Genomic DNA, 56,786 nt, shown 5'->3' on the forward strand with positions numbered 1-56,786 from the left:
CGTCCACAAGGCCGCCGACCTGCGGGAATGGGCGGCAGCCCAGGACTGGCTGACCATCTACTACCTGCCGCCCTACGCACCCGACCTCAACCCCGAGACAGGACTGACCATCAACCCCTGATCACCGAAGACGACATCACAAGTTCAACCTCAGTAGTCGGGGGAGGTGTCGAGCCACCGCGTCGGCGGTGGCCGCGTGGGCGGCTGCGGCCAGCGCGTGGCACCGGTAGGTTCCCAGGGCGAGGCGATGTCGGTGCTTGCGGCCGATTCTTTCCACGCTTCTGGTGTACACCGCACGTCCGGCCCGCGCCCTGGCGGGGCGCGGGCTTTGCCCAGGGTTTAGGGTCTGTCGTGTTCCGTGCGGTCAAGCTTCCCGATCGTTATGCGGGGATGCTCGGGTGGCGTGTGGTTGGGGTCCCTTACTGTCAGCGTCGTTGGCCAAGATGTACCCGGGTACAGGCCAACGACTTCAGTTGATGCGGCTGCCGTTGCATCGAATCCGTTGGGCCCGGTGACGTGGATGGTGAAGCGGTAGTAGGCACGTGCGCTGCCACTGTTAGTGACCTTGATCGGCACTGCCAGCGCGTCTCCGTGGACTGTCGGTGTATACACGGTCAGATCGTCCTTGCGCGTTACAGGGCTCCCGAAGTTCTCTTCTCCTTCGGGTATTCCTGTGACGGACGAAGAGGTGATCACCTTCCCCGGAGGTGCTGCCTCCCTTCGTTCACGTTCGGCCTTGTCCGCAGCTGACTTTGAGGGGAGAGGATCGAGAACTGCCGCAGACGGGCTCCTGTCCCCGGTCGATTGGTCCTGTCCCTGATTAGCCCCCTGCTGTCGCGCGCCGGTGTAGTCGGATCCACACCCCGTCAACAGGATCGCACTCGACAATGTGAAGGCCATGGCAGATGGCACGGTGGTACGCAGAAGCGCAGACATGGTCAGTCGCACGGCGCAACAGACCTGACTCGGTCGATGATCGGGACGCCATCTGACCACATAACCGCGGTCACCATGGAGCAGTTGTTCCAACCGGCATCGCGGTTTCCCTCACCCTTGACCGGTCCTGCGTACTGCGAGAAGGTGCCTTCGTCCACCTTGCATGACACACCGGTCTTGTTCGGGCACAGTTTGAGCTTCATATGCTTCGCCGTGCCGAGGTTGTTGTCGAACACTGCACAAGCCCCCGACACGCTGGTCGAGTTCTTCGTGTACGTGAACAGGGTGCCGAATCGGCGCTCGTCCGGGAGTCGCTCGGCGATCTCTAAAACGTACCCGGATCCGCACAGTGATGCGGTGGCGCGGACAGCGGCAGGGTCCTCCGCCGCGACAGCGCGCGTCTGGGCGTCACGGGCTCCGTTCTCGGAAAACTTCACGCTGGTTCCGGGGACGAGCATATTGCCACTTGAGGGGGCGTGGTCTTCGGCCAGGGCTTGCGGAGTAACGGCGAGGATGGAGACAAGTGCCGCAACCGGGGCTGCGGCGCGCGTCAATGTGCGCATGAAATCAGGTCCCTTCTTCGAGGATGTGCTGGTTAGAGGTAGGCTGCGGCCTTTTTGCGGCGGCTCGGAATGAACGGGTCGATGGATCCGGCGCCGGAGCCGGGGTCGGCATCCTCGCCACGGATTCGGCGAGCAAGACTGCCAAGCCTGCGATCACCAGGGCGAACGTTGATCTGAAAGTGGGACTCCTTGACCGGCTCCGCGTGTCCGCCCCAGCCGACAACGCCCTGGCATTCGGCGAGGATGTCCGCGATGACGACCTTCTCAAGGTCGGTCAGCCCGGTGCCCTTCTGTGCTCTCAGAGGGTAAAAGAGCGGGCGGATCGTGATGGCGGTACCGGACAGGTGATTCGACTCGAAGCCAGCACTCACGTTGCGGTTGGCGGTGTGCCCATGAACATCGCCGGGGCGGAGCATGTCGATCTCGTACGCGAATCGGCGGGCCACATACAACAACACGGTGGCCACGTCGCCCTTCAGCAGAGACACGTCCACGCCGGTGCCCTCGATGCGGAAGGTGCCGGTGTGGGTGTTGTCGACGACGGGCCAGCGGTTCTGTGTTCGTCTTCCCTGCCAGGTGCTCGGCTCAGGGGAGGCTGTGGCGTTGGTAATGCTGGTGAGGAGAACTCCCGCCGTGAGACCGGCGGTAAGGCCAAGAGTCTGTCGGCGCGTGAGTATGTGAGGGGTGTCGCTCAACTTGTGTGGTCCTTCCGGTAGTGGCGGTAGGCGTAGATCGCGAACGTCACCAGACAGCCTGTCAGCACGGCCATGCAGGTGAACAGAAGTGGATTGACCCAGCCGCTCACAAGTTCCTTTTGTTCACCGTTGTCCCAGTGGCAGGTAGCCTGCAGCGGAAAGGCGCGGTCCTCGAAGCGGTCGAAGCGGACGATGGGGTGCCTGTCAAAAAAGTCCGGACACGCCTGCGACGGGAAAGCAAAATGAACCTGAAACCAGCCGAGCAGGTAGCACAGGGTCCCGGTGGCAGTGGATGCTTTGAGCAGGCCGAGGAGCCGTCGCCCCTTCCGGAGACGTACAAAAGCCAGGCCGAAGCCGACAAAAAGCACCGCCAAGACCCAGGAACCCATCAGGCGGAACCGCCCGTGAACAGCCTGGCATGATTGGACTGCATTTTTGCCTGGCTCCGGGCCTCCAGCCCGGCCCGGGCGATCAGCTCATCCGCAAAACCAAGGCAGTATCTTTTCAGCTTGTCTTCCGGCAGAAGGTGGGAGAAGATCATTGTGACGCCTCCCGTCTGCTGTTCGAGGAAAATGCGTCCGACGTTGATAAGCGGATCATCGATCGACGTGAGAATGTGGAAAGCCGCGTCCGCCGCTGTGTTCCGCGAGCTGCTGAACCGCTTGGACAGGTAGTCCCTGAGCCGGGTTATTCCGCCGGTCTTTTCGTAGTGTTCACGCAGGGCCGTGGTGATTGCGACGCCTGACCGCATCTTCTCGGCCAGAAGGAACCCGTCGGCGTCTTCGACGAGGTCATTGAAGCCGAAGGACGATACCACGCCGATCTTGCCGAGGCGCTCGGTGCAGTAGGTGTACCCGTCGGCGTAGGAGTCAATGTCGCGGCGCCATTCGCCGTAGAACGTCATGGCGTCGCCGGCCCAACCGGCCACGTCACCCCGGTTGGCCTTGTACTTGTCGGACAAAGGTGGCTTGATCATGGCTCCGGCCGCGGTGGCCAGCAGGTGCTGTGGGCCCAGGGTCTGACCTGTGAAGGGGTCGGTGAAGTCGGACATCAGCTCGGCACCCCGGCTGTTGGCATAGTCGATGAATGCCCAGTCGACTTCGCTGATCAAGTCAGTCCACTCGCGCCCTGCATACCGCTTGTGGCGGTAGTAGTCCGTGACCAGCCGGTTCGGGTCGCCCTTTCCGTAGCTCTTGGCGAGGCTGTACAGCTGATCGATGTTCGCGAGGAAGTCGGCGGCGGGAGACACGGCACGGTTGACGTCCTTTTGCGCGGCATCGGAGCCAGAGCGATGGGCGTCGCGGTCCAGCGCGAACGTGTCAGTGCCGTTAGTGACCTTGTATTCCTTGATCTGGTTGAACGACCAGTTCGCTGGCAGCGGGAATCCGAGGTTCCCTGAGAAAGCCCAAGACATGCCTGAGACGAACGAATATGCCGCGTAGGTCTCTTTCGTCACCTGTGCGCACACGTTCCGGGAACCGTATACGCCGTGGACGTACCGCTTGCCCCTGGAGGCGAGGCCGGATGTCACCCCACGGAAGTAATCCAGGATGTGCGGCATGTCTGCCTGGGTGGCGTCGTAGTCGACAGCGAAGTAGATCACGGTGCCCCGATTAAAGCCGAATTGCACAGCTTGATCATGAGCGAACTGCGCGTGTCTGTATCCAGTTGCCCACTCGTACTCGGCCAGGCTTCTGCCGTTGTCCTGGAAGATGGGGAAGACACGCATCCCCGCCTTGAAGATGTTGTCGAGTTCACCCGGTTCCAGCATCTTGGATCCGCCGCCAGCCGAGGCCTCGTTAATGTACCGGCCGACATACCGATAGCCATCGGCGTACATCCGGGCAGCCCGGGACGGGGTGATCGTATATGCAGTGTCGGAAGCATTGACCGGCCGGTCAGGATCTCCCATGGATACAAGGAGCTGCGCCCACGTGGCGTAGTCGCCCTTCCCCGTGACGGAGAGTTGGGAGAACGTCTGGAAGGCCTTCACCCAGCCTTCGATGTCAGCGTCCCATGAATCAGTGAAGTGGGTCTGGGCGTCGGGCTCGCCGTACCCGGGGACAGGCTCGTTGAACACGCAGGCCGCAGAGAACAGTTGAACGAAAATACCGGACGATCCTGGCCCGACCGAGTGCGATTTGAGCCCGGCTTGCGTGCCGGGACCGAAGTTGCCGTTAGCGTCCGCTTCGGCGACGCCGAGCGCGAGCTGGATTGCCTTCATCAGCGACTGCTGCACGTCCCGGGAGTAGATCCCGTCGGCAGGGCTGATAGAGAAGGTCTTCTTCGTCCAGTAGTTCCTGTTCAGCCACTGCTGGATGGACCGTATCTTGTCCGTGCCGCCGGCGACGGTTGCGTATGCGTCCATGTTGAGGATGGCTTTGAGTACCTTGGCCTGTACTACGCCGCCGTCGTCAGGGAGGCCCATGTTGGCCTTCATCTTGCCGACCGCCGAGGCGGCGGTCGAGTCGAACTCAGCTAACGCTGTGTCACCGCCCCAGTATCCCTTGCAGAACAGGCCGTGACGGATGATCTTTACGATGTTGGCATTCTTCTTCCACCCGATGCCTATGGTTCCTAGCGCGGTGACCTTGGTCAGGGTGCCGTCACCGAAGTTGGCAACCACCGGGCTGATGCCAAGCTCATGCTGCAACCCCATCATGAGGGAGTACATGGTGGCCCAACCGGTATTTCCGTTCTCGGGACATTCCGCGTAACCCGGCACCTTGCCATATGTAGTGTTGACCCATTTCTGGGCAGCGAGGACCTTTTCATCGGCCATGTGACGGACTCTCCTAACGGTCCTAGAAGAAGACAAGCAGTTTGTGGGCGACATGCGTCAGCGCAAGTAGTGCGTGGCGAGTTGGGGGAAGAGTCGCGTCACAAGAATGATGAGGGCACGCCAGGCCGGATTCGACGTGCGCGATGGCCCGGCAAGTACGGCATGGCGATGCGTCCCCCTACTAGCGACTCCGGATCGCTGGATTACCGCCTGATCTGGCAACTTGGTCGGGCTGCCCGTGCGGAGATCACCATAAGCACAGACCAAGCCCTGGGCTCAAGGGGGGCAAGCTGTTCAGCTGAAAGAACGGCTTGAAAGGTTCGCGGCAACAGATCATTCATGACGCACGCGTCTCCAGTGCCTGACACGGCAGTTACTGAACGCTTCTCATCCTGTGTTCGCGAGTGATGGCGGCTGGTGGTCGGGGTGCGTGAAGCGGCAGGGCTCCTGGTCGTTGCGCTGGTGATCTCACTCGCCAACGTCTTGACACAGGAGCCCTGTTGGTCCCGTATCGAGCCATGCTCGACGTCCCGCACGAGGTCGTGGGGCACGTTTCCTGGCTGTTTTATGCCCGAAGGTGTGAGCTGGGCTCCCGCTGGCGCAGGCTGGGCTGCTTCCGGCAGGCCCTGCTGGTCCTGGTCCACCTACGCAAGAACGAGACCCTGGCCCGGGTCGCCGCGGGGTTCGGCGTCTCCACCGCGACCGCCGGCCGGTATGTGACCGAGACGGTCGACATCCTCGCCGAGCGCGCTCCGAGCCTGCACGAGGCTTTGCGCGAGCTGCCGCCGGAGGGATTCGTCATCCTCGACGGCACCCTGATCGCCTCCGACCGCATCGCGGCAGATGAACCGTACTATTCGATGAAGCACCGCCGTCACGGGATGAACGTGCGGGTCGTGGCCGCCCCGGACGGAACACCTCTGTAGTTCTCACGGGCACTGCCCGCCCGCACGCACGACCTGACCGCGGCCCGCGCACACGGGGTGATCCAAGCCTGCCTGTCCCGTCAGCTCCTCGTCCTGGCCGACCGGGCCTACCGCGGAGCCGGAGCCACCGTCCGCACCCCCTACTACGGCCGCGACCTTCCGGAGAAGTACGCCGAATTCAACCGCGACCATGCCCGACTGCGGGCGCCGGGGGAACGTGCCTTCGCCCGCCTCAAGCAGTGGCGGATCCCCCGCAAAGCCCGCTGCAGCACCACCCGGATCGGCCACACGGTCGCCGCCGTTCACGCCATCGAGGTCACCTGGTGCTCGGGATGAGAAGCGTTCAGTGGCTCGCGATGAAGGCCGAAGACCTGGAGCCGACCACGATCTACAACTACCAGGTGACCCTGGAGCGTGTGCGCGACGTGAAAGCCGGAATGGGTCTCGGGGATACGTCGGTGGACATGAGCCTGGCCAGGCTGAAGTATGCCCTGAACCGCGCTGTCACGCGCGGACTGGTGACCGTGAATGTGGCCAGCGAAGTGCACATCCCGCTGAAGACCCGCAAGGCGGAGCGGAAGACGAAGGCTGTCGTCCAGCCATGGAACGCCTCGGAGGTGGGCGCCTTCGTCGCTGCGGTGAAGGGGGACCGTCTGTACGCGCCGCTGCTGCTGTCCCTGATGGGGCTCCGTCCGGCGGAGGTCTGCGGCCTGAGGTGGTCGGACATCGACCTGAACGCCGGCACGCTAAACATCGCTAACACGCGGACCATGATGGGGAACCGCACGGTGGTGGAGGAGGACACGAAGAGCATGGCGGGGGAGCGCGTTTTGTCGCTCCCGAGCCTGGTGAGGGAGGCGCTGAAGACGTTCCGCGCCACGCAGGCAGTGGAACGCCTGGCGGCGGGTGAAGGCTATGAAGGCACCGGCTACGTACTCGTGAATGAACTTGGCGCCGCGCTGAACGGTCGGCAGTTGCGGGTGCGAGCATACAAGATCATGGACGAAAACGGCCTTCGCAGGGTCCGTCTGTACGATGCTCGGGCGTCTTGCCTCACGTACCTCGCCGCCAACGGCGTGCCGGATCACCTGCTTGTCATGTGGGCCGGGCACACGAACGTGAAGACGACGAAGAAGCGGTACGTGAAGCCGGACGTGGCGGACCTGCTTCCAGCGGCGGAGGCATGGGGGGTCTCGCAGGGGGCGTGTGACAGATCGTGACAGATGAAGGTGTGAACCCGTGAGCGAAGCCAAGATCGAAACGCTGCAATACCGCTTTGACGGGCCAGAAGACGCACCTGTCCTGATCTTGGGACCGTCCCTCGGTACCACCTGGCACATGTGGGACCGGCAGGTCCCCGAACTGGCCCAGCAGTGGCGGGTCTTCCGGTTCGACCTGCCGGGGCACGGCGGCGCCCCGGCGTACCCGGCCGGTTCGGTCGCCGATCTCACGGCGCGCCTGCTCGCCACGCTGGACGGGCTCGGCGTGCAGCGCTTCGGCTACGCGGGCTGCGCGCTCGGCGGGGCGGTCGGCATCGAGCTGGCCCTGCGGTATCCCGAGCGGCTCGCCTCGCTCGCGCTGATCGCCGCCTCGCCCCGCTTCGGCACGGCCGACGAGTTCCGGCAGCGCGGGGTGGTCGTCCGCACGAACGGCCTCGCCCCCATCGCCCGCACGGCGCCCGACCGCTGGTTCACCGGCGGGTTCGCGGCGGCACAGCCCGCGATCACCGAGTGGGCCGTGCAGATGGTGCGCACCACCGACCCCGGCTGCTACATCGCCGCCTGCGAGGCGCTCGCCTCCTTCGACGTACGGCCCGAACTCGCCCGGGTCGGCGTGCCCACGCTGGTCCTGGTCGGCTCCGACGACCAGGTCACCGGGCCCGCCGAGGCCCGTACCCTGGTCGCCGGCATCCCGGACGCCCGCCTGGCCGTCGTCCCCGGCGCCTCCCACCTGGTGCCGGTGGAGCAGCCGGCGGCCGTCACCGACCTGCTGGTCCGGCACTTCTCCACCGCCTGGCAGCCCGCCCACGACTCCTCCACCGGCCAGACGGTCCTGCCCGCGGCGGCCGTCGGACAGGTCCTGGCCGCGGTACCGCCGCAGACCGGGCCCGTCGCCGAGATCGCCCCGGCCGCCGTGCCGCCGCAGGCCCAGGAGCGGCCCGACCCGTACGACGTCGGGATCAAGGTCCGCCGCGAGGTGCTGGGCGACGCGCACGTCGACCGGGCCCTCGCCCAGGCCGACGCCTTCTCGGGGGACTTCCAGGAGTTCGTCACCCGCTACGCCTGGGGCGAGATCTGGGACCGGCCCGGCCTGGACCGGCGCACCCGCAGCTGCGTCACGCTCACCGCCCTGGTCGCCGGCGGCCACCTGGAGGAGCTCGCGTTCCACACCAGGGCCGCCCTGCGCAACGGCCTGACCCCGGACGAGATCAAGGAGGTCCTGCTGCAGACGGCCGTCTACTGCGGCGTACCGGCGGCGAACAGCGCGTTCCGGGTGGCCCAGCAGGTCGTCCGCGAGGAGACCACGCCCCAGGAGTGAGCACCCGTACCGGGCACGCGCCAGGATGGACCCATGAAACTCACGAAGAAGTCGCACGCCTGCGTCCGCCTCGAGAAGGACGGGCAGACGCTCGTCCTGGACCCCGGGGGATTCAGCGAGGAGGACGCCGCGCTCGGCGCGGACGCGATCCTCGTCACCCACGAGCATCCCGACCACTTCGACGAGTTCCGGCTGCGCGCGGCGATGGAGAACAACCCGGCCGCGCGGATCTGGACCCTCAGGGCCGTCGCGGAGAGGATCTCCCCGGCCTTCCCGGGCCGGGTCCACACCGTCGGCCACGGTGACACCTTCACCGCCGCGGGCTTCGAGGTGCAGGTGCACGGCGAGCTGCACGCCGTGATCCACCCGGACATCCCGCGCGTCACCAACGTCGGCTACCTCGTCGACGGGGGCAAGGTCTTCCACCCGGGTGACGCCCTCACCGTCCCGGACCACCCGGTGGAGACGCTGATGCTGCCGGTCATGGCCCCGTGGAACAAGATCTCCGAGGTCATCGACTACGTCCGCGAGGTCGGGCCGCAGCGTGCCTACGACATCCACGACGCCCTCCTGACCGACCTCGCCCGCCCGGTCTACGACCGCCAGATCGGCGCCCTGGGCGGCGCGGAGCACCTGCGGCTGACGCCGGGGGAGTCCACCGAGGTGTGAGGCGCCCGGGCGGGGCGGCGCTGTCGGTCCCGCCCGGTAGGTTGTGGGGCATGCGCATCGCGACCTGGAACGTGAACTCGATCACCGCCCGCCTGCCGAGGCTCCTGGCCTGGCTGGAGAGCAGCGGCACGGACGTGCTGTGCCTCCAGGAGGCCAAGGTCGCCGAGGACCACTTCCCGTTCGAGGAGCTGCGCGAGCGGGGCTACGAGGCGGCCGTGCACGCGACCGGCCGGTGGAACGGCGTCGCGGTGCTCTCCCGCGTCGGCCTGGAGGACGTCGTCAAGGGCCTGCCCGGCGAGCCCGCCTACGACGGCGTGGTGGAGCCCCGCGCCGTCTCCGCCACCTGCGGCCCGGTCCGCGTCTGGTCGGTGTACGTGCCGAACGGCCGCGAGGTGGACCACCCCCACTACGCCTACAAGCTCCGCTGGTTCGAGGCCCTGAAGGCGGCCGTCGCCGGTGACGCGGGCGGCACCCGTCCCTTCGCGGTGCTGGGCGACTACAACGTGGCGCCGACGGACGACGACGTCTTCGACGTGTCCGCCTTCGAGGGCTCCACCCACGTCACCGCCGCCGAGCGCGCGGCCCTCGCCTCCCTGCGCGAGACGGGCCTGTCCGACATCGTCCCGCGCCCCTTGAAGTACGAGCACCCCTACACGTACTGGGACTACCGCCAGCTCGGCTTCCCCAAGAACCGCGGCATGCGCATCGACCTGGTGTACGGCAACGCGCCGTTCGCGAAGGCCGTCGAGGACGCCTACGTCGACCGCGAGGAGCGCAAGGGCAAGGGCGCCTCGGACCACGCCCCGGTCGTGGTGGACCTGGCCGTCTAGACCGCGGCGTCCGGGGCCTCACAGCAGCCGCAGATCGACCGACGCGGCCAGCGCGGCCAGCCCCGCGTCGCCGGGGTGCAGATGGTCCCCGCTGTCGTACGCGGGCAGCATCCGCGCCGGCCGCCGCGGATCGCGCACCACGGCGTCGAAGTCGAGCACGCCGTCGAAGACGCCGGCGGCGCGCTCGCGGATCCAGGCGTTCACCGCGACCCGCTCGGCGTCGACGGCGGGCGTGCACCGGGCCTCGCCCTCGCACGGCAGGATCGTCGCCACCAGCATCCGCAGCCCCCGGGCGCGCCCCCGCGCGGCCAGCTCCCGCAGCCCGGCGATCACCTGCTGCGCCGGGGTGCCCCAGCGCACGTCGTTGACGCCCTCGAACACCACCGCCGTACGGGCCGACGTCTGGGCGAGGACGTCCCGGTCGAAGCGGTGCAGGGCGCTCACCCCGGCCGTGTCCGTGGAGACCCCGTCGCCGGGGTAGCGGTCGGTGACCACACGGTTTCCCGAGATCCCCTGGTTCAGCACCCCGTAGTGCGGGACCACGCTCTGGCCGAGCAGCCGCCCGGCCAGCACATCGGGCCAGCGCCGGTTCGCGTCCGGCGTGGACTTGTCGCCGTCCGTGATCGAGTCCCCGAGCAGCACCACCGACCCCGGTCCGCCGCCCACGTCGACGCCGGTCAGCAGCGGCCAGGTCGTCAGCGTCGAGGTGTACGGCGCCGCGGTGCCGTCCGCCGCGTGGTCGCCCGCCGCGCTCAGGTACGACCGCTGTGCCGCGAGCCGGTGCAGGGGCGCCGCCGGCACCGGGCCGGGCAGATGGAAACTCACCAGCAGGTTGGCGTCCGCGGGCACCGCGAACCGGACGGGATCGCTGTACGCCTGCGCCCCGGCCGGGATCCGCACGCCCGCCGCGCCCCGGAAGGACAGCGGCACCGGCGTACCGCGCGCCGCCGCGCCCGCCGCCTGCACCGCCACCGTCGCGCTCCCGATCCGCACCGGCGCCGAGGCGAAGGTGTTGTCGAACCGCACCCGCACCCGCGGCCCGCCGGCCGACGTGTGCACCACCAGCCGCAGCGTCCGGTCGGTCCACGGCCCCACCGCCGCGTGGCCCGACGTCGCGGCCGCCCAGCTGCCCGTCCAGCCGGACGCGGCGGGCCGTACCGACAGCGCGAAGACGTGCAGGCCGGACGCCTTCGGCAGCCGTACCGAGGCGACCCGGCGTCCCGGCACCAGCGGCACCGTCACCACGTACAGCCGGGCCCGCTCGGCGAGTTGGCCGCCGGGCGTGTTGACGTGCGGCAGGGCCACCGCCTTCGTGGCGAGCGGGCCGGTGCGCCAGTCGGGCGCGGTCAGCCGGTACGCGGAGGCGGTGCCGTCGGCGTACCCGACCGTGCCCGAACCGGTCACCGCCCGGCCGCCGGTGCCCGCCACCAGGAAGGCCAGGGCGTCGCCACGTCCGGTGATCCGCACCCGCTGCCCGTCGGCCCGCACGTTGTCCGGTTCGCCCGGCTGCCGCCGCGGCCAGGTCAGCCGCGCCCCCTGCACGGTCAGCGCGCGGCCCGGCGTCCAGCCCGCGGCCGCGAGGTCCCGTGCCGACAGGGAAGCACCGGAGCCGTCGAAGTCCGCCCCGCCGGGCCGGGCGTCGTCGCTGACGGCCGTGTTGTCGAACAGCCGCTCCAACGGCAGCGGCACGGACCGCTGCCCGGCGGCGTGTGCCGCCCCGGCCGTCACCGGGAACGCCGACAGGGCCAGTACCACCGCGATTCCCCGGACACCTCGGCGCACGGCCGACTCCTCCCGCTCACCGACGAAGCAAGACCAGCGGCACGACCCGGCGGCACGACCGGGCGACGGGGCCCGGCGGCAGGCGAGGAGAGCCGTGACGAAAGACGCACCGTGAAGCTAGGGAGACACCGGGGGTCCGTCAACGCGCCGTGCGCGAACTCGGCGTGAATCCGACGGGAACCGGCGGCCCGCGCGCCTGTGGTGCACGGGACGGTACGAATGACAGGCTGGACGTATGAACATCCCTTTCCTGGGCCACCGGCGCAAGAAGCTCGGGGTTCCCGACGCCGAGGGCATCGCGGAGCTCCTCGCCGAGTGCGAACTGCTGCGCTCCCAGGCGTCCCGGGCGGGTTTCCGGCTGGACGACTCCGCGGCCTCGCTGGAGGCGCTGGACCAGCTGGTGCCGCGCTGGCGGGACGACGAGGAGATCCTGCCCTGGCTCGGCAACGACGCCGGTCTCTACCTGGGCACCGTGATCGTGCGCACCGTACCGGGCGCCGTCTGGGAGATCAGGTCCGACGGGCAGCCCGTGGTACGGCTCGGCTCCGGGCGGGAGTTCGACGTCGTGGCGTTTGGACACGAGTGGGCCGGCAGCGGTGTCCCCGAGCTCTCGCAGCTGTACGCGGAGGTCGCCGAGGCGTGACCCCTCCGCGTCCGCCAGTCGGAATTCGCCGTAAATACGGCTAATGTCCGAAAGGTGCGTGTCGGGGAGCCGAGCGGAGGCCGCCTGGATACGTTGCGGCAACCACCGCACAGCCGGGAGCGAGGAGGGCCGGGCATGGCCATGGATCCGCTGATCGAGCTGCGTGACGTCAACGAGTACTTCGGGGAGCTGCATGTCCTCCAGGACATCGACCTCGGCGTCGGCAGGGGGGAGGTGGTCGTGGTCATCGGCCCGTCCGGCTCGGGGAAGTCGACCCTGTGCCGGGCGATCAACCGGCCGGAGCCCGTCCGGTCCGGCACGATCGTCCTCGACGGACAGCCCCTGCCGGACGAGGGCAAGGTCCTGGCGCGGAGAGGTCCTGGAGGTCGTGCGGCAGCCGGCCCGGGAGGACATGACCATGATCGTCGTCACGCACGAGACGGGCTTCGCCCGCTCGGCCGCCCACCGTGTCGTCTTCATGGCCGACGGCCGCATCGTCGAGGACCGCACGCCCGACGAGTTCTTCACCGACCCGCACGGCGACCGGGCCCGGGACCTCCTCTCCAAGATCCTCAGCCACTGAACGGACCGACGCGGGGAGACCCCTAGCGCCGGACCTCGACTAGGATGAGCCCTTCATCCCGTCGGACGACGGTGACTTCGCCGATCCGGCCGGCAGGCGCGTGCCGCTCGCCCGGTCCGCAAACCGGGCGGCCCGGCGGGAGCGGGGCAGGCCCCGGCCGCGGTGGCGGAGGCACCGGCGTACGGGCGGAGCCCCCGCGGTCCGTCGACCGCAGGGGTGGCGGTTCACATCGGCGAGGCCCGTCCGGCGGCAGCCGCAGATCACTGCTCGCGCAGCGGAATCGACACGTACGACGGGTCGTTCGCCGGCGAGGAGAAGGTCAGCTGCGCGCCGGACGGGTTGTGCCCGGTGCGGAGCGGGCCGACCGCGCCGACGACCGGGGCGGGACCCGTGCCGGCGCAAAGCGGCCGGACGGTCGCCCCGGCCCCTCGTCACCGGTGACCCGTCGACGAGTCACGTGCGGTGACGGCCCTGGGGAGGCGGGGGAGCTCAGGAGGCCCGGTGGGAGGTGCGCGGAGCCGCGGCGGGAAGAGGGCTCCGGGCCGCGCGCGTCACGTCCGCGACGAGTTCGACGACGTCCGGGCCGTACGCCTGCGGGTTGACGACCTTCAGCAGCAGCGCGAACGAGTGGGAGCCGTACTTGCGGGCGAGCCGCTCGTGGTGGCGGGCCAGGTGGCGGGCCGCGGCCTGGTTGGTGATCGCGGTCTGGCCGCAGAGCAGGAAGACGGGCCGGGTGTTCTCGCTCTGTCCCGCGGTGAGCCGGGCGAGCAGGACGTACTCCTCCCTGCCGGCGTCCAGACGGTAGCGCTCCGAACCGATCAGGAAGGCGCCCCGGTCCGGGCCGGGTTCGGCATCGACGTTCACCCGGACACCGGGGAGCAGGGAGGAGAGGTGCGCCGTCATGCGGCGGTTCGAGGCCGGGCCTCCCACGCAGAACTCCGTGCGCTCGCCGAAACCCTGACGCGCCGTGTCGTGCGGGAGGACCTGCGCGTGCGCGTTGCAGTCCTTGATCAGCGCGGCGAGTTCGAGCAGCGCGAACACGTCGTGCCGCATCACCGCCAGTTCGGGCCCGGCGGCGCCCCGGTTCACCACGAGCAGCGACTCGGAGTTGTCGGGCAGCCCGAAGAACGCCTGCTTGCGCCGGAGTTTCCGCTTCCACACATAGGTGCGGCCCACCCAGCCGAGCGCGGCGCTGATGCCGGCCGCCAGCACGCCCAGGACGATGTTGCGGACGTCGTCGTTCATGGGCGCGCATGGTAGCGGGCGAACGCAAACCCGCGTTCGAAACGCCCTGACGGTGGTTGACTGACGCGGGCAGGGCGATCGATTAGGCTGCGCGGACGGCTCTTCACTGGAGGTGCGGATGCGTCGCCCTGTCGCACGGAGTCTTGCGGTCCTGGCGGTCTCGGCCGCCGTGGCGGCGGTGGGGGCGGCGGCGCCGCCCGCCGACCGCGGCAGCCCCGCCGGGAGCCCCGCCGAGAAGGTCCCGGTCGCCACCGGATACGGCGGCGCGGTCGCGAGCGTCGACGCGGACGCCTCCGCGGCCGGGATCGAGGTCCTGAGGAAGGGCGGCAACGCCGTCGACGCGGCCGTCGCCACCGCCGCGGCGCTCGGCGTCACCGAGCCCTACTCGGCCGGCATCGGCGGGGGCGGCTACTTCGTCTACTACGACGCCCGCTCCCGCACGGTCCACACCGTCGACGGCCGCGAGACCGCGCCCCTGACCGCCGACGCCGGCCTCTTCGTCGAGAACGGCACGCCCCTGCCCTTCGCCGAAGCCGTCAGCAGCGGCCTCGCCGTCGGCACCCCGGGCACGCCCGCCACCTGGCGGACGGTACTGGACCGGTGGGGCAGCAAGCGGCTCGGCACGCTGCTGGAGCCCGCCGAGCGGCTGGCCCGTGACGGCTTCACCGTCGACGCCACCTTCCGCGAGCAGACCGCAGCCAACGAGACCCGGTTCCGCTACTTCCCGGACACCGCCGAACTGTTCCTGCCGGGCGGCCGGCTGCCCGCCGTCGGCTCCACCTTCAAGAACCCCGACCTGGCCCGCACCTACGACGAGCTGGCCCGCAAGGGCGTCGGCGCGCTCTACCGGGGCGACCTCGCCCAGGACATCGTCGACACGGTCAACAAGCCCCCGGTGGACCCGGCCTCCGGCTGGAACGCCCGTCCCGGCGAGCTGTCCGCCAAGGACCTGGCCGCCTACCGCACCAGGCTCCAGGCACCCACCAGGACCTCCTACCGGGGCCTCGGCGTCTACTCCATGGCCCCCTCCTCCTCCGGCGGCACCACGGTCGGCGAGGCGCTCAACATCCTGGAGCGGACCGACCTGTCGAAGGCGAGCGAGGTGCGGTACCTGCACCGCTTCATCGAGGCGAGCCGCATCGCCTTCGCGGACCGGGGGCGCTGGGTCGGCGACCCCGCCTTCGAGGACGTACCGACGAGGGAACTGCTCTCGCAGCGGTACGCCGACTCGCGGGAGTGCCTCATCAGGGACGACGCGGTGCTCACCAGCCCGGTCGCGCCCGGCGACCCGCGCGACCCGGCGCCCTGCGCCACCGGCGGCACGGCGGCCCCGACGACGTACGAGGGCGACAGCACCACGCACCTGACGGTCGCCGACAAGTGGGGCAACGTCGTCGCCTACACGCTCACCATCGAGCAGACCGGCGGCAGCGGCATCACCGTGCCCGGGCGCGGGTTCCTCCTCAACAACGAGCTGACGGACTTCTCCTTCGCGCCGGCCGACCCGGCCGTGCACGACCCGAACCTGCCGGGCCCGGGCAAGCGGCCCCGCTCGTCGATGTCGCCGACCATCGTGCTCGACCGGCACGGCAAGCCGGTGGTGGCACTCGGTTCACCGGGCGGCGCGACCATCATCACCACCGTCCTGCAGACCCTGACCGGGTTCCTCGACCGCGGCCTGCCGCTCGTCGACGCGATCGCCGCGCCGCGCGCCAGCCAGCGCAACGCGGCCCGGACGGAGCTCGAACCCGGCCTGTACGACAGCGGCCTGAGGGAGCGACTGGAGGCCATCGGGCACTCCTTCCGGCTCACCCCGGAGATCGGCGCGGCGACGGCCGTGCAGCGGCTGGCGGGCGGGAAGTGGCTCGCCGCGGCGGAGAGGACGCGCAGGGGCGGCGGCTCGGCGATGGTGGTGCGTCCGGCACGGTAGGGGCCGCGCCCCCGGGGGCGCCCCGCCGTACGAGGCAGGTCCGCGGGCCCGGTGACACGACGTCACCGGGCCCGCAGACCTCACAGTTCGGGGGCGGGCGTCTCCTGCGCGCGGAACGCCAGGCGGCCGTCCGCGACGTCCACCGTCACCCGGCCGCCCTCCTCGACACGGCCGTCCAGCAGCAGCCGGGACAGCTCGTTGTCCACCTCCCGCTGGATGGTGCGGCGCAGCGGGCGGGCACCGTACTCCGGCTGGTAACCGCGCCGCGCCAGCCAGTCCACGGCCGCGTCGGTGAAGTCGACCGTGACGTCCTGGGCGCGCAGCAGACGGCGGGTCCGCTCCAGCAGCAGGTCGGTGATCCGGCGCAGTTGCTCCTGCGTCAGCTGGCGGAAGACCACGATCTCGTCGATGCGGTTGAGGAACTCGGGCCGGAAGTGCTCGCGCAGCGGCCGCAGGACCTGCTCGCGCCGCGCCTCCTCGTCCGCGTCCGAGCCGCCCGCCGCGAAGCCCAGCACGGCACCGCGCCGGGTGATCGCCTCCGAGCCGAGGTTGCTGGTCATCACGATGACGGTGTTGGTGAAGTCCACCGTCCGGCCCTGGGAGTCGGTGAGCCGGCCATCGTCGAGCACCTGGAGCAGGATGTTGAAGACGTCCGGGTGGGCCTTCTCCACCTCGTCCAGGAGCAGCAGCGAGTAGGGGTGCCTGCGCACCACCTCGGTCAGCTGCCCGGCCTCCTCGTGGCCGACGTACCCGGGCGGGGCGCCGACCAGGCGGCTGACCGTGTGCCGCTCCTGGTACTCGCTCATGTCCAGGCGGACCATGCGGTCCTCGCTGCCGAACAGCGCCTCGGCCAGCGCGCGGGCCAGCTCCGTCTTGCCGACGCCCGTCGGCCCGAGGAAGAGGAAGCTGCCGATCGGCCGGTCGGGGCTGGCGAGCCCGGCGCGCGAGCGCAGCACCGCGTCCGAGACGACGCGCACCGCCTCCTCCTGGCCGATCACGCGCTGGTGCAGGTGCCGCTCCAGGCCGAGCAGACGGTCCTTCTCCTCCTCGGTGAGACGGCTGACCGGGATGCCGGTCTGCCGGGACACCACCTCGGCGATCGCCTCCGCGTCGACCACCAGGTCCTGCCCCTCGTCGACCTCGCCGTCCCCGCCGGCCTGCGCGATCCGCCGCTTCAGTTCGACGATGCGGTCCCTGAGCTGCGTGGCCTGCTCGTACTGCTCGTCCGCGACCGCCTGGTCCTTGTCCCGGACCAGCTGTTCGACCTCGCGCTCCATGGACCGCACGTCCGAGCCCTTCGTGCGGGCGCGCAGCCGCACCCGGGCACCGGCCTGGTCGATCAGGTCGATCGCCTTGTCCGGCAGACGGCGGTCGGTGAGGTACCGGTCGGACAGCTCCACGGCCGCCACCAGCGCCTCGTCGGTGTAACGGACCTGGTGGTGGGCCTCGTACCGGTCCTGCAGGCCCCGCAGGATCTCGATCGCGTCCGCCGGCGCCGGCTCCGGCACCATGATGGGCTGGAAGCGGCGGGCGAGGGCCGCGTCCTTCTCGATGCGGCGGTACTCCTCCAGCGTGGTCGCGCCCACGACGTGCAGCTCGCCGCGGGCCAGGGCGGGCTTGAGGATGTTGCCGGCGTCCATCGACCCGCCGTCACCGCCGCCACCGCCCCCGGCGCCCACCACGGTGTGCAGTTCGTCGATGAAGACGACCAGCCGGTCGGAGTGGCTGCGGATCTCCTCGACGATGGTGTTCATCCGCTCCTCGAAGTCGCCCCGGTAGCGGGTGCCCGCGACGACCCCCGTCAGGTCCAGGGCGACCACCCGCCGCCCGGTGAGGACGTCCGGCACGTCGCCCTCGGCGATGCGCTGCGCCAGCCCCTCCACCACGGCGGTCTTGCCGACGCCCGCGTCGCCGATCAGCACCGGGTTGTTCTTGCCGCGCCGGGAGAGCACCTCGACGGTCTGCTCGATCTCCTTCTCCCGCCCGATCACCGGGTCGATCCGGCCCTGCCGGGCCAGGTCGGTGAGGTCGCGGCCGTACTTGTCCAGGGTCGGCGTGTTCGTGGGCCGCGGTCGTTCGGCGCGGGGCTGGGAGGCCTCCGGCGACTCCTGGGGCAGGCTGGACGGCGCGAACCGGGCCGCGTTCAGGATGTGCCCGGCGGCCGAGTCGGGGTTCGCCGCGAGCGCGCTGAGCACGTGCTCCGGGCCGATGTACCCGTACCCGCGGGCCCGGGCCATGTCGTGCGCGTCCAGCAGGGCGCGCTTGGCGGCCGGGGTCAGCGAGAGCGAGGTCGGCGGCGGCGTGTCGGACGCGCCGTGCCGGACCGGTCCCGAGCGCTCGTCGATCGCCGAGGCCAGCGAGTCGGGATCCGCGCCCGCCCGGCTGAGCAGACTGCGGGTCGGTTCGGTGGAGAGGGCGGCCCGCAGCAGGTGCTCGGTGTCCAGGTCCCGGCTGCCGTGCTCGGCGGCGTACTGAGCGGCCCCGCGCACGAGCTCCCGTGCCGGCTGGCTCAGCAGTCGCCCGAGGTCGATCTGGCGCGGGCGGGGACCGCCGAAGAACCGGGCGAGGAAGTCTGCGAAGGGATCGCCCTCCGGGCCGATGAAACCGCTCGTCATCGCTATCCGTTCCTTCGCTGTCGACGTGCCGGGGCCGGGTAACCCGGTCCGGGCTCGCTCATGCCACGATGACACGTTCCGTTTCGCCGGGCATGTTAGGCAAGAGGGGGTATCGACAGGTTTCGTGCCGGATTGCGGTGGTGCGCTGCCCGGCGGTACGGGCGCCGCGGCCCGTACCGGCGGGCACGGCCGACCGGTCACCGCTTCGGGCGGCTCCTTCCCGGCGCCCCGGACCGCGCCGCCGGCCGTCGCGCCGCCGGCCGTTGCACCGTCGGCCGTCTCGTCGCCGGCCGTTGCTCCGCCGGTACGTGGCTCCGTCGGGACGTCGCTCCGCCTGCTCAGCGCCCCGCCGGCTCGACGGCCATCAGCCGGGTGAAGTACCCGTCCGGCATTCCCTCGCCGACGGGGCGGCCCTCCGCCTCGATCCAGGCGTGCGCGCCGAAGGGCGGGACGACGCGGGCCCCGGCGCACCAGGTGGGCCACACGCCCCGGAGCCGGCACAGCAGCGCGGCGCCCAGGGAACGCGGCAGACACCCCTGGGACCGGCGCAGCGCAGGCTGACGGCGCACATGGCGTCCCGCGCGTCACGGGCCTGCTCCCTGCTCCCTGGTCGCGGGCGCGGCCCCGCGGCGCGGGACGCACAGGACGGCGCGGATGCGGCGGAGCGGCAGCAGGCCGAGGCGGACTGCGGGGAGCAAGAGGAGGCGGGCGGCCGCTCCAGGGCGCTGGGCGTCGTCACGAGGCCGGCCCCGCTTCCCGCAGGTGTCCGACGAGTGCCTCGACGTCCCGCAGGGCCTGCGCCCGGTCGACGCCGAGCTCGCGGACCAGGGCGGCGGCCGCCTCCGCCACCTCGCCGCCGTCGAGCAGGGTGCGTACCAGCAGGGTGGCGGTCGGGTTCAACTCCCACTAGACACCCGCCTGTTGGTCCAGGAGTGCGGTGCCGTAGCCGGTCTCGGCGGTGGAGACGTGTGCGTCGAACCGCAGGGGCGTGGCGCTCGCCTTTCCGACGCGCTGGATGGTGTGCGGGGGCACGGGGCGCCACGGGGTGCGGGTACGGCTGCGGGACGGCCCTCGCAGCCACACCTCGGCGGCGACGGTGGTGCGGAGGATGGCGTCGGACAGTCCGCTGCGGAGCCCTGACCCCGGCGCACGGCCCTCCCGAGGAGGGGCCGCCGGGGCGCGCGTTCCCGCCCCGCGGCGCACACCGTCTCCTGGAAGGGGCCGGGCGGGACCGGTGGGTCTCAGGCGGCTTCCCGTGCCGTGAGGACGCGCGGACCCTCGTTCGTGATCGCCACGGTGTGCTCGGCGTGCGCCGCCCGCGAGCCGTCGTCCGTGCACAGGGTCCAGCCGTCGGGCCTCGCGTGGAAGCCGTCGGTGCCGCCGCCGATCACCATGGGCTCGATCGCCAGGACCATGCCGTGGCGCAGCCGCATCCCCCGGCCCGGCCGGCCCTCGTTCGGCACCGCCGGGTCCTCGTGCATGCGGCGGCCGATGCCGTGACCGCCGAAACCGTCCGGGATGCCGTAGCCCGCCGCGCGGCACACCGAGCCGATCGCGTGGGCGATGTCGCCGATGCGGTTGCCGACGACGGCCGCCGCGATGCCCGCCTCGAGGGCGCGCTCGGCGGTCTCGACCAGGCGTACGTCCGCCGCGCGCGGGGTGCCCACGATGAAGCTGATCGCCGAGTCGCCGACCCAGCCGCCCAGCTCGGCGCCGAAGTCCATGGAGACGAGGTCGCCGTCGCGCAGCCGGTAGCGGGTCGGGATGCCGTGCACGATCGCGTCGTTGACGGAGGCGCAGATCACGGCCGGGAAGGGGGTGGGCGCGAAGGAGGGCCGGTAACCGAGGAACGGCGAGGTCGCGCCCGCCTCGCGCAGGACGTCGCGCGCCACCTCGTCCAGCTCCAGCAGGGAGACGCCCACGTCGGCGGCCTTGCGTACGGCCGTCAGGGCACGGGCGACCACCTGGCCCGCCTCGTGCATGGCGTCGATCGATGTGTCTGTCTTCAGCTCCACCATGCCAATTACTATACCGGTATTAGAATGGTGGCATGGTGCGCACCCCTCTCACCCCGGAAGAACGCGAGCGCGGCGAGCGGCTCGGGCGGCTGCTGCGCGAGGCGCGCGGCGACCGCAGCATGGCGGAGGTCGCGGCCCGTGCCGGCATCTCCGCCGAGACCCTCCGCAAGATCGAGACCGGGCGTGCCCCGACCCCGGCCTTCTTCACGGTGGCGGCGCTGGCCCGCGCGCTCGGGCTGTCCATGGACGAACTGGCCGGGCAGTGCGTGTTCGCGGGCGTGTGACGTTCACGGCCGGCCCCGGCCGGACGGAAGGGCCCGCGTCCCTCCTGGAAAACTCCCTGTAGCCGCGCCGTAACACACCTGGTGTTCCCTACGGACCGGAGTGATCCGGTGGGGCGGGAGTCGGGTGATGGCAGTGGATCAACTCCCGGAAGGTGTGCGGGAGTTCGCGGACTACCTGAGCGGCCTGCTGGCGTGCCTGGACCAGGGCGGCGGCTGGTGCGCGGTGTTCCGGCGGCGCGACCCCGACGGGATGCGGGCCTGCCTCGACGGGCGTGAGGTGCCGCCCTGGGACGTGGTGGAGGCGCTGCTGCAGGACCTGGCCGCCGCGTACGGGCCGGACACCGCCCGGGCGGAGCGGGGACGGGCCCGCGGCCTGCACGCCGCCGCGCTCGCCGCGTACGACGCCCGGCCCGGGGGCCGGGACGCCCTCGTGGACCGGCTCGACGTCATGCTCCGCGAGCAGAGGCACGCCGTCGAACGGCAGGCGGCCCTGAGCCGGTCGCTCGCCTCCGCCCCCACCCGGGAGGAGGCCGACGCGCTGCGCCTGGACCTCGCCTGGGCCCGCGACGACCACGACCGCGCGACCGCGCGGTGCGCGGAACTGCGCGCCCGCCTGGCCGAGGCGGACCGCCGCGCGCGGACGGCGGAGGCGATCCGCCGCGGCCACCGCGAGGCCGGCCCGGCCCTCCGGGACGACGGCACGTCCCCGCCGGGCGGGCCCGGTCCGGGCGGGGGCGGCCCGTACGGGGGCGGCCCATACGGGGGCGGGGAGCCGGCTGGGGCCGCACCCCGCACGGTGCTCCCCACGGACGTTGGCGGGAGCGGGGGCCGGTCCGAGGCGTGGGCCGCGGGCGTCGGCGGGAGCGGGGAGCGGCCCGAGGCGTGGATCGCGGACGCTGGTAGTAGTGGGGAGGGGCCCGAGGCGTGGGCCGCGGACGACGGCGCGGCGGCGCCGCGCGCTCCCGGGCGCGGCTGGTTCGGGGGCCGGACCGCGCGAGGCGGAGCCGACGCCGACCCGGACCCGGACACGCACGGCGCCGCACGGCCCGCCGACCCTGGGGCCTCGTCTGCCCCGCCCGCCCCGGCCCCCCGGCCGCGCAAGCGGCGCCGGGGCGGCGCCCGCTTCGCCGGGACGGCCGAGCAGGACGCCGTTCCCGACGTCGTGCCGGCGGCCGCCGTACCGGCCGCTCCCGCGTCCGCTCCCGCCGCAGGGCGCGCCCCGCGCGGCGCCCGGTTCGCCGGGGCCGCCGAGCCGGTGGAACGGGCCGGGCGGACGAAGCGGGCGCAGCCGCCGGGCGAGGTGGCGGACGCGGAGGACCGGCGGGAGGTCGCCCGGGCCGTCGGAACGCTCGCGCGACTGCGGGGCGAGGGCCGCAGCGGGGAGGCGCACGCCCTGCTGGCGCAGGCCGCGTCCTGGCCCGCCGCCCGGTTCCCGCTGCTGGCGGCCGAGATGCGGCGCGCCGGGCTGGACGCCGACTGGGCCACCCTGTTGTGGGAGGCCGCCTCGCTGCCCGCCGACCGGCTGGTCGCCGCGGCCGACGCGCTGGCCGCGGCGGGACGCGCGGCGGACGGGCGGCAGATCCTGCGGCAGGGCGTGGCCCGCCCCGCCGACGAGATCGGGCGGGCCGTGCTCGGGCTGGTCGCCCGGGAGCGCCGGCGCGAGGCGTGCGCGCTGCTCGACGCGTACGTACGGGTCCGCACCCCGCAGGAGGCGGCCCGCAGCGCGGAGCCCGGTCCGCGCCAGCTCGTGCCGCTGCTCCTGGAGGCTGCCAGGGGCGTGTCGGAAGAGCGACACTGGGACCTGGTGCACGCCCTCCGGGTCGCCGGCTTTTCCGCATGACCCGCCGCCCGCACGACTCACCCGCACACGACCCCCACCGCTCTCACAGCCCTCACCGGTCCCACCACTCACCCACAGGGGTGTGAAACACGAACGACTCCGCGGGTTGACGACGATGGTCTTGGCAAGGCCGTCACGGAGGCTTACGTTCATCCCTCTACGGCCTGTTTCTACGGGCGTAGAAGCTCTGACGTCGCGTCGAAGGAGCAGCTCATGGCCAACGTCGTACGTGCCGCTCTGGTCCAGGCCACCTGGACCGGCGACACCGAGTCCATGGTGGCGAAACACGAGGAGCACGCCCGCGAGGCGGCCCGGCAGGGCGCGAAGATCATCGGGTTCCAGGAGGTCTTCAACAGCCCCTACTTCTGCCAGGTCCAGGAGCCCGAGCACTACCGCTGGGCCGAGCCGGTGCCCGACGGGCCGACCACGCGCCGGATGCGGGAGCTCGCGCGCGAGACCGGCATGGTGATCGTCGCGCCGGTGTTCGAGGCCGAGCAGCCGGGCTTCTACTACAACACCGCGGCCGTGATCGACGCCGACGGCACCTTCCTCGGCAAGTACCGCAAGCACCACATCCCGCAGATCAAGGGCTTCAACGAGAAGTACTACTTCAAGCCGGGCAACCTCGGCTGGCCCGTCTTCGACACCGCCGTCGGCAAGGTCGGCGTCTACATCTGCTACGACCGCCACTTCCCGGAGGGCTGGCGGCAACTCGGCCTGAACGGCGCCCAACTGGTCTACAACCCGTCCGCCACCCACCGGGGCCTGTCCGGTCACCTGTGGCGGCTGGAGCAGCCGGCGGCGGCCGTCGCCAACGCGTACTACGTCGCCGCGATCAACCGCGTGGGCCAGGAGGAGTACGGCGACAACGACTTCTACGGCACGAGCTACTTCGTCGACCCGCGCGGGCAGTTCGTGGGGGACGTCGCCAGCGACAGCAAGGAGGAACTCGTGGTCCGCGACCTGGACCTCGACCTCGTCGAGGAGGTGCGGCAGACCTGGGCCTTCTACCGCGACCGCCGCCCCGACGCCTACGAAGGGCTGGTGCGGCCGTGAGCCACGACCTGCTGGGCCGGCACCGGTCCGTGCTCCCCGACTGGCTCGCCCTCTACTACGAGGAGCCGATCGAGATCACCCACGGCGAGGGGCGCCACGTCTGGGACGCGCAGGGCAACCGGTACCTCGACTTCTTCGGCGGCATCCTCACCACCATGACCGCGCACGCACTGCCCGAGGTGACGAAGGCGGTCACCGAGCAGGCCGGGCGGATCGTCCACTCCTCGACCCTCTACCTCAACCGGCCGATGGTCGAACTCGCCGAACGCGTCGCCCACCTGAGCGGCATCCCGGACGCCCGGGTGTTCTTCACCACCTCCGGCACCGAGGCCAACGACACCGCCCTGCTGCTGGCCACGACGTACCGGCACAGCAACACGATCCTGGCGATGCGCAACAGCTACCACGGCCGCTCCTTCAGCGCGGTCGGCATCACCGGCAACCGCGGCTGGTCACCGACCTCGCTGTCCCCGCTCCAGACGCTGTACGTGCACGGCGGCGTCCGCACGCGCGGTCCCTACGCGCATCTCGGGGACGCCGACTTCATCGCCGCCTGCGTCGAGGACCTGAAGGACCTGCTCGGCCACACCCGCCCGCCCGCCGCGCTGATCGCCGAGCCGATCCAGGGCGTCGGCGGCTTCACCTCGCCGCCGGACGGCCTGTACGCGGCCTTCCGCGAGGTGCTCCAGGAGCGCGGCGTCCTGTGGATCGCCGACGAGGTGCAGACCGGCTGGGGCCGCACCGGCGAGCACTTCTGGGGCTGGCAGGCGCACGCCCGCAACGGGCCGCCGGACATCGTGACCTTCGCCAAGGGCATCGGCAACGGCATGTCCATCGGCGGGGTCGTCGCCCGTGCCGAGATCATGAACTGCCTGGACGCCAACAGCATCTCCACCTTCGGCGGCACCCAGATCACCATGGCCGCGGGCCTCGCCAACCTCGCCTACCTGCTGGAGCACGACCTGCAGGGCAACGCCCGGCGCGTCGGCGGCCTGCTCATCGAGCGGGTGCGGGCCGCCGCCGCGCAGGTGCCGCACGTCCGGGAGGTGCGCGGGCGGGGGCTGATGATCGGCATCGAGCTGACCAGGCCGGGCACGGACCGGGCCGACCCGCAGGCCGTGTCCGCCGTGCTGGAGGCGGCCCGCGCGGGCGGCCTGCTCATCGGCAAGGGCGGCGGCCACGACACCAGCGCCCTGCGCATCGCCCCGCCGCTGTCCCTCACCGTCGCGGAGGCCGAGGAGGGAGCCGCGATCCTGCAGAGCGCTCTGAGGAGCATCCGGTAGGACCCGTGCGAGCGAGGAGGGCCGCCATGACCACCACCTCCGAGCTCCGGGAGCCCCTGGGACCGGCCCCGCCGGTCCGGCCGGTGCCCGCCCCGGAGCGGGTGCCCGCCGGGGCGTCCGAGGCGAGGGCCGGGCGGTTCGACCGGCCGGCCCGCCGGGCGCACGCCGCCGAGGCCCCCGGCGACGCCGGGCCGCCCGACGGCGAAAGGGTTCCCCTCACCAGCGCGCCCGTCACCAGCGCGCCCGTCACCGGCGCGCCCGTCACCGGCGCGCCCGTCACCGGCGCGCCCGTCACCGGCGCGTCCCTCACCGGCGGCCGGGACGACCGGGGCCGGGTGCCTCCGCTCCCCGCACGGCGCGCCGGGCGCCCGCGCGCCGCTGACCGTCCCCCGACCGCCGTCCCGGCGCCCACCGCTCTCCCCACGGACGCCGGGACGGCCCGTACGTCACCCACACCGACCACGGCAGGACCAGGAGAGGGAGCATGAGCAGCCGTACCGTCATCCGCGGCGGGCTCGTCGTCACCGCGTCCGACGAGATCCACGCCGACGTCCTGATCGAGGACGGCCGCATCGCCGCCCTCGCCGCCTCCGGCACCCCCGCCGCCCAGGCCTTCACGGCGGAGCGGGGCGAGAGGGGGGCACCCTCGCCCGAAGGGTGGGGGAGGGTCATCGACGCCACCGGGAAGTACGTGATCCCGGGCGGGGTCGACGCCCACACCCACATGGAGCTGCCGTTCGGCGGCACCTTCGCCTCCGACACCTTCGAGACCGGCACCCGGGCCGCCGCCTGGGGCGGCACGACCACGATCATCGACTTCGCGGTGCAGAGCGTCGGGCGCGGGCTCAGGGAAGGCCTGGACGCCTGGCACGCCAAGGCCGAGGGCAACTGCGCCGTCGACTACGGCTTCCACATGATCGTCTCCGACGTGAACCAGGAGACGCTCAAGGAGATGGACCTGCTGGTCGAGGAGGGCGTGACGTCCTTCAAGCAGTTCATGGCCTATCCCGGGGTCTTCTACAGCGACGACGGCCAGATCCTGCGCGCCATGCAGCGCTCCGCGGAGAACGGCGGGCTGATCATGATGCACGCCGAGAACGGCATCGCGATCGACGTGCTGGTGGAGCAGGCGCTGGCGCGCGGCGAGACCGGCCCCCGTCACCACGGGGAGGTCCGCAAGGCGCTGCTGGAGGCCGAGGCCACGCACCGCGCCATCAGGCTCGCGCAGGTGGCCGGCGCGCCCCTGTACGTCGTGCACGTCTCGGCGACGGAGGCGGTCGCGGAGCTGACCCGGGCGCGCGACGAGGGGCTGAACGTCTTCGGCGAGACCTGCCCGCAGTACCTGTTCCTGTCCACCGACAACCTCGCCGAGCCGGACTTCGAGGGCGCGAAGTACGTGTGCAGCACACCGCTCAGGCCGCGCGAGCACCAGGCCAGCCTGTGGCGGGGCCTGCGCACCAACGACCTCCAGGTCGTCTCCACCGACCACTGCCCCTTCTGCTTCGCCGGCCAGAAGGAGCTCGGCCGCGGTGACTTCTCCAAGATCCCCAACGGCCTGCCGGGCGTCGAGAACCGCATGGACCTGCTCCACCAGGCCGTCCTCGACGGGCACATCTCCCGCCGCCGCTGGATCGAGATCGCCTGCGCCACCCCGGCCCGGATGTTCGGCCTGTACCCGAAGAAGGGCACCATCGCGCCGGGCTCCGACGCCGACGTCGTGATCTACGACCCGCACGCCGAGCAGGTCATCTCCGCCGAGACCCACCACATGAACGTCGACTACTCGGCGTACGAGGGCAGGCGCGTCACCGGCCGCGTCGAGACCGTCCTCTCGCGGGGCGAACCCGTCATCACCGAGCGGGAGTACACCGGACGCAAGGGCCACGGCGTCTACACCCCGCGCTCCACCTGCCAGTACCTCGCCTAGGAGCGGCCCCGATGGACTTCGGACTCGTCCTGCAGACCGACCCGCCGGCCTCACGGGTCGTCAGCCTGATGAAGCGCGCCGAGCGCAACGGCTTCACCCACGGCTGGACCTTCGACTCCGCCGTGCTGTGGCAGGAGCCCTTCGTGATCTACAGCCAGATCCTGGCGAACACCACGAAGCTGAAGGTCGGCCCGATGGTGACCAACCCGGGCACCCGCGCCTGGGAGGTCACCGCCTCCACCTTCGCCACCCTCAACGACATGTTCGGCAACCGCACGGTCTGCGGCATCGGACGCGGTGATTCCGCGATGCGGGTCGCCGGCCGCAGACCCAACACCCTGGCCCGCATCAGCGAGGCCATGAAGGTCATCCGGGCCCTCGGCAGCGGCGGGGAGGCCGACCTCGGCGGCGGCACGGTCGTCCGGTTCCCGTGGATCGGACCCGGCGCCGAACTGCCGGTGTGGATGGCCGCGTACGGCCCGAAGGCCCTGAAGATGGCCGGTGAGGAGGCCGACGGGTTCATCCTCCAGCTCGCCGACCTGTACCTGACCGAGTACATGGTCAAGACCGTCAAGGACGCGGCCGCCGCCGCCGGACGCGACCCCGGCGAGGTGACCGTCTGCGTGGCCGCCCCGGCCTACGTCACCGGGGACGACTCGCCCGAGGCGCTCGCCCACGCGCGCGAGCAGTGCCGGTGGTTCGGCGGGATGGTCGGCAACCACGTCGCCGACCTCGTCGCCAAGTACGGCGAGCACTCCTCCCGGGTGCCCGGCGAACTCACCGACTACATCAAGGCCCGCCAGGGCTACGACTACGCCCACCACGGGCGCAGCGGCAACCCGGACACCCGGTTCGTGCCGGACGAGATCGTCGACCGGTTCTGCCTGATCGGCTCCGTCGGCAGGCACGTCGAGAAACTGAGGGCGCTGCGTGCGCTGGGCGTCGACCAGTTCGCGGTCTACGACATGCACGACGCGCAGGAGGCCGTGATCGACGCCTACGGATCGCAGGTGATCCCGGCGGTCAACGGCTGACCGCGGCCCGGCAGGCCCTCACCCGCACCCCTTCCCGCCCTCCCGGGAAGGGGCCCGGGGGCCCGCCTCTTTCCGGGGCGCACCCCACCGGCGCCACCCGCACGGCCCCTCCCGTCCCGCCTCCCCGATTGGCCCGCCCATGTCCGATCCCGCTCCCACGGCCATACCGTCGGCCGGCCAGGTCACCCTCGCCGACGGCCGGGTGGAGATCGCCCCGGGCGCCCCGGCGCCGAGCGGTCCCCACGCGAACGCGGACCTGCTGCCGGTCCCCGTCGCCCAGCGCACCTGGACCACGTACAACTTCTGCGCGCTGTGGGTCGGCATGGCCCACAACACGGCCTCCTGGACCCTGGCCTCCGGTCTGGTCGCGGTCGGGATGGACTGGAAGCAGGCGGTGCTCACCATCGCCCTGGCCAACGTCATCGTGCTGGTACCGCTGCTGCTCACCGGGCACGCGGGCCCGAAGTACGGCATCCCCTTCCCGGTCTTCGCCCGGGCCTCCTTCGGCGTCCGGGGCGCCAACCTGCCCGCCCTGGTACGGGCGTTGGTGGCGTGCGGCTGGTTCGGCATCCAGACCTGGATCGGCGGCGAGGCCATCTACTTCCTCGCCGGCAGGCTCATCGGCGACGGCTGGACGAACGCCGCCGCGGTCGGCGGCCACGCCTGGACCATGTGGCTGTCCTTCGCCCTCTTCTGGGCGATCCAGGTCGCGATCATCTACCGGGGCATGGAGACGCTGCGCCGCTTCGAGAACTGGGCGGCGCCCTTCGTGCTCGTCGGCGCGTTCGTGATGCTGTGGTGGATGAGCGACCAGGCCGGCGGCTTCGGACCGCTGCTCGACCAGCCGTCCGAGCTGGGCTGGGGTGCCGACTTCTGGACGCTGTTCGCCCCCGCCCTCATGGGCATGATCGGTTTCTGGTCCACGCTGTCCCTGAACATCCCCGACTTCACCCGCTACGGCAGGAGCCAGAGGGCACAGACCTGGGGCCAGGCGCTCGGCCTGCCGACCACCATGACCCTGTTCGCCTTCCTCTCCGTGATGGTCACCTCCGGCTCGCAGGCCGTGTACGGCGAGGCGATCTGGGACCCGGTGCAGCTCGCCGCCAGGACCGACAACACCGTCGGGCTGCTCTTCGCCCTGGTCACGGTGCTGGTGGCGACCCTGTCCGTCAACGTCGCGGCCAACCTGGTCTCCCCGGCCTTCGACTTCTCCCACATCGCGCCCCGGCGGATCAGCTTCCGGGCCGGCGCGCTCGCCACCTGCGTGCTCGGGGTGCTGATCCTGCCGTGGAGGCTGTACTCCGACCCCCGGGGCTACATCTTCACCTGGCTCGGCCTGGTCGGCGGCCTGCTCGGCACGGTCGCCGGCATCCTGATCGCCGACTACTGGATCCTGCGCCGCACCCGGCTCGACCTCGTCGACCTGTACCGCACGGGCGGCCGCTACTGGTACCAGGGCGGCTGGAACTGGCGGGCCGTCGTCGCCTTCGCGGCCGGCGGTGTGCTGGCCGTCGGCGGCGCCGACTTCGCGCCGCTGATCGACGGCCGTCCCCTCCCGGCGCTGGCGGACCTGGCCGACTACGGCTGGGCGGTGGGCCTGGGCACGTCGATGGTGCTGTACCTCGTGCTCATGCGGGCGCGGGGAAGGGAGCGCACCGAGGTCTGACACCGTGGCCGCGCCGGAGGACAGCCGGTGGTTCCTAACGGCCCTTCGCCAGCGCGGCCACCGCCTCCCTGGCGGCCCTGATGGCCCCCTCGTTGATCTCGTCCGTGCCGGGCGCCTTCTTCGACTCGAAGTCACTGCCGTTGTACGTGACGACCACCAGCGCGTTGGACGCACGGGCGATCACGACGCCCTCACGGGTCTCCTGCTCGTCCTCGGTGGTCAGGTTCACCACGGAGTAGGCCGTGTCGCCGAGGCCGGGCACCGCGCCCCCGCCGCTCCTCTCCCCGGTGCGCTCCCGGTAGGACTTCCGGGCCTCCTCGTCCGATTCCAGGATCTCGAAGGACACGTCGAGCCAGCGGTACTCGTATCCCTCGAGCGCGTTCCACGAGCAGGTGCGGCGCAGCTCCGAGTCCGTCGACGGGATCTCCTTCCCGGCCGTCCGGGCACCCGGGACCAGGGACTCCACCGTCTTCCCGGACAGGGCGTCGCAGGGCGCGGGCGCGGTGGCGTACGTCTTCACCACCGCCTTCGCCGACGGGGCGGACGCGGAGCGGGTCGCGGTGGGCGTGCCGGCCGGTTCGTGTCCGGCGGCCTGCGGCGCGGTGAGCGGTCCGGACGACAGCGCCCAGCCCGCCGCGGCGAGCACGGCCACCGGGGACAGGCGCGCGGTCAGGGCGAGAGGCAGGGGGAGACGACGCACGGCGCACTTCTCGTGGGGGACGGGCGGTGCGGAGGGGTCCGCACCGCGGACGGGACGACAGTGTCACACGACTCCCCGCGGGGCGGAAGTGCCAACTCGCTGCGTACCCGCGCGGTGACGGCGACCCGCCGACGGCGGTGCCGGTTTCCTGCGGTGCGGGTCGCGGTGGGCGGTGCGCGGGCCGGGTGCGGGTCTCCCGCCGGCCGGGCCGCGGGCGTCCGGCGCGCGGGTCCGGTGGGGTCCGGCCGGAGCCCTCCCGGGAGCCGGCCCGCCTCCGGGGAGGGGGACCACGCCGTCGCGTCGCCCGGGTGCCCACGCCCCGGCTCGGAGGCGTCCGGAACTCCGGTCGCGCCAGGGGCGGGCAGGCCGGCGCCCGTACCGCTGAGGATGTCGGTGCCGTGGCGGTGGGTGTCGGGATCTGGGCCAGGGCCTGGTCGAGGACGGTGATGTGGTCGGCGCGGGTGAGGCCGACGTGGAAAGCCGCCTCCGGGCGGGACCGGTGGGCGCTCCAAGGCGTCGAGGAGAGCGGAGCGCTCACAGTTCATCGTTGCGGGAGTCCGAACGGGCGGTGGGCTGGGATCCGCCACACAGGGGAGTCGAACGTCCGATCAGCCCTCGTTTGCGGACGGGTGTGCCCCCGCCTTCAGGCGGGGGCACACCCGTCCGCTCACCGCACCGGATGGAACGTCAGGTCAGTGGATGCTTGAACGGGCCCGCAGCGTTCTCGAAGGCTTCGAGGGTGATCTGCGGAACCAGAACGGAATCGTCCTCCATGCCCTCGGGAAGGTGCGTGCGCATGTCCTCCGGGCACAGGAACGTGCCGTCGGGAACGAGAATCCCCGCACCGAGCCGGTCCGCCAGCTCGATGATGATCTTCCATACGTCGCCGGCCTGCGGGTTCTCCACACTGACGAGGCGTTCAAAGACGCCCACCTCGGCCTCACTGCCGTCAGCGGCACGGATCCAATACTCCGTGGCACCATCGCCCGTCTTCTCGTCGGCGGCGCGGAAGGGTGAAAGCACCGCCCGGACCACGTCCATGTCGGGCTCGGCCGGCTCGCCGTGCGAGAACCTGTAGAGGCTCAGGTTGTAACTCATTACGCCTGCCCCTGCTTGAACACGAACTTGATGCCCTTGACGTTGTTGTCGAGCGCCCACAGTTCCAAGGCGGCTCGGGTTTTCTCGTCGGACATGTACCACACGACGGGAGTGCCGTTCGCGGCCTTGACCTGCTTCACCATCGTAGTCGTCTCCGATGTGGGGAACTTGAGTCTCCCTTCGCTGTTGATCCAACTGTCCTTGTAATGGATGTTCTTGGCGTCGATGAGGGTCCCGTTCTGGTACCCGTCGAACTTGACGAAACCGCTCGGCGTGTCCGCGGGGACCTTGTACGAGATGCCGGAGGGGACTCCACCCGTCACCAGCTGTTCGTAGGCACGGTCGGTCTGCGGCCGTACACATGTGCAGGTCGAGAAAGCGAGGTCTTCGGGCTCGGCCCGGACGACATCGACCGCGCGGTGTCCTCCATATCCGACGCCAGGTATGGATGCTCAACGGCCGTAAGCGCTCCACGTTCCCGAAGGGCGGCAGAACACGCGTCGTGGAGCTGCCGCGTTCCATGGCCGACGAACCGGTGAAGCACACCAGGTCCTGCCCTCGCAGTGAGGTCGGGCTTCCGTGGGGCGGTCCTGAAGCGGACAGGGAAAGGAAAAAGTCGGCCTCGTGTCGACGAAGGAGTACGAGAACATGATCGAGGCCGATACGAAGAGCCGGTCGTGGCCCTTGCCGAGTGGCTGGGGCACTCGGCACAGGCCATCCCTCTCGGCCACCGCGCCCACTCCATGCCCGAGGCGGGGCGGGAGGGGCGCGAGGCGATCGGTAGCCTGCCGGGGAGCGACTGGAGGAGGGCACCGGTTCTAAACCCCGGATTCTCCCCGGAACCCGTCCTGAGCGCCTTCCGGTCCGGCCGGTGCGCGAGAACAGCGAGGCGAGAGACCGTATGTTCACCACCCGCCCCACCCTCCAGGGCACCTTCGGCATGGTCTCCTCCACCCACTGGCTGGCCTCCCAGTCGGCGATGGCGGTGCTGGAGGAGGGCGGCAACGCCTACGACGCGGCCGTCGCGGGCGCGTTCGTGCTGCACGTCGTCGAACCGCACCTCAACGGCCCGGCCGGCGAGGTGCCCGTCCTGCTGGCTCCGGCGGGCGGCGAGGTGCGGGTGCTGTGCGGGCAGGGCGTCGCGCCCGCCGGGGCGACGGTCGCGCACTACCGGGGCCTCGGTCTCGACCTCGTGCCCGGCACCGGGCCGCTCGCCGCGGCCGTCCCGGGCGCGTTCGACGCCTGGATGCTCCTGCTGCGCGACCACGGCACCAAGCCCCTCGCCGACGTCCTGAAGTACGCCGTCGGGTACGCCGAACACGGGCACCCGCCCGTGGAACGCGTCGGCGAGACCGTGGAGAGCGTGCGCGAGCTGTTCGCGACGGAGTGGACCTCGTCGGCGGAGGTCTACCTGCCCGGCGGCCGGGCGCCGCGCCCCGGCGAGCTCTTCCGCAACCCCGCGCTCGCCGCCACCTGGAAGCGGCTGCTCGGCGAGGTCGCGGGAGCGGGGGACCGGGAGGCGCAGATCGACGCGGCACGCGAGGTCTGGCGCACCGGCTTCATCGCCGAGGCCCTGGTGCGCCAGGCGCGGCGGCCCACCATGGACACCAGCGGCCGGCGGCACACCGGCACGCTGACGGCCGCCGACCTCGCCGCCTGGTCCGCGACGTACGAGACCCCGGTGACGTACGACTGGAACGGCTGGACCGTGTGCAAGGCCGGCCCCTGGAGCCAGGGCCCGGTCCTCCTCCAGCAGCTCGCGCTGCTCCCGCCCGAGCTGCCCCGCCACGGCTCCGCCGACTACCTGCACCTGCTGATCGAGGGCTGCAAACTCGCCATGGCCGACCGGGAGGCCTGGTACGGGGACGCGGCCGAGGTGCCGCTGGACGATCTGCTGTCGCGGGAGTACAACGCGGCCCGGCGCGGCCTGGTCGGTGACAGGGCCTCCCGCGAGCTCCGGCCGGGCAGCCCCGGCGGACGCGTCCCGCGCCTGCCCGCCCACGCGCGCGTGGCGGCGGGCGCGGGCCCGGCCTCCGGCGCCCTCGGCGCCGGCGAACCGACCGTCGCCGGGCCCCCGGCGTCCTGCGTGCCGGGCGAGCCGTACGTCGGCGGCGACGGCGGGACCCGCGGCGACACCTGCCACCTCGACGTCGTCGACCGCTGGGGCAACATGGTCGCGGCCACGCCCAGCGGCGGCTGGCTGCAGTCCAACCCCGTCGTGCCCGAGCTGGGCTTCCCGCTCGGCACCCGGCTCCAGATGACCTGGCTGGAGGAGGGCCTGCCGAACTCGCTGACGCCCGGCCGCCGCCCCCGCACGACGCTCACGCCCTCCATCGCCCTGCGCGACGGCGTGCCCGTCATGGCGTTCGGCACGCCCGGCGGGGACCAGCAGGACCAGTGGCAGCTGCATTTCTTCCTGGCGGTGGCGCTGCGCGCCCGGGTACGCGGCGGCCTGGACCTCCAGGGCGCGATCGACGCCCCGAACTGGCACAACGACAGTTTCCCCGGCTCCTTCCACCCGCGCGGCATGCGCCCCGGCAGCGTCACCGTCGAGTCCCGCACGGACCCCGGGGTCGTCACCGGGCTGCGCCGGCGCGGCCACGACGTGACCGTCGGCGGACCCTGGACGGAGGGCCGTCTGTGCGTCGTCGCACGGGACCCGCGGACCGGCGTGCTGTCCGCGGCGGCGAACCCGCGGGGGATGCAGGGGTACGCGGTCGGCCGCTGACCCCGCTGACCCCGCTGACCCCGCGAGCACGGGGCGCGGCCGGGCCCCGGTCCCGCGGGGACCGGGGGAGGGCCCGGCCGCCCGCGCCCGGGCCCTCCTCCAGCGGCTCGCGCCCCCGCCCGCCGTCCACCGGCCGGGTGGGGATTGTCGGCGGCGCGTGTTGTGATGGAGGGGTGATCGACAGCAACGAAACCGCCGAAGAGTTCCTCGCACAGCACGCCGCCGACGTCGAGGAGGCGATCCGCAAGGCGGCCGCCGCCGAGATCATGCCGCGCTGGCGGCAGCTCGCCGCGCACGAGGTCGACCAGAAGACCGGCCCCCACGACCTGGTGACCGACGCGGACCGCAAGGCCGAGCTGTACCTCACCGGGGCGCTTGGCGCCCTCCTGCCCGGCTCGGTCGTGGTCGGCGAGGAGGCGGTGCACGACAACCCGGCGTCGTACGAGGCGATCCGGGGCTCGGCACCGGTCTGGATCGTGGACCCCGTCGACGGGACACGGCAGTTCGTGCACGGCGACACGGGGTTCTGCACCCTCGTCGCCCTCGCGCAGGGCGGCGTCCTGCTCGCCTCCTGGACGTTCGCGCCCGCCCGCGACCAACTCGCCACGGCCGTACGGGGCGGGGGCGCCTTCCTCGACGGCGAGCGCCTGCACGCCGGCCCGCCCGAGCCCGGCCGGGACCTGCGCGTGGCCACCTCCCACCCGGACTACACCACGGACGAGCAGAAGCGCGCCCTGCTCGGCCTGCGCACCCCGGGCGTGGCGCCCCGCCCCTGCGGCTCGGCCGGCCTGGAGTACCTCGCCGTCGCCCGCGGCGAGGTCGACGCCACGGCCTTCTCCTGGGAGGCCGCCTGGGACCACGCGGCGGGCCTGCTCCTGGTCGAGGAGGCCGGCGGCGCCCATCTGACCCGCGCCGGCGAGCCGTTCCGCATCACCGGCGGCAACGTCCTGCCGTTCACCGCGGCCCGCGACGCGGCCACGGCCCGCCGGGTGGCGGGGCTCCTCGCGAGCTCCGCGGCGCACGGCACCGGCTGACCGCGGGCCGGGACGTGGTGCCCCGCCGCCGGTCGGCACCGGATCCCCGGCATATCCTGATCCCAGTGGCCGTCGGCTGACGAAGGGGTCCGAAGGTGCCGTCGATGCTCGATGCGGTCGTGGTGGGTGCGGGACCGAACGGACTGACCGCTGCCGTGGAGCTGGCCCGGCGCGGCTTCTCCGTGGCGGTCTTCGAGGCACGGGACAGCGTGGGCGGCGGAGCCCGCACCGAGGAGCTCACCCTGCCCGGCTTCCGGCACGACCCGTGCTCCGCCGCGCACCCCCTCGGCATCAACTCGCCCGCCTTCCGCGCCCTGCCCCTGGAGCGCCACGGCCTGGAGTGGCTGCACGCCGAGCTGCCCATGGCGCATCCCTTCCCGGACGGCACGGCGGCCGTGCTGTCCCGGTCGGTCGGCGAGACGGCCGCCTCCCTGGGACCGCGCGACGCGGGCACCTACCGCAGGCTCGTCGAGCCCTTCCTGGCCAAGTGGGACACGCTCGCCCGCGACTTCATGTCCCTGCCGCTCACCGCGCTGCCCCGCGACCCGGTCACCCTCGCCCGCTTCGGCCTGGCCGGCCTGCCCCCGTCGACCTGGCTGATGCGCCGCTTCCGCGACGAGAGGGCCAGAACCCTGTTCGCCGGTCTCGTCGCGCACGTCATGGCCCCGCTCGGCGGCTTCGCCACGAGCGCCGTCGGCCTGGTCTTCGCCCTCGCCGCGCACGCCCGCGGCTGGCCCGTCGCCCGCGGCGGCTCCCAGGCCGTCTCGGACGCCCTGGCGTCCTGCCTGAAGGACTTCGGGGGCAGCGTCCACACCGGCTACGAGGTCAAGCGCCTCGACGACCTGCCGCCCGCGCGCGCGTACGTCTTCGACACCTCGCCCACCGCCCTGGCCCGCATCGCCGGCTTCGGCAACTACTACGACCGCTTCCGCTACGGCCCCGGAGCCTTCAAGATCGACTACGCGCTGGACGGCCCGGTGCCGTGGACCGCCAAGGAGGCCCGCGTCGCCGGCACCGTGCAGATCGCCGCGGACAGCGCGGAGATCGGCACCGCGCTGCGCGCGGCGTCGCGGGAGGGACGGGCTCCCGAGCGGCCCTTCCTGATCACGGTCCAGCCGAGCGTCGCCGACCCCACCCGGGCCCCGGCCGGCAAGCACGTCTTCTGGGCGTACGGCCACGTCCCCAACGGCTGGACGGGAGATCTCACCGACGCCGTCGAGCGCCAGCTGGAGCGTTTCGCCCCCGGTTTCCGCGACCGCGTCCTGGCCCGCGCGACCGCCGGTCCGCCCGAACTCGCCGCCCGCAACGCCAACTACGTCGGCGGTGACATCGCCTCCGGCGCGGCCGCGGGCCTCCAGCTCCTGCTGCGGCCCCGACTGTCCCTGTTCCCGTACGCCACCCCGCATCCGGCCGTGTTCATCTGCTCCTCGGCCACCCCGCCGGGCCCCGGTGTGCACGGCATGTCGGGGCACAACGCGGCGAAGGCCGTCTGGAGGAGGCTGAGGCAGACATGACCACCCTCACGCTGGTCCGGGGCGACATCACCCGCGAGAGCGCCGACGCGATCGTCAACGCGGCCAACTCCTCGCTGCTGGGCGGCGGGGGCGTCGACGGAGCGATCCACCGCCGCGGCGGCCCCGCCGTCCTGGAGGAGTGCCGCAGGCTGCGCGCCTCCTCCTACGGCAAGGGCCTGCCCACCGGCCGGGCGGTCGCCACCACCGCGGGCGACCTGGACGCCCGCTGGGTGATCCACACCGTCGGCCCGGTCTGGTCGGACACCGAGGACCGCTCGGACCTCCTCGCCTCCTGCTACCGCGAGTCCCTGCGCGTCGCCGACGAGCTGGGCGCGGCGACGGTGGCGTTCCCCGCGATCTCCACGGGCGTCTACGGCTGGCCGGTGGAGGACGGCGCGCGCATCGCCGTGCGGACGGTCCGGGAGACGGACACGTCGGTCCGGGAGGTCAGGTTCGTCCTCTTCGACGAGCGGGCGTACGAGGCGTTCGCCGCGCAGGTGCGCCCGCGGACACGGTGACGGGCGGCCGGACGGCCCGTCCCGTCGCCCCGCCGGGGGCCGCCGGTGCCGCTCCCGGCCGCGGACGGTCGCGGACGGCCGCGCCGCCGGGGCGGTGGCGCGCCGCTGTCACCCCGTCGGCGGCCCAGGCGCCGGGTGGCGGGTGAGGGCGTCGCGCAAAAGGCCGGTGACCGGGCCCGTGTGGTCCGTCCCCAGGGACCGGGACAGGGGGACGGCGCGCAACGCGCTGCCGGGACACCGTCGCTGTGGACCTCCCGCATCCATGCAGGCGCCTGATCCGGTTCGCGCCCCTGTCGTGAACCGGCCGGTTCCGGGCCCGTCGTGGCCGCGGGAGCACCCGGACTGACGGAACGTCGGACGATCCAACAGAACCGCGCAAAGTGCGATGTGGTCATTGCTCCGGTCCTGTTCGAGTCCTAGGGTGTGCCTGGCTCGGCAGTCGTCTTCGTCACCACTCGCCGTGATCCGTCCCGCCGGCAACACCCCGTCGAGGAAGGTCTTTCGAGGACCCGATCCGACGTGCCCTCAGTCCGTGCACCCCCAGTCGAACCGAGGAAGGCCACGGTCATGCCGCACCCGCACGCGTCCCCCGCCGACCGGTCCGCCCACCCCGAACGGCCGGTCGTCAGCCGCCGTCGCCTGCTGGAGGGCGGGGCCGCCGTCCTCGGCGCGCTCGCCCTGTCCGCGCGGCCCGCCGCGGCGCACGCGGCCGGCCGGCGCGCGCCGGAGGCCTCCCCGGAGTGGAACGGCAACATCGCCGTGTTCCGGCTGGGCACCGAGCCGCCGCACACCACCCTGATGCCGTACGCGGACCTCCGGCAGGCGCTGGCCGCCGACCGCACCCGCTCGCCGTACCGGCTGAGCCTGGACGGCACGTGGAGGTTCGCCCACGCCGACCGCCCCGACGACCGGGACGCCGACTTCCACCGCACCGACGTCGACGACTCGGGCTGGGACACGATCCCCGTTCCCTCCGCCTGGCAGCTGCACGGTCACGACTCCCCGATCTACGTCAACATCACCTACCCCTGGTGGGGCCCCAACGGCCTGGGCCAGGACGCCCGGCCGCCGGCCGCCCCGACCCGCTACAACCCCGTCGGCCAGTACCGCCGTACGTTCACCGTGCCCCGCGGCTGGGCGGGCCGGCGCACCTTCCTCCACTTCGAGGGGGTCAAGTCCGCGCACTACGTGTGGATCAACGGCGAACTCGTGGGCTACCACGAGGACTCCTACACGCCCGCCGAGTACGACATCACCGAGCACCTGAAGCCGGGCACCAACCAGATCGCGGTCGAGGTGTACCGCTACTCCGACGGCGACTGGCTGGAGGACCAGGACATGATCCGGCTGAGCGGCATCTTCCGCTCGGTCTACCTGTACTCCACCCCCTCCGTGCACCTGCGCGACTTCAAGCTGGACACCCCGCTCGGCGACGGTCACACGACCGCCGAACTTAAGGTCACGGCCGCGGTCCGCGACTACGACGGCGGCCGAGGGGGCCGCTACACCGTCGAGACGCAGGTGTACGACGCCCGCGGGCACGCCGTGTGGCCCCGCCCCTTACAGCAGCCCGTCGACGTCCCGGACGGCGGCGAGGGCACCGTCGAGGCCTCCCGGGCGGTCCCCGCGCCGAAGCTCTGGTCCGCCGAGCACCCGCACCTCTACACCGCCGTCCTGCGCCTGCGCGACCCCTCCGGCGAGATCACCGAGACCCTCTCGCACCGGGTCGGCTTCCGGGAGTTCGCCCTCGAGGACGGCCTGATGCGCATCAACGGCAAGCCGGTCTCCTTCCGCGGCACCAACCGCCACGAGATGCACCCCGTGCGCGGTTCGGCGCTCACCCGCGCGGACATGGTCCGGGACATCGAGGTCATCAAGCGTCTGAACATCAACTCGGTCCGCACCTCGCACTACCCCAACAACCCGCTGTGGCTGGAACTCGCCGACGAGTACGGCCTGTACCTCGTCGACGAGACCAACCTGGAGACCCACGGCATCCGCGACGAGTACCCGGGCGACCACCCCGAGTGGACCGAGGCGTGCGTGGCCAGGGCGCAGAACATGGTGCACCGCGACAAGAACCACGCCTCGGTGGTCATCTGGTCGCTGGGCAACGAGGCGGGCGGCGGAAGCACCTTCAACGCCATGTACGACTGGATCCGCTCCTACGACCCGACCCGTGTCATCCAGTACGAGGGCGACGACCGCCCCGGGACGAGCGACATCCGCTCCAGGATGTACGAGAGCCCGCAGCGTGTGGAGGCCCGCGCGAAGGACACCGGCGACACCCGCCCGTACGTGATGATCGAGTACTCCCACGGCATGGGGAACTCCAACGGCAACTTCAAGAAGTACTGGGACGTCGTCCGCCGCCACGACGTGCTGCAGGGCGGCTGGATCTGGGACTTCGCGGACCAGGCCCTCAGCTGGCCCGCCCCGGCGCGCACCCTGCTGACCGAGTCCGGGCCCGGCGGGCTGCGCGGGGAGATCGTCAACCCCAGCGGCCGCTTCGACCGGGCCCGGGGCGTCTTCGGCGCCACCGTCTTCGCCCGCGACGAGCGCCTCGACCTCACCGGTTCCCTCACGCTGGAGGCGTGGGTCACCCCCCGTGTGACGGGCTATCACCAGCCCATCGTCGCCAAGGGCGACACCCAGTACGCCCTCAAGCAGACGAACGGGGCGCTGGAGTTCTTCATCCACGGCGGCGGCCAGTGGGTCACCGCGAGCTGGGCGCTGCCCGGCGACTGGACCGGCCGCGAGCACCACGTCGCGGGCGTCTTCGACGCGGACGCGGGCACGCTGACCCTGTACGTCGACGGCACGGTGCGGGCCACCCGGACCACCACCCGGCGCCCCGACGGCAACACCGCGCCGCTCGCCCTGGCCACGGACGTCGACAACCCGACCCGGGAGTTCAGCGGCACGATCCGGCGGGCGCGCGTGTACGCCCGTGCCCTGACCGCCGCCGAACTGGCCTCCGACGGCCGGGGCCCGGGCGACGAGGGCGTGCGGTTCTGGTTCGACGCCGCCACCGCAGGGACGGCCGAGGAGCCGCCCCGCGCGAAGACGTTCCTCGCCTACGGCGGCGACTGGGGCGACAACCCCAACGACGGGGCCTTCTCGGGCGACGGCATCGTCACCGCCGACCGCCGCCACACCGGGAAGTCCGCGGAGGTCAAGCAGGTCTACCAGGCGATCAACGCCGCGCCGGCCGCCGGCGACAGGCTCGACCGCTCCGGGCGGATCACCCTCACCAACGAGTACCTGTTCACCAACCTCCGTGAATACGAAGGCCGTTGGTCCCTGGTCGCCGACGGCCGGGTCGTCCGCCGCGGCCGGCTGACCCGGGAGCAGCTGGACGTCCCGCCGCTGACCCGCAAGGAGATCACCGTGCCCGTGCGGCTGCCGGAGAACCCGGAGCCCGGCACGGAGTACTTCCTGCACCTGTCCTTCACCACCAGGGAACCCACCCCCTGGGCGGAGCCCGGCTTCGAGGTGGCCAAGCAGCAGCTCCCCCTCGACGCGGGCGGCCCGGCCGTCACGCCCGTACCGCTGGACGGCGTCCCGGCGCTGCGCCACGAGGACGGCGAGACGGCCGTCACCGTGCGGGGCGAGGACTTCTCGGTCACCGTCGACAAGTCCAGCGGGCTCCTCACGTCCTACGAGTTCCGGGGCGTGCGCCTCGTCACCTCGGGTCCCGTGCCGAACTTCTGGCGCGCTCCCACCGACAACGACCGGGGCAACGGCCACCACACCCGCAACCAGACCTGGCGGGACGCCGGGGCCCGGCGGAAGGTGACCGGAGTCCGGGTCCGCGCCCTGCGCGACAGGGCCGTCGAGATCACGGTCGGCGGCACGCTGCCCACCACCGTCGAGTCCACGTACACCAGCACCTACACGGTGTTCGGCAACGGCGAGATCAAGGTCGGCTTCACCCTGCACCCGGGCGCGCCGACCCTGCCCTACATCCCCGAGGTCGGCACCCTCCTCTTCCTCCCGCGCCGCCTGGACCGGCTGAACTACTACGGCCGGGGGCCCGAGGAGAACCACTGGGACCGCAACGACGCCACCGACGTGGGCCTGTACTCCGGCACCGTCGCCGGGCAGTGGACCCCCTACCTGCGCCCCCAGGAGAACGGCAACAAGACCGACGTCCGCTGGGCGGCCCTCACCGGCCGCGACGGCGTCGGCCTGCTCGTCTCCGGCGAACCGCTGCTGGAGATCAACGCCTCCCGCTTCACCCCGGAGGACCTGTCCCGCGGGATCCGCCACGACTTCCAGCTCACCCCGCGCGAGGCGGTCGTCCTGCGGGTGAACCACCGGCAGATGGGCGTGGGCGGCGACGACAGCTGGGGCGCCCACACCCACGACGAGTACAAGCTGTTCGCCGACCGCGATTACGCCTACACCTACCGGCTGCGCCCGCTGACCGACGTGAGCCGGGCGACGCGGGCCGCACGCCGGCCGACCGCCGTGGAGTAGGCGGGTGCCCCGGCGCGGCCGGGAGGCGGGATTGGCACCCCGTCACCCGGCCGCGTCGCTGATCCCCAGGCGCAGGTGCTCCACGTGGTACACGGCCTGGTCGAGCAGTTCGGCGACGTGGTGGTCGTGCAGCGCGTACACCACCGACCGGCCGCGGCGCTCGCCCACCACCAGACCCAGGTTGCGCAGCAGCCGCAGCTGGTGCGAGCACGCCGACTGCTCCATGCCGACCTCGGCCGCCAGCTCCGTGGCCGGCAGCGGGCCTTCGCGCAGCCGGGCGAGGATCAGCAGCCGGGAGGGGGTGGACAGGGCCTGGAGCGTGGTGGCGACCTTGGCGACGTTGTCGGCGTCCAGACGGACGCGCTCGGTGGCGTCCCGCGCGGGGACGACGGCTCCATGACCCATGGCCCCATCCTACCGATCACATATGAACGCATGAATGTCTCTTCATGTGTTCCTGTATGGTGGCCGGGTGTCCGTGACTCTCGCACCCCCGCCCGTCCCCTCCGCCGCCCCGGCGGCGGCCCGCCGCACCCGTGTCCTGGCCCTGCCCGAGGCCCGCTGGGCACTCGCCTCGCTGCTGGCGTTCCTCCTGGGCCTCGCCCTGGACCTCGGCGGCGCACCGGCCTGGGCGTACGGCGTCCCGTACGCGGCCGCCTACGTCACCGGCGGCTGGGAGCCCGCGCTGGAAGGGCTGCGGGCCCTGCGCGAAAAGACCCTCGACGTCGACCTGCTGATGATCGTCGCGGCGCTCGGCGCGGCCGCGATCGGGCAGGTCCTCGACGGGGCCCTGCTCATCGTCATCTTCGCCACCTCCGGCGCCCTGGAGGCCCTGGCCACCGCCCGCACCGCCGACTCGGTGCGCGGCCTGCTCGACCTCGCGCCCGCCACCGCCACCCGGCTGGCCGGCGACGGCGAGGAGACCGTCCCGACCGCAGAACTCGCCGTCGGCGACGTCCTGCTGGTCCGCCCCGGCGAGCGCATCGGCGCCGACGGAACCGTCCTGGACGGCATCAGCGAGGCCGACCAGGCCACCATCACCGGCGAGTCCCTGCCGGTCGTCAAGCGCCCCGGCGACGAGGTCTTCGCCGGCACCCTCAACGGCACCGGCGCCCTGCGGGTGCGCGTCGGGCGCGATCCGGCCGACTCGGTGATCGCCCGGATCGTGGCCCTGGTGGAGGAGGCCTCCCGCACCAAGGCGCCGACCCAGTTGTTCATCGAGAAGGCCGAACAGCGCTACGCGGTCGGCGTGGTGGCCGCCACCCTCGCCGTGTTCGGCGTCCCGCTCGCCTTCGGCGAGGACCTCGCGGACGCGCTGCTGCGGGCCATGACCTTCATGATCGTCGCCTCCCCGTGCGCGGTCGTCCTGGCGACCATGCCGCCGCTGCTGTCCGCCATCGCCAACGCCGGCCGCCACGGCGTCCTGGTCAAGTCGGCCGTCGCGATGGAACGCCTCGGCGAGATCGACACCACCGCCCTCGACAAGACCGGCACCCTCACCGAGGGCGAACCCGAGGTGACGGCCGTACGGCCGCTGCCGGACTCCGGCCTCGACGAGGACGCCCTGCTCGCCCTGGCCGCGTCCGCCGAGCACCCCAGCGAACACCCCCTGGCCCGCGCGGTCGTCGCCGCGGCCCGCGCCCGGAACCTGCCCCTGCAACCCGCCGAGGACTTCACCGCCATCCCCGGCCGGGGCGTCACCGCCACCGTCGGCGGACGCGTGGTGACGGTCGGCCGCGCGCGGGCCGCCGAGGCCGGCGGCGGCGAGACCACCGTCCGCGTCACCCGCGACGGCACCACCGTCGGCACCCTCGCCCTCACCGACCGCCTCCGCCCCGACGCCGCCGCGGCCACCGCCGCCCTCACCGCCCTCACCGGCACCGCGCCCGTGCTGCTCACCGGCGACACCGCGTCCGCCGCCGCCCGGGTCGCCACCGCCACCGGCCTCACCGACGTCCGCGCGGACCTGATGCCCGAGGACAAGGTGAGCGCCGTGCGCGCCCTGCAGGACGCCGGGGGCAAGGTGCTGTTCGTCGGCGACGGCGTCAACGACGCCCCCGCCCTGGCCGCCGCGCACTCCGGCATCGCCCTGGGCCGCGCCGGCTCCGACCTCGCCCTGGAGACGGCCGACGCGGTGATCGTGCGCGACGAGCTGGCGGCCGTGCCCGCCGTGGTCCGCCTGTCCCGGGCCGCCCGCCGCCTGGTGGTGCAGAACTTGGTCCTGGCGGGCACCTTCATCACCGTCCTCGTCCTGTGGGACCTGATCGGCCACCTGCCCCTGCCGCTCGGCGTCGCCGGCCACGAGGGCTCCACCGTGCTGGTCGGCCTCAACGGCCTGCGGCTGCTGCGCGAGTCGGCCTGGCGGCCCGGGCAGGACCGGGACGGCTGAGGTCGATGTCGGATTCTCGCCAGCCCCGGCGTGCGCGGTGCCCGATGCTGGACGCATGCAGAAGGGGATGCACACCGACACCGAGCGCTGCGTGCGCGCCGTCCGGTCCAAGGACGCGCGGTTCGACGGATGGTTCTTCACGGCCGTCCTGACGACCCGCATCTACTGTCGGCCCAGCTGCCCGGTCGTACCGCCGAAGCCCGAGAACATGGTCTTCCACCCGAGCGCGGCGGCCTGCCAGCAGGCCGGGTTCCGGGCCTGCAAGCGCTGCCGCCCCGACACCAGCCCCGGCTCCCCGGAGTGGAACCGGCGCGCCGACCTGGTGGCCCGCGCCATGCGGCTGATCGCCGACGGCATCGTGGACCGCGAGGGCGTGCCCGGCCTCGCCGCCCGGCTCGGCTACAGCACCCGGCAGATCGAACGCCAGCTCCTCGCCGAGCTGGGCGCGGGCCCCCTCGCCCTCGCCCGCGCCCAGCGCGCCCAGACCGCCCGGCTGCTCATCGAGACGACCGGCCTGCCGATGGCGCAGATCGCCTTCGCCGCCGGCTTCGCCTCCATCCGCACCTTCAACGACACCGTCCGCGAGGTCTTCGCCCTCACCCCGAGCGGCCTGCGCGCCCGGGCCCCCAGGGGCAGCGCCGCGGGCACCTCCGGCGCCCTGTCCCTCAGGCTGCCGTTCCGCGCCCCGCTCAACCCCGACAACCTCTTCGGCCACCTCGCCGCGACCGCCGTGCCCGGCGTGGAGGAATGGCGGGACGGCGCCTACCGCCGCACGCTGCGCCTCCCGTACGGCCACGGCATCGTCGCCCTGGCCCCGCGGCCCGACCACATCGCCTGCCGCCTCACCCTCGGCGACCTGCGCGACCTGCCCGTCGCCATCAGCCGCTGCCGCCGCCTGCTCGACCTGGACGCCGACTCGGTCGCGGTCGACGACCAGCTGCGCGCGGACCCGGTCCTCGCGCCCCTGGTCGACAAGGCGCCCGGCCGGCGCGTGCCGCGCACGGTGGACGAGCCGGAGTTCGCGATCCGGGCCGTCCTCGGCCAGCAGGTCTCCACGGCCGCCGCCCGCACCCACGCCGCCCGCCTGGTCACCGCGCACGGCGAACCGGTCGACGACCCCGAGGGCGGCCTCACCCACCTCTTCCCGACCCCGCAGGCCCTCGCCCCGGTCGATCCCGAGTCGCTGGCGATGCCCCGCACCCGCCGCACCACCCTCACCACCCTGGTGGGCCACCTCGCCGACGGCACCCTCCAGCTGGGCGTCGGGAGCGACTGGCCGCAGACCCGCGCCCGGCTGCTCGCCCTGCCCGGCTTCGGCCCCTGGACGGCCGACGTCATCGCGATGCGCGCCCTCGGCGACCCCGACGCCTTCCTCCCCACCGACCTCGGCGTCCGCCGCGCCGCCCGGGAACTGGGCCTGCCCTCCACCCCGGCGGCGCTCACCGCGCGCGCGGCGGCCTGGCGGCCCTGGCGGGCGTACGCGGTGCAGTACCTGTGGGCGACCGACAGCCACCCCGTCAACTTCCTTCCGGTATGAGGACGTTCCCGTGAAACAGCACACCGTGACCGACAGCCCGTACGGCCCCCTCACCCTCGTCGCCGACGACGGCGTCCTGTGCGGCCTCTACATGACCGACCAGCGCCACCGCCCGCCGGAGGAGACCTTCGGGCCGCGCGATGACACCCTCTTCGCGGAGGCGGAGGAGCAGCTGGAGGCCTACTTCGACGGCGGGCTGAAGGAGTTCACCCTCGAACTGCGCCTGCACGGCACCCCGTTCCAGCGCCGCGTCTGGGACGAACTGCGCCGCATCCCCTACGGCGAGACCCGCACGTACGGCGAGCTGGCCGACGCCCTCGGCAGCCCCACCGCCTCCCGCGCGGTCGGCCTCGCCAACGGCCGCAACCCCATCGGCATCATCGTCCCCTGCCACCGCGTGATCGGCGCGAACGGCGGCCTCACCGGCTACGGCGGCGGCCTGGACCGCAAGCGGCGCCTGCTGGAGTTCGAACGGGGAGGGACGCTCTTCGCCTAGGGTCTGTCGCCCGCCGCGGCCGGCGGCGGGCGCCGGCCGTGCGCGGAGAACGCGTCACCGGCGCCGCCGAGGAGGGCGACGAGGGGCCCGCCCGGGCCACCGGGCGGGCCGGGGGAGCGGGGGCGGTGAACGGATACCGCGCCGGCGAGTCCGCTGCTAGGGTCCGCCCCATGGCCAAGGTCACCGTCTCGCTCGATGCCGAACTCGTCGTGGAGGCGATGGTGCTCGCCGGCGTGGGCAGCCCCCAGGACGCCGTCGAGCTCATCGTCCGCGACTACGTCGAGCGCGGCCACCGCACCGAGGCCCGCGTGGCCACCCGCGACGAGGCCCTGCACCGGGCGGACCTCAAGCCCCGGGACGTCGAGGGCTGAGCCGGCCCGCCGGTCACGCCACGCGGCGGCCGTTCTCCAGCTCGGCCGTCCCCGAGCCGTCCGCCAGCACGTCGAGCGCGACCAGCACACGGCGGCCGAGGGCACCGGGCAGGTACTCGGTGAGCTCCTCGCGCGGCACCAGCCGCCAGGACAGCAGCTCCTCCTCCTGCAGACGGATCGCCTTGAGGTCCTCCTCGCCGAGCACCCCGCCGTCGTACAGGTACGCCACCAGCGGCGGCCGTCCCGTGCCGTGCACCCAGTCCACCGCGAGCAGCCGGCCCGGCTCGCGGTCGAGGCCGATCTCCTCGGCCGTCTCGCGCCGCGCACCCTGCCGGGGGGTCTCCCCGTCGTCGGACTCGATCGTGCCGCCCGGCAGCGCCCACCCCTCCCGGTAGTTGGGCTCCACGAGCAGCACCCGCCCCTCGGCGTCCCGGAAGAGGGCGGCGGCACCGGCGAGGACGCGGGGGAGGCCCGCGATGTACGTGGCGAAGTCCTCAGTCGTGGTCATGCGGACAGGGTAACGAGCCCGCCCCGGCACCTTCGCGGCCCGCCGTCCGGCCCCGCGGCCCGCCGTCCGGCCCCGCGGCCCGCCGTCCGGCCCCGCGGCGCGCCGCCGCCCGCCGGGGCGCCTCAGGTCCCCGCCTCCTCCTGGGCCAGCCGCAGGGTGCGCCGCGCCAGCTCGCTGATCCGTACGCCGTCGAAGCCGAAGACCGCGCTGCGGACCGTGTCCTCCAGCGGGTCCTTCCACTGGTCCGGGATGGCCCCGGCCCCGGTCAGGACGCCCGCCACCGACCCCGCCGTCGCGCCGTTGGAGTCGGTGTCCAGGCCGCCGCGGACGGTCAGGGTGATGGTGCGGGTGAAATCGCCGTCGCCGTACAGCAGCCCCGCGGTGAGCACGGCGGCGTTCGGGACGGTGTGGATCCAGCCGAGCCCCGCGGTCTCCGCCTCGACCGTGTCGAGCGTGTCCTCCCAGGTCATGCGCGTGTCGTGGAGGGAGACGACCCGGCGCACGATCCGGGCGAGGCGGCTGCCGGCCGGGATGACGGCCAGGGCCTCCTCCACGGCGTGCCGCACCGTGGGCGCGGTGAACGCCGCCGAGACCAGCGCCGCCGCCCACATCGCGCCGTACACCCCGTTGCCGGTGTGGGACAGCACCGCGTCCCGGCGGGCCAGCGAGGCGGCGCGGCGCGGGTCGCCGGGGCGGGTCCAGCCGTAGACGTCGGCGCGGATCAGGGCGCCGATCCACTCCTGGTACGGGTTGTCGTAGGTGGCGGTCAGGGGTGGTTTCAGCCCGTTGGCGAGGTTGCGGTACGCGGCCCGCTCCGCGGTGAAGGTCTGCAGGTACGGCAGCCGCAGCAGCCACAGGTCGCCGACCTGCTCGGTGCTGAAGCCGAAGCCGTGGGTCTCCAGCAGGTGCAGGCCGAGGACGGCGTAGTCCACGTCGTCGTCGCGGCAGCTGCCGTGGATGCGGCCGCGCACGCACATGCGCCACTCGGGACGCAGCTCCAGGCCGTCGTCGTCGCCGGGCGGCTCGGGGAGGTAGTCGGTGAGGGGGAGGGCGGCTGTCCTGCGCAGGTAGCGGTCGATGCGGTCGCGGGTCCACAGGTCGCCCTGCTCGACCGGCTTGCCGAGCATGTTGCCCGCGATCCGGCCCAGCCAGCCCCCGAGGATGCGGTCGGCGAGTTCCGGCTCGGTGCCCACAAGGGTCATGGCTTCGGTCTACCCGGTTGCGGGGGTGATCGCGCGGGTTCGGCGGTCCGCGTACGAAGGTTTCCCGGCGGGTCCACGGGACGGGCGGGGCAGACGGCGGGGGCGTGCTCCGGCTAGGGTCGCAGCGGCGCGGCCGGACCCGACGCGCGCGAGGCCCGAAGAGCGAGGGGAAGGCGAGTGGCGGACGCCGCAGCGAGTGACATCCGCGGGGCGCACCCGGTACGGCGGGTGCTGGTCGCCGCGGACAAGTTCAAGGGGTCGCTGACGGCGGCGCAGGTCGCCGAACGGGTGACGGCCGGGCTGCGCCGCGCCGTGCCGGACCTCCGGGTCGAGGCGGTGCCCGTGGCCGACGGCGGCGACGGGACCGTGGCCGCGGCGGTCGCGGCCGGGTTCGAGCGCCGGGAGGTCCGGGTCGCCGGCCCCCTCGGGGACGAGGTGACGGCGGCGTTCGCGCTGCGCGGGGGCACCGCGGTCGTGGAGATGGCCGAGGCCAGCGGGTTGCAGCGGCTGCCGGCCGGGGTCCTCGCGCCGCTCACGGCGTCCACGTACGGCTCCGGGGAACTGCTGCGGGCCGCGCTGGACGCGGGGGCGCGGACGATCGTGTTCGGGGTCGGCGGGAGCGCGACCACGGACGGCGGCGCGGGCATGCTGTCCGCGCTGGGCGCGCGGTTCCTGACGGCGGACGGGGAGCCGGTGGCGCCGGGCGGCGGCGGCCTCGCCGGGCTGGCCTCGGTGGACCTGTCGGGCCTGGACGCGCGCCTGGGCTCGGTCGACCTGGTCCTCGCCGGCGACGTCGACAACCCGCTGACCGGGCCGACGGGTGCGTCGGCGGTGTACGGCCCGCAGAAGGGCGCCTCACCGCAGGAGGTGGCCGTCCTGGACGCGGCGCTCGCGCACTACGCCAAGGTGCTGGAGGACACCGTCGGGCCGAGGGCCGCCGCGTACGCCGCGTCGCCCGGCGCGGGCGCGGCCGGCGGCCTCGGGTACGGCGCGCTGCTGATCGGCGCCCGGTTCCGGCCCGGCATCGAGGTCGTGCTCGACGTGCTGGGCTTCGCGGCCGCGCTGGAGCGGGCGGACCTGGTGATCACCGGGGAGGGCTCGCTGGACGAGCAGACGCTGCACGGCAAGGCCCCGGCGGGCGTCGCGGCGGCGGCGCGCGCGGCGGGCAAGGAGGTCGTCGCGGTGTGCGGGCGCCTCGCGCTGGCCCCGGAGGCGCTGGGGCGGGCCGGGATCCGGCGGGCGTACCCGCTGACGGACGCCGAACCGGACGTGGCGAAGTGCATCGCCGAGGCCGGGCCGGTCCTGGAGCGGGTGGCGGAGCGGATCGGGCGGGACTTCCTGCTCTGATCCCGCACGCCGCCCGGGTCGCTCCACCGCCAGGGTCCCCGGCGGGCCGCCGGCCCGGCACGCGAAACGGGTGTGGCCCGGACCTCGGGGGTCCGGGCCACACCCGTTGCGCAAGGGGGAGAGGTCAGGGCAGCTGCGCCGCCCGCGCCTCGCGCCGGTTGTCGCGGAAGTTGTTCACCCGGCGGGCCGTGGCGAACAGCGGGATCACCGCGCCCATGACCAGCTGGAGCGCGCAGCCGGTCTGCAGGAGCAGCTGGCCGCTCGGGGCGTCGAAGGCCCAGGCCGCCAGCAGGCCCATGGACAGGACGATCCAGGACAGCATCGCCCCGGCGAGACGGCCGCGCGGCTTGGGGTACTCCACCCGGCTCACCATCAGCCAGGCCGTGCCGAGGATCGCCAGCAGGGTCGCGACGAAGGGCAGCTCCAGCAGGACGATGGAGACCACCGTCAGCGCGCCGAACGGGCTCGGCATGCCCTGGAACGTGCCGTCCTTGACCGTGACGCAGGAGAACCTCGCGAGCCTGAGCACCACCGCCAGCAGCACCACGATCGCGCCGACCGCGGCCACCCGCTGGTGCGCGTCGTCCGCGACCATGCCGTAGACCAGGACGAAGTACGCCGGCGCCAGGCCGAAGCTGATCAGGTCGGAGAGGTTGTCCAGCTCCGCGCCCATCGGCGAGCTGCGCAGCTTGCGCGCCACCAGGCCGTCGAACAGGTCGAAGACCGCCGCGCACAGCATCAGGATGACCGCCGTGGCCGCGCTGTGGCGGGCCATGCCGGTCTCCTGGCTGCCGGTGAGGTGCGGGATCAGGATGCCGGTGGTGGTGAAGTACACCGCCATGAAGCCGCAGGTGGCGTTGCCGAGGGTGAGGGTGTCCGCTATCGACAGGCGCAGGGAGAGGGGCATCTCCTCCTCTTCGTCCGCCTCGTCGGCCTCGGGCACCCAGCCCGTCTGTGTCCGCGGGTCAGTCACGGTCAATGCGAGTCACCCCAGCCACGGTCTTCTGACCGACCTCCACCGCGACCCCCACGCCCTCGGGCAGGTAGAGGTCGACGCGCGAACCGAAGCGGATCAGGCCGATCCGCTCGCCCTGCTCCACCTTGGTGCCCCGGGGCACGTAGGGGACGATGCGGCGGGCCACCGCGCCGGCGATCTGGACCATCTCGATGTCGCCGAGCTCGGTGTCGAAGTGCCAGACGACCCGCTCGTTGTTCTCGCTCTCCTTGTTGAAAGCGGGAACGAAGCCGCCCGGGATGTGCTCGACCGAGGTCACCGTGCCGGCCAGCGGCGCGCGGTTGACGTGGACGTTGAGCGGGCTCATGAAGATCGCGACGCGGGTGCGGCCGTCCTTCCACGGCATGATGCTCTGCACCACACCGTCGGCGGGCGAGATGACGCGACCCTGGGCGATCTCGCGCTCGGGGTCGCGGAAGAACCACAGCATCCCCGCCGCGAGCGCGGTGGCGGGGACGGCGACGGCCTTGGCGGCGCCGGAGCGGCGGGCGCGGAGCAGGCTGACGGCCGCGGTGGCGACGGTCGGGAGGAGCCACGGCGATGCTCCGCGCGCGAGGCGTGCGCCGACCAGGCTGTCGCGAGGTGCAGAGGTTTGGCTGTGGGGCATGGATGACCTTCGTAGCGAACGATGCCGCGCTTCGACGGGGGACGGCGGCTTTCCGGCGATCGTAGCGGCTCGGGGCCGCAACTGGGTAAGCCAGGAAGCCGAGTCGGCGGCCGAAGAGCGCTGACGGGGTGTGATCTTCTTCTCCAAGAAAACACCCCGTATCCGGACATCTAGCCCTGGAATCGATACTCTTCGAGCAGTCTCCGGCCGATGATCATTTTCTGGATCTCGGCGGTACCTTCACCGATCAGCAGCATCGGGGCCTCCCGGTAGAGGCGCTCGATCTCGTACTCCTTGGAGAAGCCGTAGCCGCCGTGGATCCGGAAGGCGTCCTCCACGACCTCCTTGCAATACTCGGAGGCGAGATACTTCGCCATGCCGGCTTCAAGGTCGTTTCGTTCCCCGGAATCCTTTTTGCGCGCTGCGTTGACCATCATCGCATGAGCAGCCTCCACCTTGGTAGCCATCTCGGCCAGCTTGAACTGGATCGCCTGGTGCTGGGCGATCGGCTTGCCGAAGGTGTGGCGCTGCTGGGCGTAGCGGACGCCGAGCTCGAACGCACGCTGAGCGACGCCGCAGCCACGCGCCGCCACGTTGACGCGGCCGACCTCCACGCCGTCCATCATCTGGTAGAAGCCGCGTCCGGTGGCCCCGCCGAGCACCCGGTCGGCGGGAATCCGCAGGCCGTCCATGATGAGCTCGGTCGTGTCGACGCCCTTGTAGCCCATCTTGTCGATCTTGCCGGGGATGGTCAGGCCGGGGCGGACCTCCCCGAAGCCGGGCTCCTTCTCGACCAGGAAGGTGGTCATCGACTTGTGGGGCGCGGTGCCCTCGGGGTGACCTTCGTCACTGCGCACCAGAACGGCCACCAGGGAGGACGTGCCGCCGTTCGTCAGCCACATCTTCTGGCCCGTCAGGACGTACTCGTCGCCGTCCCTGACCGCCTTGGACGTGATCGCCGACACGTCGGAGCCCAGAGCCGGCTCCGACATCGAGAAGGCGCCCCGGATGTCGCCGGCCGCCATCCTCGGCAGGAAGTGGTCCTTCTGCTCCTGCGTGCCGTGCTGCTTGAGCATGTACGCCACGATGAAGTGCGTGTTGATGATGCCGGACACCGACATCCAGCCGCGGGCGATCTCCTCGACGCACAGGGCGTAGGTCAGGAGCGACTCGCCCAGGCCCCCGTACTCCTCGGGGATCATCAGGCCGAACAGGCCCAGCTCCCTCAGGCCGTCCACGATCGCCTGCGGGTACTCGTCGCGGTGCTCCAGCTCGGTGGCGACCGGGATGATCTCTTTGTCGACAAAGTCCCGGACGGTGGAGAGGATCTCCTGCTGGACGTCGGTCAGACCGGCGGTCTGGGCGAGACGGGCCATGGCTACTTCTCCTGCTGCTTCGGCTCGGAACCGGGGGCGTCGTCCCGAGCGGGAGCCGTTCGAGGGGGAGGGGAGACGGACGGGCGGCCCGGCTGCTCGCCGCCGCGCTCCTTGATGTACGTCTCGGTCGGCACCATCACCTTGCGGCGGAAGACGCACACCAGCGTGCCGTCCTGCTTGTAGCCCCTGGTCTCGACGTGGACGATGCCGCGGTCGTTCTTCGACTTCGACGGCCACTTGTCGAGCACGGTCGTCTCGCCGTAGACCGTGTCGCCGTGGAAGGTCGGCGCCACGTGCCTGAGCGACTCGATCTCCAGGTTGGCGATCGCCTTGCCGGACACGTCCGGCACGGACATGCCGAGCAGCAGGGAGTAGATGTAGTTCCCGACCACGACGTTCCTGCCGAAGTCCGTCGTCCGCTCGGCGTAATGGGCGTCCATGTGGAGCGGGTGGTGGTTCATGGTGAGGAGGCAGAACAGGTGGTCGTCGTACTCCGTGACCGTCTTGCCCGGCCAGTGCTTGTACGTCGCCCCGACCTCGAACTCCTCGTACGTACGTCCGAACTGCATGGCCGTCACGCCTCCGGGATCTCGAACGTGCTGGTACGACGCATGCCGGCGGCGCGTCCCTTGCCCGCGATGACCAGGGCCATCTTCCGGCTGGCCTCGTCGATCATCTCGTCGCCGAGCATCGCGGAGCCCTTCTTGCCGCCCGCCTCGGACGTGTAGTACTCGTACGCGTCCAGGATCAGCTCGGCGTGGTCGTAGTCCTCCTGCGAGGGCGAGAACACCTCGTTGGCCGCGTCCACCTGGCCGGGGTGCAGCACCCACTTGCCGTCGAAGCCGAGCGCGGCGGCGCGGCCGGCGACCTCGCGGAAGCCGTCGACGTTGCGGATCTGCAGGTAGGGGCCGTCGATCGCCTGGAGGTCGTTGGCGCGGGCGGCCATCAGGATCTTCATCAGGATGTAGTGGTAGGCGTCCGCCGGGTAGCCGGGCGGCTGCTCGCCCACGACGAGGGACTTCATGTTGATCGACGCCATGAAGTCGGCCGGGCCGAAGATGATCGTCTCGATGCGCGGGGAGGCCTGCGCGATCTCGTTGACGTTGTTCAGGCCCTGCGCGTTCTCGATCTGCGCCTCGATGCCGATCCGGCCGACCTCGAAGCCCATGGTCTTCTCGATCTGGGTCAGGAGGAGGTCCAGCGCGACGACCTGCTGGGCGTTCTGCACCTTCGGCAGCATGATGCAGTCCAGGTTCGGGCCCGCGCCCTCGACGACCGTGACGACGTCGCGGTACGTCCACTCGGTCGTCCAGTCGTTGACGCGCACGACCCGCGTCTTGCCCGTCCAGTCGCCCTCGTTGAGGAACTTGACGACGGTGTGCCGCGCCTCGGGCTTGGCGAGCGGCGCGCACGCGTCCTCCAGGTCGAGGAAGACCTGGTCCGCCGGGAGGCCCTGCGCCTTCTCCAGGAAGCGGGGGTTGCTTCCGGGGACCGCGAGGCAGGAGCGCCGCGGACGCAGACGGTTGACGGGCGTGGTCATGCGGGGACCTCCAGGGGGTCGAGCTTGTTCGCGTGCCGGATCTCGTCGACGATGCGGCCGATGATTCCGGTGATGTCGAAGTCCTTCGGGGTGAAGACCGCGGCCACTCCGGCTGTCCTGAGCTGTTCGGCGTCACCGCTGGGGATGATGCCACCCGCGATCACCGGTATGTCTGTGGCACCGGCCACACGCAGCCGCTCCAGCACGTCCGGCACCAGCTGGGCGTGCGAACCGGAGAGGACCGACAGGCCGACCGCGTGCACGTCCTCGGCGAGGGCGGCGTCCACGATCTGCTCCGGGGTGAGCCGGATGCCCTGGTAGACCACCTCGAAGCCGGCGTCGCGCGCGCGGACCGCGATCTGCTCCGCGCCGTTGGAGTGGCCGTCCAGGCCCGGCTTGCCGACCAGGAAGCGCAGCTTGCCCACCCCGAGGTCGCGGGCGGTCGCCTCCACCTTGCGGCGCACCTCGGCGAGCCGGGAGCCCTCCTCGGCGGGGACCGCCACCGGCGCCGACGACACGCCCGTCGGCGCGCGGAACTCGCCGAACACCTCGCGCAGCGCCCCGGCCCACTCGCCGGTGGTGACCCCGGCGCGGGCGCACTCCAGGGTGGCCTCCATGAGGTTGTCCGTGCCGCGCGCGGCCTCCTTCAGCCTCTCCAGCGCCTTGCACGGGCGCGGGTGGTTGAAGGGCGGCTGGTAGCGGGTGTCGCGCCAGTGCCGGAGCGAGGCGACGACGCGGGCCTCGACCGCCGGGTCGACGGTCTGGACGGCGGTGTCCAGGTCGGCCGTCAGCGGGTTCGGCTCGGTCGACTCGAAGATGTTGACGCCGACGATCTTCTCCCGGCCCGACTCGATCCGGGCCCGGCGCTCGGCGTGCGAGGCGACCAGCTGCGACTTGAGGTAGCCGGACTCGACGGCGGCCATCGCGCCGCCCATCTCCTGGATGCGGCCGATCTCGGCGAGCGCCGCCTCGACCAGCTCCCCCACCTTCGCCTCGACCACCTTCGAGCCCTCGAAGACGTCCTCGTACTCCAGCAGGTCGCTCTCGTAGGCGAGGACCTGCTGGATGCGCAGCGACCACTGCTGGTCCCAGGGCCGGGGCAGGCCCAGGGCCTCGTTCCAGGCGGGCAGCTGCACGGCGCGGGCACGGGCGTCCTTGGAGAGGGTGACGGCCAGCATCTCCAGCACGATCCGCTGGACGTTGTTCTCCGGCTGCGCCTCGGTCAGGCCGAGGGAGTTGACCTGGACGCCGTAGCGGAAGCGGCGGTGCTTGGGGTTCTCGATGCCGTACCGCTCGCGGGTGATCTCGTCCCAGATGCGGCCGAAGGCGCGCATCTTGCACATCTCCTCGATGAAGCGGACCCCCGCGTTGACGAAGAAGGAGATGCGGCCGACGACGTCGCCCATGCGCTCCTGCGGCACCTGCCCGGAGTCACGGACCGCGTCGAGCACGGCGATCGCGGTGGACATCGCGTACGCGATCTCCTGCACCGGCGTGGCGCCCGCCTCCTGCAGGTGGTAGCTGCAGATGTTGATCGGGTTCCACTTCGGCATGTGGGAGACCGTGTACGCGATCATGTCCGTCGTCAGGCGGAGCGACGGCCCCGGCGGGAAGACGTGCGTGCCGCGGGACAGGTACTCCTTGACGATGTCGTTCTGGGTCGTGCCCTGGAGCTCGGTGATGTCCGCGCCCTGCTCCTCCGCGACGACCTGGTAGAGCGCCAGCAGCCACATGGCCGTGGCGTTGATGGTCATCGAGGTGTTCATCTGCTCCAGGGGGATGTCCTGGAACAGCCGGCGCATGTCACCGAGGTGCGCGACGGGCACCCCGACCCGGCCGACCTCGCCGCGGGCGAGGACGTGGTCGGGGTCGTAGCCGGTCTGCGTCGGCAGGTCGAAGGCCACCGACAGACCCGTCTGCCCCTTGGCGAGGTTGCGCCGGTACAGCTCGTTGGACGCCTCGGCCGTGGAGTGACCGGCGTACGTGCGCATCAGCCACGGCCGGTCCTTCTGACGCTCGCTCATGCACGGGCCTCTCAGACGTTCCGGAAGCGGTTGATGGCGTCGACGTGCCGGGCGCGCATCTCCTCGTCGCGCACGCCGAGGCCCTCCTCGGGGGCCAGGCACAGCACGCCGACCTTGCCCTGGTGGGCGTTGCGGTGGACGTCGTGGGCGGCCTGGCCGGTCTCCTCCAGGGAGTACACCCGGGAGAGCGTCGGGTGGATCCTGCCCTTGGCGATGAGGCGGTTGGCCTCGTAGGCCTCGCGGTAGTTGGCGAAGTGCGAGCCGATGATCCGCTTCAGGGACATCCACAGGTAGCGGTTGTCGTACTGGTGCATGTAGCCCGAGGTGGAGGCGCAGGTGGTGATGGTGCCGCCCTTGCGGGTGACGTAGACCGAGGCGCCGAAGGTCTCGCGGCCGGGGTGCTCGAAGACGATGTCGATGTCCTCGCCGCCGGTGAGTTCGCGGATGCGCTTGCC

48 protein-coding genes and 3 pseudogenes (1 of these 51 running past the window's edge) are annotated in these 56,786 nt (G+C 72.2%); 27 read left to right on the top strand and 24 right to left on the bottom strand.

All coding sequences use genetic code 11. The annotated features are described in order from the left end of the window. A partial coding sequence (locus AB0L29_RS29675) for a transposase (protein WP_365831484.1) occupies positions 1-121 on the top strand: 121 nt, incomplete at its 5' end. A gap of 817 nt (positions 122-938) precedes the next feature. On the opposite strand, the gene AB0L29_RS29680 is transcribed toward AB0L29_RS29675, so the two are convergent. Genes AB0L29_RS29680 through AB0L29_RS29695 form a run of 4 tightly spaced genes read right to left on the bottom strand, consistent with a single transcriptional unit; the run spans position 939 to position 4,976 of the window. Continuing rightward, positions 939-1,499 (bottom strand): hypothetical protein, encoded by a 561-nt coding sequence (locus AB0L29_RS29680; protein ID WP_365831372.1) that lies wholly within the window; start codon positions 1,497-1,499, stop codon positions 939-941. Positions 1,500-1,531: 32 nt separating this feature from the next. Further along, entirely contained in the window at positions 1,532-2,194 is a 663-nt protein-coding gene (locus tag AB0L29_RS29685; RefSeq protein ID WP_365831374.1) for a hypothetical protein, read from the bottom strand. After that, the gene (locus AB0L29_RS29690; RefSeq protein WP_365831376.1) at positions 2,191-2,583 is read right to left on the bottom strand and encodes a hypothetical protein; all 393 of its coding nucleotides are present in this window, start codon (positions 2,581-2,583) and stop codon (positions 2,191-2,193) included. The genes AB0L29_RS29685 and AB0L29_RS29690 overlap by 4 nt, the downstream gene beginning before the upstream one ends. Then, positions 2,583-4,976, bottom strand: coding sequence for a glycoside hydrolase domain-containing protein (locus AB0L29_RS29695; RefSeq protein ID WP_365831377.1), 2,394 nt, complete (start codon positions 4,974-4,976; stop codon positions 2,583-2,585). The genes AB0L29_RS29690 and AB0L29_RS29695 overlap by 1 nt, the downstream gene beginning before the upstream one ends. Before the next feature lie 518 nt (positions 4,977-5,494). Between AB0L29_RS29695 and AB0L29_RS29700 the strand changes: the two are divergent. From AB0L29_RS29700 to AB0L29_RS29720, 5 genes and pseudogenes are all read left to right on the top strand, one after another. After that, positions 5,495-6,238 (top strand): annotated as a pseudogene (locus tag AB0L29_RS29700) (transposase family protein). Between the two features lie 20 nt (positions 6,239-6,258). Further along, positions 6,259-7,122 (top strand): tyrosine-type recombinase/integrase, encoded by an 864-nt coding sequence (locus tag AB0L29_RS29705; protein ID WP_365831379.1) that lies wholly within the window; start codon positions 6,259-6,261, stop codon positions 7,120-7,122. A 19-nt stretch (positions 7,123-7,141) separates the two neighbouring features. After that, complete coding sequence (pcaC, locus tag AB0L29_RS29710; protein ID WP_365831381.1) at positions 7,142-8,440, top strand: 4-carboxymuconolactone decarboxylase; 1,299 nt, start codon at positions 7,142-7,144, stop codon at positions 8,438-8,440. A 33-nt stretch (positions 8,441-8,473) separates the two neighbouring features. After that, positions 8,474-9,109, top strand: a complete 636-nt coding sequence (locus AB0L29_RS29715) for an MBL fold metallo-hydrolase (RefSeq protein ID WP_365831383.1) — start codon at positions 8,474-8,476, stop codon at positions 9,107-9,109. A gap of 50 nt (positions 9,110-9,159) precedes the next feature. Beyond that, positions 9,160-9,939, top strand: coding sequence for an exodeoxyribonuclease III (locus AB0L29_RS29720; protein WP_365831385.1), 780 nt, complete (start codon positions 9,160-9,162; stop codon positions 9,937-9,939). Positions 9,940-9,957: 18 nt separating this feature from the next. Here AB0L29_RS29720 and AB0L29_RS29725 read toward each other — a convergent pair whose 3' ends face one another. Further along, on the bottom strand, positions 9,958-11,721 hold the full coding sequence (locus AB0L29_RS29725) for an SGNH/GDSL hydrolase family protein (RefSeq protein WP_365831387.1): 1,764 nt from the start codon (positions 11,719-11,721) through the stop codon (positions 9,958-9,960). A gap of 235 nt (positions 11,722-11,956) precedes the next feature. Between AB0L29_RS29725 and AB0L29_RS29730 the strand changes: the two genes are divergently transcribed. Both AB0L29_RS29730 and AB0L29_RS29735 read left to right on the top strand, forming a co-directional pair. After that, positions 11,957-12,364, top strand: coding sequence for a DUF6278 family protein (locus tag AB0L29_RS29730; RefSeq protein ID WP_365831389.1), 408 nt, complete (start codon positions 11,957-11,959; stop codon positions 12,362-12,364). 135 nt (positions 12,365-12,499) lie between these two features. Beyond that, positions 12,500-12,947, top strand: a pseudogene (locus tag AB0L29_RS29735) (ATP-binding cassette domain-containing protein). 489 nt (positions 12,948-13,436) lie between these two features. On the opposite strand, the gene AB0L29_RS29740 reads toward AB0L29_RS29735, so the two are convergent. Further along, entirely contained in the window at positions 13,437-14,192 is a 756-nt protein-coding gene (locus AB0L29_RS29740) for a hypothetical protein (RefSeq protein WP_365831391.1), read from the bottom strand. 118 nt (positions 14,193-14,310) lie between these two features. Here AB0L29_RS29740 and ggt point away from each other — a divergent pair, with 118 nt between their 5' ends. Next, on the top strand, positions 14,311-16,122 hold the full coding sequence (gene ggt, locus AB0L29_RS29745) for a gamma-glutamyltransferase (RefSeq protein ID WP_365831393.1): 1,812 nt from the start codon (positions 14,311-14,313) through the stop codon (positions 16,120-16,122). An 80-nt stretch (positions 16,123-16,202) separates the two neighbouring features. On the opposite strand, the gene AB0L29_RS29750 is transcribed toward ggt, so the two are convergent. The 5 genes and pseudogenes from AB0L29_RS29750 to map form a co-directional block, all read right to left on the bottom strand. Beyond that, positions 16,203-18,737 (bottom strand): ATP-dependent Clp protease ATP-binding subunit, encoded by a 2,535-nt coding sequence (locus tag AB0L29_RS29750; RefSeq protein ID WP_365831395.1) that lies wholly within the window; start codon positions 18,735-18,737, stop codon positions 16,203-16,205. 338 nt (positions 18,738-19,075) lie between these two features. Continuing rightward, positions 19,076-19,450 (bottom strand): annotated as a pseudogene (locus AB0L29_RS29755) (lasso peptide biosynthesis B2 protein); the annotation flags it as partial. Positions 19,451-19,472: 22 nt separating this feature from the next. Continuing rightward, positions 19,473-19,637, bottom strand: coding sequence for a PqqD family peptide modification chaperone (locus AB0L29_RS29760; RefSeq protein WP_365831397.1), 165 nt, complete (start codon positions 19,635-19,637; stop codon positions 19,473-19,475). 6 nt (positions 19,638-19,643) lie between these two features. Next, entirely contained in the window at positions 19,644-19,769 is a 126-nt protein-coding gene (locus AB0L29_RS29765) for a hypothetical protein (protein WP_365831494.1), read from the bottom strand. Positions 19,770-19,978: 209 nt separating this feature from the next. Next, the gene (gene map / locus AB0L29_RS29770; protein ID WP_365831399.1) at positions 19,979-20,755 is read right to left on the bottom strand and encodes a type I methionyl aminopeptidase; all 777 of its coding nucleotides are present in this window, start codon (positions 20,753-20,755) and stop codon (positions 19,979-19,981) included. A gap of 32 nt (positions 20,756-20,787) precedes the next feature. On the opposite strand from map, the gene AB0L29_RS29775 reads away from it, so the two are divergent. From AB0L29_RS29775 to AB0L29_RS29810, 8 genes are all read left to right on the top strand, one after another. Beyond that, positions 20,788-21,039 (top strand): helix-turn-helix transcriptional regulator, encoded by a 252-nt coding sequence (locus AB0L29_RS29775; protein ID WP_365831401.1) that lies wholly within the window; start codon positions 20,788-20,790, stop codon positions 21,037-21,039. A 127-nt stretch (positions 21,040-21,166) separates the two neighbouring features. Continuing rightward, complete coding sequence (locus AB0L29_RS29780) at positions 21,167-22,879, top strand: hypothetical protein (protein WP_365831403.1); 1,713 nt, start codon at positions 21,167-21,169, stop codon at positions 22,877-22,879. Positions 22,880-23,092: 213 nt separating this feature from the next. Next, complete coding sequence (locus AB0L29_RS29785; RefSeq protein ID WP_365831405.1) at positions 23,093-23,935, top strand: nitrilase-related carbon-nitrogen hydrolase; 843 nt, start codon at positions 23,093-23,095, stop codon at positions 23,933-23,935. Continuing rightward, positions 23,932-25,218 carry an aspartate aminotransferase family protein gene (locus tag AB0L29_RS29790; protein ID WP_365831407.1) on the top strand — a complete coding sequence of 429 codons (1,287 nt, stop codon included), beginning with the start codon at positions 23,932-23,934 and terminating at the stop codon, positions 25,216-25,218. The genes AB0L29_RS29785 and AB0L29_RS29790 overlap by 4 nt, the downstream gene beginning before the upstream one ends. A 26-nt stretch (positions 25,219-25,244) precedes the next feature. Beyond that, the gene (locus AB0L29_RS29795) at positions 25,245-25,706 is read left to right on the top strand and encodes a hypothetical protein (protein WP_365831409.1); all 462 of its coding nucleotides are present in this window, start codon (positions 25,245-25,247) and stop codon (positions 25,704-25,706) included. Further along, positions 25,703-27,145 (top strand): dihydropyrimidinase, encoded by a 1,443-nt coding sequence (gene hydA, locus AB0L29_RS29800; protein WP_365831412.1) that lies wholly within the window; start codon positions 25,703-25,705, stop codon positions 27,143-27,145. The genes AB0L29_RS29795 and hydA overlap by 4 nt, the downstream gene beginning before the upstream one ends. An 11-nt stretch (positions 27,146-27,156) precedes the next feature. Next, positions 27,157-28,179 carry a TIGR03842 family LLM class F420-dependent oxidoreductase gene (locus AB0L29_RS29805; RefSeq protein WP_365831414.1) on the top strand — a complete coding sequence of 341 codons (1,023 nt, stop codon included), beginning with the start codon at positions 27,157-27,159 and terminating at the stop codon, positions 28,177-28,179. A 139-nt stretch (positions 28,180-28,318) separates the two neighbouring features. Then, on the top strand, positions 28,319-29,845 hold the full coding sequence (locus tag AB0L29_RS29810; protein ID WP_365831416.1) for an NCS1 family nucleobase:cation symporter-1: 1,527 nt from the start codon (positions 28,319-28,321) through the stop codon (positions 29,843-29,845). A gap of 34 nt (positions 29,846-29,879) precedes the next feature. Here AB0L29_RS29810 and AB0L29_RS29815 read toward each other — a convergent pair whose 3' ends face one another. From AB0L29_RS29815 to AB0L29_RS29825, 3 genes are all read right to left on the bottom strand, one after another. Continuing rightward, positions 29,880-30,545, bottom strand: a complete 666-nt coding sequence (locus AB0L29_RS29815) for a hypothetical protein (RefSeq protein ID WP_365831418.1) — start codon at positions 30,543-30,545, stop codon at positions 29,880-29,882. A 687-nt stretch (positions 30,546-31,232) separates the two neighbouring features. Then, the gene (locus AB0L29_RS29820; protein WP_365831420.1) at positions 31,233-31,643 is read right to left on the bottom strand and encodes a hypothetical protein; all 411 of its coding nucleotides are present in this window, start codon (positions 31,641-31,643) and stop codon (positions 31,233-31,235) included. Further along, positions 31,643-32,089: a Tox-REase-5 domain-containing protein gene (locus AB0L29_RS29825; protein ID WP_365831486.1), complete on the bottom strand. Its 447-nt coding sequence runs from the start codon at positions 32,087-32,089 to the stop codon at positions 31,643-31,645. Before AB0L29_RS29825 ends, AB0L29_RS29820 begins: the two co-directional genes overlap by 1 nt. A 455-nt stretch (positions 32,090-32,544) precedes the next feature. Between AB0L29_RS29825 and AB0L29_RS29830 the strand changes: the two genes are divergently transcribed. The 5 genes from AB0L29_RS29830 to AB0L29_RS29850 all read left to right on the top strand — a co-directional run bounded on the left by AB0L29_RS29830 (position 32,545) and on the right by AB0L29_RS29850 (position 41,919). After that, positions 32,545-34,371 carry a gamma-glutamyltransferase gene (locus AB0L29_RS29830; protein WP_365831422.1) on the top strand — a complete coding sequence of 609 codons (1,827 nt, stop codon included), beginning with the start codon at positions 32,545-32,547 and terminating at the stop codon, positions 34,369-34,371. 173 nt (positions 34,372-34,544) lie between these two features. Next, positions 34,545-35,405 carry an inositol monophosphatase family protein gene (locus AB0L29_RS29835; RefSeq protein ID WP_365831424.1) on the top strand — a complete coding sequence of 287 codons (861 nt, stop codon included), beginning with the start codon at positions 34,545-34,547 and terminating at the stop codon, positions 35,403-35,405. 104 nt (positions 35,406-35,509) lie between these two features. After that, positions 35,510-36,919 (top strand): NAD(P)/FAD-dependent oxidoreductase, encoded by a 1,410-nt coding sequence (locus tag AB0L29_RS29840; RefSeq protein WP_365831426.1) that lies wholly within the window; start codon positions 35,510-35,512, stop codon positions 36,917-36,919. Continuing rightward, positions 36,916-37,437 carry an O-acetyl-ADP-ribose deacetylase gene (locus AB0L29_RS29845; protein ID WP_365831428.1) on the top strand — a complete coding sequence of 174 codons (522 nt, stop codon included), beginning with the start codon at positions 36,916-36,918 and terminating at the stop codon, positions 37,435-37,437. Before AB0L29_RS29840 ends, AB0L29_RS29845 begins: the two co-directional genes overlap by 4 nt. Before the next feature lie 567 nt (positions 37,438-38,004). After that, on the top strand, positions 38,005-41,919 hold the full coding sequence (locus AB0L29_RS29850) for a glycoside hydrolase family 2 TIM barrel-domain containing protein (RefSeq protein WP_365831430.1): 3,915 nt from the start codon (positions 38,005-38,007) through the stop codon (positions 41,917-41,919). A 42-nt stretch (positions 41,920-41,961) separates the two neighbouring features. Here the strand turns inward: AB0L29_RS29850 and AB0L29_RS29855 are convergent, their stop codons facing one another. Beyond that, on the bottom strand, positions 41,962-42,324 hold the full coding sequence (locus AB0L29_RS29855) for a metalloregulator ArsR/SmtB family transcription factor (RefSeq protein WP_365831432.1): 363 nt from the start codon (positions 42,322-42,324) through the stop codon (positions 41,962-41,964). Positions 42,325-42,358: 34 nt separating this feature from the next. Here AB0L29_RS29855 and AB0L29_RS29860 point away from each other — a divergent pair, with 34 nt between their 5' ends. The 4 genes from AB0L29_RS29860 (at position 42,359) to AB0L29_RS29875 (ending at position 46,712) form a co-directional block, all read left to right on the top strand. Further along, positions 42,359-44,308 (top strand): heavy metal translocating P-type ATPase, encoded by a 1,950-nt coding sequence (locus AB0L29_RS29860; protein ID WP_365831434.1) that lies wholly within the window; start codon positions 42,359-42,361, stop codon positions 44,306-44,308. Positions 44,309-44,375: 67 nt separating this feature from the next. After that, entirely contained in the window at positions 44,376-45,845 is a 1,470-nt protein-coding gene (locus AB0L29_RS29865) for an AlkA N-terminal domain-containing protein (RefSeq protein ID WP_365831488.1), read from the top strand. Between the two features lie 10 nt (positions 45,846-45,855). After that, positions 45,856-46,341, top strand: a complete 486-nt coding sequence (locus AB0L29_RS29870; protein ID WP_365831436.1) for a methylated-DNA--[protein]-cysteine S-methyltransferase — start codon at positions 45,856-45,858, stop codon at positions 46,339-46,341. A gap of 170 nt (positions 46,342-46,511) precedes the next feature. Continuing rightward, on the top strand, positions 46,512-46,712 hold the full coding sequence (locus tag AB0L29_RS29875; RefSeq protein WP_365831438.1) for a type II toxin-antitoxin system VapB family antitoxin: 201 nt from the start codon (positions 46,512-46,514) through the stop codon (positions 46,710-46,712). A 13-nt stretch (positions 46,713-46,725) separates the two neighbouring features. Here AB0L29_RS29875 and AB0L29_RS29880 read toward each other — a convergent pair whose 3' ends face one another. Both AB0L29_RS29880 and AB0L29_RS29885 read right to left on the bottom strand, forming a co-directional pair. Next, positions 46,726-47,220 carry an NUDIX hydrolase gene (locus tag AB0L29_RS29880; protein ID WP_365831440.1) on the bottom strand — a complete coding sequence of 165 codons (495 nt, stop codon included), beginning with the start codon at positions 47,218-47,220 and terminating at the stop codon, positions 46,726-46,728. 122 nt (positions 47,221-47,342) lie between these two features. Then, complete coding sequence (locus tag AB0L29_RS29885) at positions 47,343-48,422, bottom strand: ADP-ribosylglycohydrolase family protein (RefSeq protein WP_365831442.1); 1,080 nt, start codon at positions 48,420-48,422, stop codon at positions 47,343-47,345. 228 nt (positions 48,423-48,650) lie between these two features. Here AB0L29_RS29885 and AB0L29_RS29890 point away from each other — a divergent pair, with 228 nt between their 5' ends. Next, positions 48,651-49,769: a glycerate kinase gene (locus tag AB0L29_RS29890; protein ID WP_365831490.1), complete on the top strand. Its 1,119-nt coding sequence runs from the start codon at positions 48,651-48,653 to the stop codon at positions 49,767-49,769. A 124-nt stretch (positions 49,770-49,893) separates the two neighbouring features. Here AB0L29_RS29890 and pssA read toward each other — a convergent pair whose 3' ends face one another. From pssA to ccrA, 7 genes are all read right to left on the bottom strand, one after another. Then, complete coding sequence (pssA, locus tag AB0L29_RS29895; protein ID WP_365831492.1) at positions 49,894-50,712, bottom strand: CDP-diacylglycerol--serine O-phosphatidyltransferase; 819 nt, start codon at positions 50,710-50,712, stop codon at positions 49,894-49,896. A gap of 22 nt (positions 50,713-50,734) precedes the next feature. Next, the gene (locus tag AB0L29_RS29900) at positions 50,735-51,391 is read right to left on the bottom strand and encodes a phosphatidylserine decarboxylase (protein WP_365831444.1); all 657 of its coding nucleotides are present in this window, start codon (positions 51,389-51,391) and stop codon (positions 50,735-50,737) included. 170 nt (positions 51,392-51,561) lie between these two features. Then, positions 51,562-52,767, bottom strand: coding sequence for an acyl-CoA dehydrogenase family protein (locus AB0L29_RS29905; RefSeq protein ID WP_365831446.1), 1,206 nt, complete (start codon positions 52,765-52,767; stop codon positions 51,562-51,564). A 2-nt stretch (positions 52,768-52,769) separates the two neighbouring features. Further along, positions 52,770-53,336 carry a MaoC family dehydratase gene (locus tag AB0L29_RS29910; protein WP_365831448.1) on the bottom strand — a complete coding sequence of 189 codons (567 nt, stop codon included), beginning with the start codon at positions 53,334-53,336 and terminating at the stop codon, positions 52,770-52,772. A gap of 5 nt (positions 53,337-53,341) precedes the next feature. After that, complete coding sequence (locus AB0L29_RS29915; RefSeq protein ID WP_365831450.1) at positions 53,342-54,307, bottom strand: CoA ester lyase; 966 nt, start codon at positions 54,305-54,307, stop codon at positions 53,342-53,344. Next, positions 54,304-56,331 (bottom strand): protein meaA, encoded by a 2,028-nt coding sequence (locus AB0L29_RS29920; protein ID WP_365831452.1) that lies wholly within the window; start codon positions 56,329-56,331, stop codon positions 54,304-54,306. The genes AB0L29_RS29915 and AB0L29_RS29920 overlap by 4 nt, the downstream gene beginning before the upstream one ends. Before the next feature lie 11 nt (positions 56,332-56,342). Next, positions 56,343-56,786 carry the 3' portion of a crotonyl-CoA carboxylase/reductase gene (ccrA, locus tag AB0L29_RS29925; protein WP_365831454.1) on the bottom strand. The gene runs 900 nt beyond the window's last position, so only the last 444 of its 1,344 coding nucleotides appear in the window; its start codon lies beyond the right edge, outside the window; it ends in the stop codon at positions 56,343-56,345.

The sequence above is a fragment of the Streptomyces sp. NPDC052701 genome (assembly GCF_040678355.1).
Taxonomy (GTDB): Bacteria; Actinomycetota; Actinomycetes; order Streptomycetales; family Streptomycetaceae; genus Streptomyces.

What these genes read in the sequence shown, in the direction of transcription:
- AB0L29_RS29680 (WP_365831372.1), bottom strand. Translation starts at nt 1,499, where the DNA reads ATGCGCACATTGACGCGCGCCGCAGCCCCGGTTGCGGCACTTGTCTCC.
- AB0L29_RS29690 (WP_365831376.1), bottom strand. Translation starts at nt 2,583, where the DNA reads ATGGGTTCCTGGGTCTTGGCGGTGCTTTTTGTCGGCTTCGGCCTGGCT.
- AB0L29_RS29695 (WP_365831377.1), bottom strand. Translation starts at nt 4,976, where the DNA reads ATGGCCGATGAAAAGGTCCTCGCTGCCCAGAAATGGGTCAACACTACA.
- AB0L29_RS29705 (WP_365831379.1), top strand. Translation starts at nt 6,259, where the DNA reads ATGAAGGCCGAAGACCTGGAGCCGACCACGATCTACAACTACCAGGTG.
- AB0L29_RS29715 (WP_365831383.1), top strand. Translation starts at nt 8,474, where the DNA reads ATGAAACTCACGAAGAAGTCGCACGCCTGCGTCCGCCTCGAGAAGGAC.
- AB0L29_RS29720 (WP_365831385.1), top strand. Translation starts at nt 9,160, where the DNA reads ATGCGCATCGCGACCTGGAACGTGAACTCGATCACCGCCCGCCTGCCG.
- AB0L29_RS29730 (WP_365831389.1), top strand. Translation starts at nt 11,957, where the DNA reads ATGAACATCCCTTTCCTGGGCCACCGGCGCAAGAAGCTCGGGGTTCCC.
- AB0L29_RS29740 (WP_365831391.1), bottom strand. Translation starts at nt 14,192, where the DNA reads ATGAACGACGACGTCCGCAACATCGTCCTGGGCGTGCTGGCGGCCGGC.
- ggt (WP_365831393.1), top strand. Translation starts at nt 14,311, where the DNA reads ATGCGTCGCCCTGTCGCACGGAGTCTTGCGGTCCTGGCGGTCTCGGCC.
- AB0L29_RS29750 (WP_365831395.1), bottom strand. Translation starts at nt 18,737, where the DNA reads ATGACGAGCGGTTTCATCGGCCCGGAGGGCGATCCCTTCGCAGACTTC.
- map (WP_365831399.1), bottom strand. Translation starts at nt 20,755, where the DNA reads ATGGTGGAGCTGAAGACAGACACATCGATCGACGCCATGCACGAGGCG.
- AB0L29_RS29775 (WP_365831401.1), top strand. Translation starts at nt 20,788, where the DNA reads ATGGTGCGCACCCCTCTCACCCCGGAAGAACGCGAGCGCGGCGAGCGG.
- AB0L29_RS29780 (WP_365831403.1), top strand. Translation starts at nt 21,167, where the DNA reads ATGGCAGTGGATCAACTCCCGGAAGGTGTGCGGGAGTTCGCGGACTAC.
- AB0L29_RS29785 (WP_365831405.1), top strand. Translation starts at nt 23,093, where the DNA reads ATGGCCAACGTCGTACGTGCCGCTCTGGTCCAGGCCACCTGGACCGGC.
- AB0L29_RS29795 (WP_365831409.1), top strand. Translation starts at nt 25,245, where the DNA reads ATGACCACCACCTCCGAGCTCCGGGAGCCCCTGGGACCGGCCCCGCCG.
- hydA (WP_365831412.1), top strand. Translation starts at nt 25,703, where the DNA reads ATGAGCAGCCGTACCGTCATCCGCGGCGGGCTCGTCGTCACCGCGTCC.
- AB0L29_RS29805 (WP_365831414.1), top strand. Translation starts at nt 27,157, where the DNA reads ATGGACTTCGGACTCGTCCTGCAGACCGACCCGCCGGCCTCACGGGTC.
- AB0L29_RS29810 (WP_365831416.1), top strand. Translation starts at nt 28,319, where the DNA reads ATGTCCGATCCCGCTCCCACGGCCATACCGTCGGCCGGCCAGGTCACC.
- AB0L29_RS29820 (WP_365831420.1), bottom strand. Translation starts at nt 31,643, where the DNA reads ATGAGTTACAACCTGAGCCTCTACAGGTTCTCGCACGGCGAGCCGGCC.
- AB0L29_RS29830 (WP_365831422.1), top strand. Translation starts at nt 32,545, where the DNA reads ATGTTCACCACCCGCCCCACCCTCCAGGGCACCTTCGGCATGGTCTCC.
- AB0L29_RS29840 (WP_365831426.1), top strand. Translation starts at nt 35,510, where the DNA reads ATGCTCGATGCGGTCGTGGTGGGTGCGGGACCGAACGGACTGACCGCT.
- AB0L29_RS29845 (WP_365831428.1), top strand. Translation starts at nt 36,916, where the DNA reads ATGACCACCCTCACGCTGGTCCGGGGCGACATCACCCGCGAGAGCGCC.
- AB0L29_RS29850 (WP_365831430.1), top strand. Translation starts at nt 38,005, where the DNA reads ATGCCGCACCCGCACGCGTCCCCCGCCGACCGGTCCGCCCACCCCGAA.
- AB0L29_RS29855 (WP_365831432.1), bottom strand. Translation starts at nt 42,324, where the DNA reads ATGGGTCATGGAGCCGTCGTCCCCGCGCGGGACGCCACCGAGCGCGTC.
- AB0L29_RS29860 (WP_365831434.1), top strand. Translation starts at nt 42,359, where the DNA reads ATGTCTCTTCATGTGTTCCTGTATGGTGGCCGGGTGTCCGTGACTCTC.
- AB0L29_RS29865 (WP_365831488.1), top strand. Translation starts at nt 44,376, where the DNA reads ATGCACACCGACACCGAGCGCTGCGTGCGCGCCGTCCGGTCCAAGGAC.
- AB0L29_RS29875 (WP_365831438.1), top strand. Translation starts at nt 46,512, where the DNA reads ATGGCCAAGGTCACCGTCTCGCTCGATGCCGAACTCGTCGTGGAGGCG.
- AB0L29_RS29880 (WP_365831440.1), bottom strand. Translation starts at nt 47,220, where the DNA reads ATGACCACGACTGAGGACTTCGCCACGTACATCGCGGGCCTCCCCCGC.
- AB0L29_RS29885 (WP_365831442.1), bottom strand. Translation starts at nt 48,422, where the DNA reads ATGACCCTTGTGGGCACCGAGCCGGAACTCGCCGACCGCATCCTCGGG.
- AB0L29_RS29900 (WP_365831444.1), bottom strand. Translation starts at nt 51,391, where the DNA reads ATGCCCCACAGCCAAACCTCTGCACCTCGCGACAGCCTGGTCGGCGCA.
- AB0L29_RS29905 (WP_365831446.1), bottom strand. Translation starts at nt 52,767, where the DNA reads ATGGCCCGTCTCGCCCAGACCGCCGGTCTGACCGACGTCCAGCAGGAG.
- AB0L29_RS29910 (WP_365831448.1), bottom strand. Translation starts at nt 53,336, where the DNA reads ATGCAGTTCGGACGTACGTACGAGGAGTTCGAGGTCGGGGCGACGTAC.
- AB0L29_RS29915 (WP_365831450.1), bottom strand. Translation starts at nt 54,307, where the DNA reads ATGACCACGCCCGTCAACCGTCTGCGTCCGCGGCGCTCCTGCCTCGCG.
- AB0L29_RS29920 (WP_365831452.1), bottom strand. Translation starts at nt 56,331, where the DNA reads ATGAGCGAGCGTCAGAAGGACCGGCCGTGGCTGATGCGCACGTACGCC.